Annotated in this window: 47 protein-coding genes and 7 tRNA genes (1 of these 54 only partly in view); 19 read left to right on the forward strand and 35 right to left on the reverse strand. The window is 67.0% G+C overall.

What is annotated here, in order from left to right:
• Positions 1-856, reverse strand: the 5' portion of a protein-coding gene (gene aspS / locus GOHSU_RS07640; protein WP_005939294.1) for an aspartate--tRNA ligase. The gene continues 968 nt to the left of window position 1, outside the view; only the first 856 of its 1824 coding nucleotides appear in the window; the start codon lies at positions 854-856; the stop codon falls past the left edge of the window.
• 186 nt (positions 857-1042) lie between these two features.
• Here aspS and ypfJ point away from each other — a divergent pair, with 186 nt between their 5' ends.
• The gene (gene ypfJ / locus GOHSU_RS07645) at positions 1043-1927 is read left to right on the forward strand and encodes a KPN_02809 family neutral zinc metallopeptidase (protein WP_005939297.1); all 885 of its coding nucleotides are present in this window, start codon (positions 1043-1045) and stop codon (positions 1925-1927) included.
• A 21-nt stretch (positions 1928-1948) separates the two neighbouring features.
• Here the strand turns inward: ypfJ and hisS are convergent, their stop codons facing one another.
• Both hisS and GOHSU_RS07655 read right to left on the reverse strand, forming a co-directional pair.
• The gene (gene hisS / locus GOHSU_RS07650) at positions 1949-3217 is read right to left on the reverse strand and encodes a histidine--tRNA ligase (protein ID WP_005939300.1); all 1269 of its coding nucleotides are present in this window, start codon (positions 3215-3217) and stop codon (positions 1949-1951) included.
• Positions 3214-3915, reverse strand: a complete 702-nt coding sequence (locus GOHSU_RS07655; protein ID WP_005939303.1) for an MBL fold metallo-hydrolase — start codon at positions 3913-3915, stop codon at positions 3214-3216. Before GOHSU_RS07655 ends, hisS begins: the two co-directional genes overlap by 4 nt.
• Positions 3916-4099: 184 nt before the next feature.
• On the opposite strand from GOHSU_RS07655, the gene GOHSU_RS07660 reads away from it, so the two are divergent.
• Complete coding sequence (locus GOHSU_RS07660) at positions 4100-5074, forward strand: peptidylprolyl isomerase (protein ID WP_005939306.1); 975 nt, start codon at positions 4100-4102, stop codon at positions 5072-5074.
• A gap of 98 nt (positions 5075-5172) precedes the next feature.
• Here GOHSU_RS07660 and GOHSU_RS07665 read toward each other — a convergent pair whose 3' ends face one another.
• The 12 genes from GOHSU_RS07665 to GOHSU_RS07720 all read right to left on the reverse strand — a co-directional run bounded on the left by GOHSU_RS07665 (position 5173) and on the right by GOHSU_RS07720 (position 17551).
• Positions 5173-7479, reverse strand: coding sequence for a RelA/SpoT family protein (locus GOHSU_RS07665; RefSeq protein WP_005939309.1), 2307 nt, complete (start codon positions 7477-7479; stop codon positions 5173-5175).
• Between the two features lie 43 nt (positions 7480-7522).
• Entirely contained in the window at positions 7523-8095 is a 573-nt protein-coding gene (locus tag GOHSU_RS07670) for an adenine phosphoribosyltransferase (protein WP_005939312.1), read from the reverse strand.
• Positions 8080-9792, reverse strand: coding sequence for an ABC transporter substrate-binding protein (locus tag GOHSU_RS07675; RefSeq protein ID WP_005939315.1), 1713 nt, complete (start codon positions 9790-9792; stop codon positions 8080-8082). The genes GOHSU_RS07670 and GOHSU_RS07675 overlap by 16 nt, the downstream gene beginning before the upstream one ends.
• Positions 9789-10847, reverse strand: a complete 1059-nt coding sequence (gene secF / locus GOHSU_RS07680) for a protein translocase subunit SecF (protein ID WP_051139550.1) — start codon at positions 10845-10847, stop codon at positions 9789-9791. Before secF ends, GOHSU_RS07675 begins: the two co-directional genes overlap by 4 nt.
• Before the next feature lie 35 nt (positions 10848-10882).
• Positions 10883-12487: a protein translocase subunit SecD gene (gene secD / locus GOHSU_RS07685; RefSeq protein ID WP_005939321.1), complete on the reverse strand. Its 1605-nt coding sequence runs from the start codon at positions 12485-12487 to the stop codon at positions 10883-10885.
• 11 nt (positions 12488-12498) lie between these two features.
• Positions 12499-12888 carry a preprotein translocase subunit YajC gene (yajC, locus tag GOHSU_RS07690; protein WP_005939323.1) on the reverse strand — a complete coding sequence of 130 codons (390 nt, stop codon included), beginning with the start codon at positions 12886-12888 and terminating at the stop codon, positions 12499-12501.
• Between the two features lie 55 nt (positions 12889-12943).
• Positions 12944-14032: a Holliday junction branch migration DNA helicase RuvB gene (gene ruvB / locus GOHSU_RS07695; RefSeq protein WP_005939325.1), complete on the reverse strand. Its 1089-nt coding sequence runs from the start codon at positions 14030-14032 to the stop codon at positions 12944-12946.
• Positions 14029-14625 carry a Holliday junction branch migration protein RuvA gene (ruvA, locus tag GOHSU_RS07700; protein WP_005939327.1) on the reverse strand — a complete coding sequence of 199 codons (597 nt, stop codon included), beginning with the start codon at positions 14623-14625 and terminating at the stop codon, positions 14029-14031. The genes ruvB and ruvA overlap by 4 nt, the downstream gene beginning before the upstream one ends.
• Positions 14622-15209 (reverse strand): crossover junction endodeoxyribonuclease RuvC, encoded by a 588-nt coding sequence (gene ruvC, locus GOHSU_RS07705; protein WP_005939329.1) that lies wholly within the window; start codon positions 15207-15209, stop codon positions 14622-14624. Before ruvC ends, ruvA begins: the two co-directional genes overlap by 4 nt.
• Before the next feature lie 105 nt (positions 15210-15314).
• Positions 15315-16070, reverse strand: coding sequence for a YebC/PmpR family DNA-binding transcriptional regulator (locus GOHSU_RS07710; RefSeq protein ID WP_005939332.1), 756 nt, complete (start codon positions 16068-16070; stop codon positions 15315-15317).
• Positions 16071-16076: 6 nt separating this feature from the next.
• A complete protein-coding gene (pdxT, locus tag GOHSU_RS07715) occupies positions 16077-16706 on the reverse strand; it encodes a pyridoxal 5'-phosphate synthase glutaminase subunit PdxT (RefSeq protein ID WP_005939335.1) in 630 nt (209 codons plus the stop codon).
• Entirely contained in the window at positions 16703-17551 is an 849-nt protein-coding gene (locus GOHSU_RS07720) for an acyl-CoA thioesterase (RefSeq protein ID WP_005939338.1), read from the reverse strand. Before GOHSU_RS07720 ends, pdxT begins: the two co-directional genes overlap by 4 nt.
• Before the next feature lie 53 nt (positions 17552-17604).
• Here GOHSU_RS07720 and GOHSU_RS07725 point away from each other — a divergent pair, with 53 nt between their 5' ends.
• Positions 17605-19572, forward strand: coding sequence for an acyl-CoA dehydrogenase family protein (locus tag GOHSU_RS07725; RefSeq protein ID WP_005939341.1), 1968 nt, complete (start codon positions 17605-17607; stop codon positions 19570-19572).
• Positions 19573-19606: 34 nt separating this feature from the next.
• On the opposite strand, the gene GOHSU_RS07730 is transcribed toward GOHSU_RS07725, so the two are convergent.
• From GOHSU_RS07730 to GOHSU_RS07785, 12 genes are all read right to left on the reverse strand, one after another.
• Positions 19607-20389 (reverse strand): PP2C family protein-serine/threonine phosphatase, encoded by a 783-nt coding sequence (locus GOHSU_RS07730; protein WP_005939343.1) that lies wholly within the window; start codon positions 20387-20389, stop codon positions 19607-19609.
• Positions 20390-20432: 43 nt separating this feature from the next.
• Positions 20433-21338, reverse strand: a complete 906-nt coding sequence (gene pdxS, locus GOHSU_RS07735; RefSeq protein ID WP_005939345.1) for a pyridoxal 5'-phosphate synthase lyase subunit PdxS — start codon at positions 21336-21338, stop codon at positions 20433-20435.
• Between the two features lie 103 nt (positions 21339-21441).
• Positions 21442-21954 (reverse strand): LemA family protein, encoded by a 513-nt coding sequence (locus GOHSU_RS07740; protein ID WP_005939347.1) that lies wholly within the window; start codon positions 21952-21954, stop codon positions 21442-21444.
• Between the two features lie 7 nt (positions 21955-21961).
• On the reverse strand, positions 21962-23086 hold the full coding sequence (locus tag GOHSU_RS07745) for a glycosyltransferase family 4 protein (RefSeq protein ID WP_005939349.1): 1125 nt from the start codon (positions 23084-23086) through the stop codon (positions 21962-21964).
• Positions 23083-24033, reverse strand: a complete 951-nt coding sequence (locus GOHSU_RS07750) for a phosphatidylinositol mannoside acyltransferase (RefSeq protein ID WP_005939351.1) — start codon at positions 24031-24033, stop codon at positions 23083-23085. Before GOHSU_RS07750 ends, GOHSU_RS07745 begins: the two co-directional genes overlap by 4 nt.
• Position 24034: 1 nt before the next feature.
• Entirely contained in the window at positions 24035-24697 is a 663-nt protein-coding gene (gene pgsA, locus GOHSU_RS07755) for a phosphatidylinositol phosphate synthase (protein ID WP_005939354.1), read from the reverse strand.
• Positions 24694-25230: an ATP adenylyltransferase gene (locus tag GOHSU_RS07760; protein ID WP_005939357.1), complete on the reverse strand. Its 537-nt coding sequence runs from the start codon at positions 25228-25230 to the stop codon at positions 24694-24696. Before GOHSU_RS07760 ends, pgsA begins: the two co-directional genes overlap by 4 nt.
• A gap of 18 nt (positions 25231-25248) precedes the next feature.
• The gene (gene thrS / locus GOHSU_RS07765) at positions 25249-27330 is read right to left on the reverse strand and encodes a threonine--tRNA ligase (protein ID WP_005939359.1); all 2082 of its coding nucleotides are present in this window, start codon (positions 27328-27330) and stop codon (positions 25249-25251) included.
• A 43-nt stretch (positions 27331-27373) separates the two neighbouring features.
• A complete protein-coding gene (locus tag GOHSU_RS07770) occupies positions 27374-28729 on the reverse strand; it encodes a glycosyltransferase 87 family protein (RefSeq protein WP_005939361.1) in 1356 nt (451 codons plus the stop codon).
• Between the two features lie 93 nt (positions 28730-28822).
• Positions 28823-29263: a TIGR02611 family protein gene (locus tag GOHSU_RS07775; RefSeq protein ID WP_005939363.1), complete on the reverse strand. Its 441-nt coding sequence runs from the start codon at positions 29261-29263 to the stop codon at positions 28823-28825.
• A gap of 141 nt (positions 29264-29404) precedes the next feature.
• Positions 29405-29815: a hypothetical protein gene (locus tag GOHSU_RS07780; protein ID WP_155821027.1), complete on the reverse strand. Its 411-nt coding sequence runs from the start codon at positions 29813-29815 to the stop codon at positions 29405-29407.
• Positions 29816-29910: 95 nt separating this feature from the next.
• Positions 29911-29982: transfer RNA gene (locus tag GOHSU_RS07785), tRNA-Val, on the reverse strand.
• 174 nt (positions 29983-30156) lie between these two features.
• Here GOHSU_RS07785 and GOHSU_RS07790 point away from each other — a divergent pair.
• The 3 genes from GOHSU_RS07790 to GOHSU_RS07800 all read left to right on the forward strand — a co-directional run bounded on the left by GOHSU_RS07790 (position 30157) and on the right by GOHSU_RS07800 (position 30459).
• A tRNA-Gly gene (locus GOHSU_RS07790) sits at positions 30157-30229 on the forward strand.
• Positions 30230-30285: 56 nt separating this feature from the next.
• A tRNA-Cys gene (locus GOHSU_RS07795) sits at positions 30286-30359 on the forward strand.
• A 25-nt stretch (positions 30360-30384) separates the two neighbouring features.
• Positions 30385-30459: transfer RNA gene (locus tag GOHSU_RS07800), tRNA-Val, on the forward strand.
• Positions 30460-30711: 252 nt separating this feature from the next.
• On the opposite strand, the gene GOHSU_RS16735 is transcribed toward GOHSU_RS07800, so the two are convergent.
• Entirely contained in the window at positions 30712-30870 is a 159-nt protein-coding gene (locus tag GOHSU_RS16735) for a hypothetical protein (RefSeq protein WP_155821029.1), read from the reverse strand.
• A gap of 182 nt (positions 30871-31052) precedes the next feature.
• Between GOHSU_RS16735 and GOHSU_RS07805 the strand changes: the two genes are divergently transcribed.
• The 4 genes from GOHSU_RS07805 to GOHSU_RS07820 all read left to right on the forward strand — a co-directional run bounded on the left by GOHSU_RS07805 (position 31053) and on the right by GOHSU_RS07820 (position 32719).
• Positions 31053-31125: transfer RNA gene (locus GOHSU_RS07805), tRNA-Gly, on the forward strand.
• A 56-nt stretch (positions 31126-31181) separates the two neighbouring features.
• A tRNA-Cys gene (locus GOHSU_RS07810) sits at positions 31182-31255 on the forward strand.
• A 25-nt stretch (positions 31256-31280) separates the two neighbouring features.
• Positions 31281-31352 (forward strand) — tRNA-Val (locus tag GOHSU_RS07815).
• A gap of 137 nt (positions 31353-31489) precedes the next feature.
• The gene (locus GOHSU_RS07820; protein WP_005939368.1) at positions 31490-32719 is read left to right on the forward strand and encodes an esterase/lipase family protein; all 1230 of its coding nucleotides are present in this window, start codon (positions 31490-31492) and stop codon (positions 32717-32719) included.
• A 74-nt stretch (positions 32720-32793) separates the two neighbouring features.
• Here GOHSU_RS07820 and GOHSU_RS07825 read toward each other — a convergent pair whose 3' ends face one another.
• Together GOHSU_RS07825 and GOHSU_RS07830 are read right to left on the reverse strand one after the other, a co-directional pair.
• Positions 32794-33948 (reverse strand): zinc-binding dehydrogenase, encoded by a 1155-nt coding sequence (locus tag GOHSU_RS07825; RefSeq protein WP_005939371.1) that lies wholly within the window; start codon positions 33946-33948, stop codon positions 32794-32796.
• Positions 33949-34336: 388 nt separating this feature from the next.
• On the reverse strand, positions 34337-35779 hold the full coding sequence (locus GOHSU_RS07830; RefSeq protein WP_005939373.1) for an HNH endonuclease: 1443 nt from the start codon (positions 35777-35779) through the stop codon (positions 34337-34339).
• A gap of 183 nt (positions 35780-35962) precedes the next feature.
• Here GOHSU_RS07830 and GOHSU_RS07835 point away from each other — a divergent pair, with 183 nt between their 5' ends.
• The 5 genes from GOHSU_RS07835 (at position 35963) to GOHSU_RS07855 (ending at position 48276) form a co-directional block, all read left to right on the forward strand.
• The gene (locus GOHSU_RS07835; RefSeq protein WP_005939375.1) at positions 35963-39436 is read left to right on the forward strand and encodes a helicase-related protein; all 3474 of its coding nucleotides are present in this window, start codon (positions 35963-35965) and stop codon (positions 39434-39436) included.
• 94 nt (positions 39437-39530) lie between these two features.
• Positions 39531-42308: a DUF1156 domain-containing protein gene (locus tag GOHSU_RS07840; RefSeq protein WP_005939377.1), complete on the forward strand. Its 2778-nt coding sequence runs from the start codon at positions 39531-39533 to the stop codon at positions 42306-42308.
• A gap of 97 nt (positions 42309-42405) precedes the next feature.
• Entirely contained in the window at positions 42406-45795 is a 3390-nt protein-coding gene (locus GOHSU_RS07845) for a DUF499 family protein (RefSeq protein WP_005939379.1), read from the forward strand.
• Positions 45796-45798: 3 nt separating this feature from the next.
• Positions 45799-47691: a coiled-coil domain-containing protein gene (locus GOHSU_RS07850; RefSeq protein ID WP_245551697.1), complete on the forward strand. Its 1893-nt coding sequence runs from the start codon at positions 45799-45801 to the stop codon at positions 47689-47691.
• Positions 47692-47712: 21 nt separating this feature from the next.
• Complete coding sequence (locus tag GOHSU_RS07855) at positions 47713-48276, forward strand: GNAT family N-acetyltransferase (protein ID WP_155821031.1); 564 nt, start codon at positions 47713-47715, stop codon at positions 48274-48276.
• A gap of 13 nt (positions 48277-48289) precedes the next feature.
• On the opposite strand, the gene zapE is transcribed toward GOHSU_RS07855, so the two are convergent.
• Complete coding sequence (zapE, locus tag GOHSU_RS07860; protein WP_005939388.1) at positions 48290-49315, reverse strand: cell division protein ZapE; 1026 nt, start codon at positions 49313-49315, stop codon at positions 48290-48292.
• A gap of 36 nt (positions 49316-49351) precedes the next feature.
• On the opposite strand from zapE, the gene GOHSU_RS07865 reads away from it, so the two are divergent.
• The 3 genes from GOHSU_RS07865 to GOHSU_RS07875 are packed head-to-tail and all read left to right on the forward strand — an operon-like array spanning position 49352 to position 52966.
• Positions 49352-50143 carry a dihydrofolate reductase family protein gene (locus tag GOHSU_RS07865; RefSeq protein WP_005939391.1) on the forward strand — a complete coding sequence of 264 codons (792 nt, stop codon included), beginning with the start codon at positions 49352-49354 and terminating at the stop codon, positions 50141-50143.
• A gap of 10 nt (positions 50144-50153) precedes the next feature.
• Positions 50154-51710: an alpha/beta hydrolase gene (locus tag GOHSU_RS07870; RefSeq protein ID WP_005939394.1), complete on the forward strand. Its 1557-nt coding sequence runs from the start codon at positions 50154-50156 to the stop codon at positions 51708-51710.
• A gap of 32 nt (positions 51711-51742) precedes the next feature.
• A complete protein-coding gene (locus GOHSU_RS07875; protein ID WP_005939397.1) occupies positions 51743-52966 on the forward strand; it encodes a glycosyltransferase family 87 protein in 1224 nt (407 codons plus the stop codon).
• Positions 52967-53015: 49 nt separating this feature from the next.
• On the opposite strand, the gene GOHSU_RS07880 is transcribed toward GOHSU_RS07875, so the two are convergent.
• Complete coding sequence (locus tag GOHSU_RS07880) at positions 53016-53807, reverse strand: thioesterase family protein (RefSeq protein ID WP_005939400.1); 792 nt, start codon at positions 53805-53807, stop codon at positions 53016-53018.
• A 72-nt stretch (positions 53808-53879) separates the two neighbouring features.
• Between GOHSU_RS07880 and msrB the strand changes: the two genes are divergently transcribed.
• Entirely contained in the window at positions 53880-54323 is a 444-nt protein-coding gene (msrB, locus tag GOHSU_RS07885; protein WP_005939403.1) for a peptide-methionine (R)-S-oxide reductase MsrB, read from the forward strand.
• Between the two features lie 28 nt (positions 54324-54351).
• Here msrB and hemQ read toward each other — a convergent pair whose 3' ends face one another.
• From hemQ to hemE, 3 genes are all read right to left on the reverse strand, one after another.
• Positions 54352-55059, reverse strand: a complete 708-nt coding sequence (gene hemQ, locus GOHSU_RS07890; protein ID WP_005939407.1) for a hydrogen peroxide-dependent heme synthase — start codon at positions 55057-55059, stop codon at positions 54352-54354.
• Positions 55060-55131: 72 nt separating this feature from the next.
• The gene (gene hemG, locus GOHSU_RS07895) at positions 55132-56514 is read right to left on the reverse strand and encodes a protoporphyrinogen oxidase (protein ID WP_005939409.1); all 1383 of its coding nucleotides are present in this window, start codon (positions 56512-56514) and stop codon (positions 55132-55134) included.
• Positions 56511-57536 carry a uroporphyrinogen decarboxylase gene (gene hemE / locus GOHSU_RS07900; protein ID WP_005939410.1) on the reverse strand — a complete coding sequence of 342 codons (1026 nt, stop codon included), beginning with the start codon at positions 57534-57536 and terminating at the stop codon, positions 56511-56513. The genes hemG and hemE overlap by 4 nt, the downstream gene beginning before the upstream one ends.
• Between the last annotated feature and the right edge of the window lie 135 nt (positions 57537-57671).

The raw sequence follows: 57671 nt of genomic DNA on the forward strand, positions 1-57671 counted from the left end.
GCAGATCCGGCTTGTCGGTGCCGAAGCGCCGCATCGCATCGGCATACGTCATCCGCGGGATCGGGGTCGGCAGTTCGTAGCCGATGAGCTCCCACAGTGCCGCCAGGATCTGTTCGGCCAGGGCGATCACATCGTCCTCGTCGACGAAGCTCATCTCGACGTCGAGCTGGGTGAACTCGGGCTGGCGGTCGGCCCGGAAGTCCTCGTCCCGGTAGCAGCGGGCGATCTGGTAGTAGCGCTCCATACCCGAGACCATCAGCAACTGCTTGAACAGCTGCGGGCTCTGCGGCAGCGCATAGAAGGTGCCCGGCTGCAGCCGCGCTGGCACCAGGAAGTCGCGGGCGCCCTCGGGGGTCGAGCGGGTCAGCGTCGGGGTCTCGATCTCCAGGAAGTCGTTGGCAGCGAGCACCGAGCGGGCGGCGGCGTTGGCCGCCGAGCGCAACCGCAGCGCGCGGGCGGGGGCTTCACGGCGCAGATCCAGGTAGCGGTAGCGCAGGCGGGCCTCCTCACCGGGATGCTCGTCGAGCTGGAACGGCAGCGGCGCCGACTCGTTGAGCACCGTCAGTTCGCGGGCGTTGATCTCGATGTCACCCGAGGCCAGGGCCGCGTTCTCGCTTCCGGCCGGCCGGACCTCGACCTGCCCGGTCACCTGCACCACGTATTCGGCGCGCAGCCGGTGCGCCGCTTCGGCCACCTGCTCGTCCCGGAAGACCACCTGGACCAGACCGGAGCTGTCGCGCAGATCGATGAAGACCACACCTCCGTGATCACGACGGCGGGCGACCCAGCCGGCAACGGTGACGGTCTGGTTGGCGTTCTCCGCGCGGAGTTCACCGGCGAGATGGGTGCGAAGCACTGAGTTCCTTTCAGCGTTGCCGGACACGGCAGACATGGTCGACGTCCGATTCTAGGCGGCGTCGCCCCGCGAGGGCATCTCGCATCCCCTCCCGCGCCTGCGGACGCGACTCCGGTCGCGCAGTTACCCCCGCCGACCAGCGTCGCATCCCCGGGAGAAACGGCGTGGCTGTGTCATTATTGAGCCGTGACTTTTCAGGGTAGTGGTCGTATCGAATCCGGCCGGGTGAGCGCCGGCGGTTCGGGAGGCTCCGGCGGCGGATTCGGCGGCGGCCGCATCGCACTCGGCGGCGGGATCGGTCTGATCGTGACGATCGTGGCGCTGCTCTTCGGTATCGACATGGGCAGTCTGACCGGCGGTGGACCCACCTCCAGCCTGGGCCAGGACGTCGGCACCACCAGTAACAACGCCGAGCTGCAGCAGCACATCGACGAGTGCACATACGAAAAGGCCAACGACGGCGATTCGGTGTGCATCATCACCGCGACCGCCCAGAGTCTGGACACGATCTGGCCCAAACTGATCAACGGCTACACCGAGCCGAACACCGTGATCTTCTCGGGCAACATCAACACCGGCTGCGGTGCGGCCTCCTCGGCGATGGGCCCGTTCTACTGCCCTGCCGACCAGACGGCCTACTTCGACCCGAGTTTCTTCCAGGACCTCAAGCGGATGGGCGGCTCGGACGGCTCCCTGGCGCAGATGTACGTGGTGGCCCACGAGTACGGCCATCACGTCGAGAACCTGCTCGGTGTTCTGGCCAAGGGCCAGCGGATGGGCAACGACGGCTCGGTCCGCATCGAGCTGCAGGCCGACTGCCTGGCCGGGGTGTGGGCCTACCACGCCCAGGAGGGCACCGGCTCGGGCTATCTGCAGCCGATCACCGAGGAGCAGATCGCCACGGTGATCCAGACCGCGCGCGCCATCGGCGACGACACCATCCAGGGTGCGCGCTCGAATCCGGAGAGTTGGACGCACGGATCGGCCCAGCAGCGGGTCCGTTGGTTCCAGATCGGTTATTCCAGCGGCTCGGTCCGCAAATGCGACACCTTCGCCACCAACGACCTGTAGCCGGTTCCTGGCCGGTTCGGGTCAGCCCCGCAGGCGGGCGCTCAACTCGGTCAGGACCTCGTCGAGCCCGACCTTGACCTGATCGCCGGTAGCCAGATCCTTGAGCTCGATGGTTCGTTCGGCCAGTTCGTTCTCCCCGAGCACCAACGCGATCGCGGCGCCGGAACGATCAGCGGCCTTCATCGCCCCCTTGATGCCGCGATCGCCGTACGACAGATCGACGCTGATTCCGGCCTCCCGCAGACGTCCGGCCAGCGCGACGAGTTCGCCCTTGGCCGCCTCGCCCAGCGGCACCCCGTAGACCTGTACCCGGCCGCGACCGGCCACCGAGACGCCCTCGGCGGCCAGGGCCAGGACGGTGCGGTCCACGCCGATCCCGAAACCGATACCCGACAGGTCCTGCTTCCCGCCGATCTGACGCATCAGGCCGTCGTAGCGGCCTCCGCCGCCGATGCCGGACTGCGCACCGAGACCGTCGTGCACGAACTCGAAGGTGGTCTTGGTGTAGTAGTCCAGGCCGCGGACCAGGCGCGGGTTCAACTCATAGGCCACCCCGAGCCGGTCGAGGTGACGGCGGACCGCGGCGAAGTGGTCGCGGGCCGAGTCGCTGAGATGATCGATCATCAGCGGTGCACCGGCGGTCATCTCCTTGACCTCGGGGCGCTTGTCGTCGAGCACCCGCAGCGGGTTGATCCGGGCCCGGTCGCGGGTCGGTTCATCCAGGTCCAGGTTCAGCAGGAACTCTTGCAGCACCTGCCGGTACTGCGGCCGGCAGGTGTCGTCACCCAATGAGGTCAGTTCCAGGCGGTAGCCGGTCAGACCCAAACGGCGATAGCCCTCATCGGCGACCGCGATCACCTCGGCGTCCAGCGCCGGATCGTCGACGCCGATGGCCTCGACCCCGACCTGCTGCAGCTGACGGTAGCGCCCGGCCTGGGGGCGTTCGTAGCGGAAGAACGGCCCCGCATAGGAGACCTTGACCGGCAGCTGCCCGCGGTCCAGACCGTGCTGGATCACCGCGCGCATCACACCTGCCGTTCCCTCCGGCCGCAGGGTGACGCTGCGGCCACCGCGGTCGGCGAAGGTGTACATCTCTTTGCTGACCACATCGGTGGACTCGCCCACACCGCGGGCGAACAGGGCCGTGTCTTCGAAGACGGGCAGCTCGATGTGCCCGTAACCGGCCCGGTGGGCGGCCTCGCTCAGCGTCTCACGGACTGCCAGGAAGTCGGCCGAAGCCGGCGGGTAGTAGTCCGGGATCCCCTTGGGGGCGACGAATTCTGCGCTCACAGCCCGAATCGTCCCTTCTTCACATCGCCCGGCGCAGCGGCCAGGAACGGGTTGCCGGCGCGTTCGGCGCCGATGGTGGTCTGCGGGCCGTGTCCGGGCAGAATCAGCGTCTGATCGTCGCGCGGCAGCAGCTTGTCGGCGATCGAGTCGAGCAGCTGCTGGTGGCTGCCGCCGGGCAGATCGGTACGGCCGATCGAACCGGCGAAGAGCACGTCGCCGGCGAAGCACACCGGAGCGATGCCCTCCTCGGTCGGTACCTCCAGCGACAGCAGCACACTGCCGGGGGAATGTCCGGGTGCGTGGTCGACCTTCCAGCGGATCCCGGCGACATCGATCTCTTCGTCATCGCCGAATTCGATCACCTTCTCCGGTTCCCGGAATTTGAGCACACCGATCATCGTCGCCAGCGCCTTGCCCAGACCCTCCCCCGGTTTGGTGAGCATGCCGCGGTCCTCGGGATGGATGTAGACCGGAATCGAGTATTCATCGGCCAGTTCCTGAGCGTTCCAGGTGTGATCGAGGTGGCCGTGCGTCAGGAAGATCGCCACCGGCGTCAGCGACTGTTCGGTCAGCAGGGACCGCACCTGCGGGGCCGCATCCTGGCCGGGATCGATGATGATCGCCTCGCGGGTGTCCTCGTCGGCGACCAGGTAACAGTTGGTCTGGAACATGCCCGCGGGAAAACCGGTGATGATCACGGCTGCCTTCCTGATGGTGTCTCGGAGTGAGTCGACCGACTCTGTCCGTCAGTATCTCAGGACCGCGCCGGTCCGCGCGCACCGGCGCACCGGTCCCCGGCTGCGGGGGTGCCCTGCGATAGCATGGGGCGCCGATGGGCCGTCACGTCTTCCATGGCGGCAGACCACCAGGAGGATTCCCCGCGTGACGAGCAACGAGCAGCGCCGCGAAGCCGCGAAACGCAAGCTGGAACAGCGACTGGAGGCAGAACACGCGCAGGCTCGCAAACGCCGGATGATGATCTGGTCGGCCGCCGGTGCGGTCGCGATCGCGGTCCTGGCCACCGGTGCCTACTTCGGCTACCGGGCGTGGGACGATTCCCGCCGCGTGACCTGCGTCTACAACGAGGCTGCCGATCCGTTCAAGGAACTTCCCGACGAGCTGCCCGATACGGTCCCGGCTGAACAACGCGGACAGGTTCAGGAATTGCTGGACCACTACCGCAAGGGATCCGACAAGCTGCGCACCGCCCCCAGACCGGACACCCGGCCGTTCAAAGACGGCACCGTCTCGGTCAGCTTCGACACCAGCATCGGGGCGATCGATGCCACGCTGAACCGGGCCGACGCTCCCTGCAATGTCAACGGGGTGCTGACCCTGGCCGAGTCCGGCTACTACAACGACGTCCCCTGCAGTTCGATCGCCATCTCCAAGGACGGCGGGGCGATCCTGTGCGGTGACCCGACCACCACCGCCGGCACCCAGGCCGGCTGGGCCGGCGGCAACCCCGGGTGGGGCATGCCCGATGAGATGCCGACGGAGCTGAAGCCGCACGGTGAACCGAACCCGCTCGATCCGTCCGAGCAGCTGGTGACCTACCCCAAGGGGACGATCGCGGTCTTCAACGCCAATCAGCCGGAGAATCCGATGATGGGCCAGCCGGGTGCGGACAATACCGGTGCCGGCACCCTGTACTTCTTCCTCAAGGACACCCCGCTGCTGCCGAACTACGCGGTGATCGGCCACGTCGACCAGAGCGGAATGGCGATCCTGGACAAGATCGCCGACAACGGTATCGTTCGCGGCCCGGGTGCCAACACCCCCAAGCCAGGCGAGCAGCCCGAGGCCGGTCTGCCCAAGACACCGGTGATCATCAAGGATGTCGCCGTCAGCGACTGACCACCGCCGGGACCGAGCAGGGCCGGAACCGGGCTCACCGAGGGACCGCTCACGGGCCGAAGCGTTCCCCGCTGCAGTGCCGGCGAGGTGGCCCGGGCTCAGGACGCCGAGGTGACCCGGTAGACGTCGTAGACGCCCTCGACGTTGCGCACCACGTTGAGTACGTGTCCCAGATGTTTCGGATCACCCATCTCGAAGGTGAACTTGCTGACAGCGACGCGATCCCGGCCGGTCTGTACGGTGGCCGAGAGGATGTTGACCCGTTCGTCGGCCAGAACCCGGGTGATGTCGGAGAGCAGCCGGTGCCGGTCCAGTGCCTCGACCTGGATAGCGACCAGGAAGACCGACGACGGACTCGGTGCCCAGTGCACAGCGACGAGCCGCTCGGACTGTGCGCGCAGGGCAGCCGCATTGGTGCAGTCGTCCCGGTGCACGCTGACCCCGCCGCCGCGGGTGACGAAGCCGAGGATCTCATCGCCCGGTACCGGCGTACAGCATTTGGCCAGTTTGACCAGCACGTTGTCGATGTCCTCGACCTGAACCCCACTGTCGGCACTGCCGTGCCGCACGCTCGGTGACAGCGTGGACGGGGTGGAGCGTTCGGCCAGCTCCTCTTCGGCACTGTCGACCCCGCCGAGCATGGTGACCAGCCGGTGCACCACCCGGCCGGCGGTCAGGTTGTGTTCGCCGACGGCCGTGTACAGGCCATCGACGTCGTTGTAGCCCAATTCTTTGGCCAGGGTGTTGATCGAGTCGGCCGACAGCAGCCGCTGCAGCGGAAGACCTGCCCGGCGGACCTCCTTGATAATCGCGTCTTTGCCGGTGTCCAGCGCCTCTTCGCGGCGTTCTTTGGCGAACCATTGCCGGATCTTGGCCTTGGCCCGCGGGGAGACGACGAAGCTCTGCCAGTCCTTGCTGGGACCGGCGTTCTCGTCCTTGGCGGTGAAGACCTCCACCACCTCACCGTTCTCCAACGGCCGCTCCAGGGCCACCAGGCGGCCGTTGACGCGGGCGCCGATGCATCGGTGCCCGACTTCGGTGTGCACGGCGTAGGCGAAATCGACCGGTGTCGAACCGGTCGGCAGGGTCACCACGTCACCCTTCGGGGTGAACACGAAGATCTCCTTGACCGCCAGGTCGTAACGCAGCGATTCGAGGAACTCTCCGGGATCGGCGGCCTCGCGCTGCCAGTCCAGCAGCTGGCGCATCCAGGCCATATCGTCGACCTCGGCGACGTCGGTGGCCTTGCGGCCCTTGCCCTTGCGCCCCTCCTTGTAGCGCCAGTGCGCGGCGATGCCGAACTCGGCGGTACGGTGCATGTCGTGTGTCCGGATCTGCACCTCCAGGGGTTTGCCCTCGGGCCCGATGACGGTGGTGTGCAGCGACTGGTAGACCCCGTAACTGGGCTGGGCGATGTAGTCCTTGAATCGGCCGGCCATCGGATGCCACAGCGAGTGCACCACTCCCACCGCCGCGTAGCAGTCGCGGACCTCGTCACAGAGGATACGCATGCCCACCAGATCGTGGATGTCGTCGAAGTCCCGGCCCTTGACGATCATCTTCTGATAGATCGACCAGTAGTGCTTCGGACGGCCTTCCACGGTCGCGCTGATCCGGGAGCCGGCCAGTGCATTGTTCAGGTCGGTTCGGACCCGGGCCAGATAGGTGTCGCGGCTGGGCGCGCGGTCAGCGACCAGCCGGACGATCTCCTCGTACCGTTTCGGGTGCAGGATCGCAAAGGCCAGATCCTCCAGTTCCCACTTGACGGTGGCCATACCGAGCCGATGCGCCAGCGGAGCGATCACTTCCAGCGTCTCGCGCGCCTTGCGGGCCTGCTTTTCCGGCGGCAGAAAACGCATGGTGCGCATGTTGTGCAGTCGGTCGGCGACCTTGATCACCAGTACCCGTGGATCTCGGGCCATGGCGATGATCATCTTGCGGATGGTCTCGCCTTCGGCGGCACTGCCCAGGGCCACCTTGTCCAGCTTCGTGACCCCGTCGACCAGATGCGCCACCTCGGGACCGAAGTCGCTGGACAGCTGCTCCAGCGCGTAGCCGGTGTCTTCCACGGTGTCGTGCAACAGCGCCGCAACCAGGGTGATGGTGTCCATGCCCAGGTCCGCCAGGATGGTGGCCACGGCCAGCGGGTGGGTGATGTACGGATCGCCGGACTTACGGAACTGCCCCTCGTGATGGGTGGCGGCCACATCGTAAGCGCGCTGGAGAACGGCGACATCGGCCTTCGGGTAGACCTCCCGATGCAGTGCGGCCAGTGGTTCCAGGACCGGGTCGATGGCCCCGCGCGGGGCCGCGGTCATCCGGCGGGCCAGTCGGGCGCGCACCCGCCGCGAGCTCAGCGGCGTACCACCGTCGTCGGGCCGTCGTCCGGTGTCCGCTTCGCTCATGCCCGCAGTTTAGCCGCAGGGCCACCGGAAAATCGGTCGGCTCTCACCCGTCGCAGAGGTTGTGGACCGGAACAGCGATGCCCAGCCCGCCGGCCAGCGCGGCACGTCCGCCGAGCCCGGCCAATTCCATGATCACGGCCAGCCCCTGCACGTGTGCGCCGGCCTCAGTGAACAGACGGGCGGCCGCGGCAAGGGTCCCGCCGGTGGCCAGCACATCGTCGACGATCGCGACCTGCGTCCCGGCCAGTGCCAGTCCGGTCGCCGGCACCTCCAGGCGCGCGCTGCCGTATTCGAGTTCATAGTCCACACCGATCACCGGCGGCGGTAGCTTCCCGCCCTTGCGCACCGCGATCACCCCGATGTTCAGCTCACGGGCGATCGCCCCACCCAGCAGGAAACCGCGCGCATCGATGCCGGCGATGTAGTCGGCGCCGGCGCAATAGTGCGCCATCGCCGACACCACTGCCGCCAGGCCTTCCGGATCTGCCAGGACCGGGGTCAGGTCTTTGAAGGCGATTCCCGGCGAGGGAAAGTCGTCGACCAGTCGCACATGGGTGTCGATGGCCGCCCGGGCCCGTGCCAGCGGGGCATCGACGGCGGTCACTTGCGGGTCCATCGGTCCATGTTCCATCCGGTGCCGGTCTGTGCGAGGCCGGGCACCACCTGACCGGCTCCCCCGGTGTTTTCGCGGGCCCGCACTGTCCCGTACAGCGGGATCGACGCCAGGGCGTCCCACGCAGCAGTCTCGGCGGTCCGTGCCAGCGGCAGTCGGGCACTGTCACTGCGGGTGAGGGACAGATCGTTGATCGCTCCGGAGGCCTGCGGATTGCGGAAGTTCGACAGGTTCAGGGGGTCGCCGCCGAACAACTGGAAGGCATCGGGAAAGCCCGAAGCGGTACCGGCTGCAGCGCTGCCGGTGGGGCCATTGGTCAACAGCATATCCACCTCGCGACCCAAAGCCCCCGGCGTCAGCCCCGGTGCCCCTGCATCGATCACCGTGATGCCGGCGGCAGCGCATGAGGCGGCGATCGCGGCGGTAACGGCCTTACCGGTCGGGTCGGGGGCCACGTAGCCCAGACGCACCGTGACCGGGCGCGGGCGGCCGTCCTCTGCGCCCGGGCGCTGTGCCAGGATATTGCGGGCGAGTTTGACGTCGGCGCGCGGATAGCGACGGGCGTACTGGGAGTTGAGTGCACTGCCGAGGGGATCGCCGGGAGCGATGGTTCGCAGCGACCAGACCAGACCGTTGGCGCCGAACCGGCGGGCCAGCTCATCGCGGGGCACGCACGCGGCGAATGCGCGACGCACTGCCGGCTCGCTCATCACTCCCCGAGCGGCCGGTACCAACTGAGTGACCGATAGCGGACGGGGATCCTTGGCGGAGGTCCGGTTCTCCGATCCCTCGGCCCCGGCGGCCGCACGGCCCATCACCCGATCTGCCAGCGCCAGGTCCGCCGTGTCGAGGACCTCGATCCTGCTGTCGGCGACGGCCCGGTCGGACTCGGTGCCGCGAGGCCACACCACCACCTTCCGAGTCGCGGGAGCATCGCCCCACCACGTCTCGTTGGCGACCAGCGTCAACCCGTCCTCGGCGGTGAACGACTCGAGCCGGTACGGACCGGCCGAGGGGAAGTCCGCGGCGTCGATCTGCCGGCCGGGCTCCAGCTGGAAGCCGGTGTTCCAGGCTTCGGCAATCTTCGCGATCGCCCGCTGGTCCCCTGAGTTGAGGGCACCGACCACGTCGGTGACCCCCGAACGGCGTCCGACCACGTGGGCCGGCAGCAGCGCGCCCACCCCGAACAGGCTCTGCCACTGGACATAGTCCCGCCCCCGGGCGAATACGACGGTGGCGCTCTTGGCCCCGGCAGTGCAGTCGACCTTGCTGATGTCCCGGTAGCCGGCCGTGGTGGCCGGAGCGAAGCCGCGAACCTTCCCACCCATCGCCGCGGCGGCCAGCGCCAGATCGTCACACACCATCGGGGCGCCGTCGGAGTAGACGGCCTTCTCGTCGAAGGTGTATTCCAGGGTGAGCGTCGAGCCTTCCTGCACGGTGACCGTGCCGATGTCCCGGTCGGCGACCACCTGCCCGTCCGGACCGAGGTAGCTGAACCCGGGCAGTACCCGGGCCAGCGCCATGATGGCACCCGAGGAGTAACCCTCGACGGTGTTGACGTTGTAATCGGGCACGCCGGCGTCGACCAGATAGTCGATCTGATCGCGATCGCTGCCGCCGCAGGCGACGGTGAGGGTGCCCACCAGGGTGGCGGCCAGCCCGACGACGACTCCGCGGATCACGCGCCGGCGCCCGGTCATGCCTGCTGTGCCTCGAGCCGGGCGCGCCGGGCCAGCACCTTGCGGGTGTGCTCGGCGATGGCGGGTTTGCGTTCCTTCAGGCTGACCAGCAGCGGTGCGGCCAGGTAGATCGACGAGAAGGTACCCACCATGACGCCGACCAGCTGCACCAGTGCCAGGTCCTTGAGGGTGCCCACCCCGAGCATCCAGACGGCCACCACCATCAGTGCGATGATCGGCAGCACCGAGAACACCGTCGTGTTGATCGAGCGCATGAACGTCTGGTTCACCGCCAGGTTCGTCTGTTCGGCATAGGTACGACGGCGGGTCGCAAACACCCCGCGGGTGTTCTCTTCGACCTTGTCGAACACCACCACGGTGTCGTAGACGGAGAAGCCCAGGATGGTCAGCAGGCCGATCACCATCGCCGGTGTCACCTCGAAGCCGACCAGTGAATAGATGCCGGCGGTCACGATGAGGTCGAAGAACAAAGAGGCCATCGAGGCGATCGACATCTCCCGGTCGAACCGCAGGGCGATGTAGACGAACACCACCACCAGGAAGACCACCAAGGCGATCAGCATCTTCCTGGTGATCTCCGCACCCCAGGTGCTACTGACGTCCGAGCTGCTGACGTCACCGCTGGTGATAGCCGGGGCGAACGCGGTCGCCAGCGCCTCGGAGACCGTCGTCGTCTGTGCCTGATCCAGGTGATCGAGCCGGACCTGGATGGTCGAGGCCGCACCGCTGCCGGCGGTCTGCACCATGTGCGGGGCGAAGCCGAGCGAATCCTGCACCACCTCTTCGACCGAGGCGCTGGTCAGCGGCGGCTTGTTCGGCAGGGACAACTGGGTGCCGCCTTCGAAGTCGATGCCGAAGGTGAAGCCGCGGAAGATCATCGACGCGATGCAGATCGCCAGGATGATGCCGGAGACGATGTACCAACGACGGCGCTGTCCGACGATCTCGAAGGCGCCGGTACCGGTGTACAGGCGCGAGAGGAAGCTGCGGTTGCTGTCGCTGACGTAATCAGCGTCCTGCCACTGCGTGGTGGGTCCGTCGTCGACGACATCGATCCCGGTCGGCGGCTGATCGGACGGCTGCTGATTGGTCACTGGATCGACTCCTTCGCCGAGCTGCTGCGTGCGGCGGCCCGGCGGCGGGCCCTGGCCACCTCACTGACCGCGCCGAGGCCGTTGATACTGGGCTTGGACAGGAACTTCGAGCGCGTCGACAGCTCCACCAGCGGATGGGTCACCAGGAAGACCACCAGAACGTCCAGCAGCGTCGACAGGCCGAGGGTGAAGGCGAAGCCCCGGACCTCGCCGACGGCCAGTGCGTAGATGATCACCGAAGCGATGAAGCTGACCGCGTTACCGGTCCAGATGGTGCGCCGCGCGCTCGCCCAGCCACGGGGCACCGCCGATTTGAAGCTGCGGCCCTCACGCATCTCGTCCTTGATGCGCTCGAAGTAGACGACGAACGAGTCCGCCGTCATACCGATACCGATGATCAGACCGGCCATCCCGGCCAGGTCGAGGGTGAAACCGATCCATCGGCCCAGCAGCACCATCACGCCGTAGACCATGATCCCGGCGACGACCAGCGAACCAGCGGCCAGGAAACCCAGCATGCGGTAGTAGGCCAGCGAATAGATCAGCACGGCGATCAGACCGATCAGACCGGCGATCAGGGCCGCGCGCAGGGCCTGCCAGCCCAGGGTCGCCGAAACCGTTTCGGCCTCGGAGGCGCTGAACGACAGCGGCAGCGAACCGTACTTGAGGGCGTTGGCCAGCGATTGGGCCGCGTCCTGGGTGAAGTCGCCGCTGATCTCGGTACTGCCGGTGATCGCCGAGTTGATCGACGGTGCGCTCAGCACCCGCGAGTCCAGCGTCACCGCAGTCTGGCGGCCGATGTTGGCCGCGGTGTACTCGGCCCAGGTCTTGCGGGCGTCACCCTCGTAGTCGACGATGACGACCCAGGCGCCGGTGTCGTTCTGCTGGGCAGAGGCCTTGGCCACGTCCCGGCCGTCGATCAGCTTCGGTTCGAGCAGGTAGACCGCTTCGCCGTCATCGCTGCAGGCGACCAGGTACTGGTCGGGCGAATCGTGCCCGACCAGCGGATCGGCCCAGTCCGGCGAACAGTTCATCTTCGCCATGTGTTCGCGCAGCTGCTGCAGCCGTGCATCGTCGGCATCGGCGGGAGCCTGGCGCAGTCGGCGCTGCTCCTCGATCGCCGCAGCCTGCTGCTGCGCGGTCATATCGGCCGGCCGGGGCCCTTCCTGCTCCGGCTGCGGGGTCGCCGGCACCGTACCGGTGACCGGGTCGACCGGCCGGATGAACAGGCGGGCGGTCTGGCCGAGGGCACGGGCCTGCTTACCGTCGTCGCCGGGCACGGTGATCACGATGTTGCTGCCGTTGACCACCACTTCGGAGCCGCCGACACCCAGGCCGTTGACCCGCTGCTCGATGATCGAACGCGCCAGATCCAGCTGATCGCGCTGGGGGGCCTTGCCGTCATCGGTGCGGGCGGTCAGCACCACCCGGGTGCCGCCCTGCAGGTCGATCCCGAGTTTCGGTTCGGGTTTACCGTCGCCGGTGAAGAAGATCAGCGCGTACACGATGGCCATCAGTGCCAGGAACGCCGTCAACGGCTGCCACGGCGGGATGACGTTGCGCGCCACCGACCGGCGCGGACGTGGGGAGGGATTGCTCACGGACCGAAAGCCTACTTGTCCTTCGTATCCGGATCGTTCGACGCCTCCGGCGCGTCGTCCGAGGGGATCTCGGTGATCTGCTCGTCGAGCCCGATCTCGTCGGCGCCGGCGTCGGCTGCCCAGTCCGGCGCCTCGGTATCGGTGTGGTCGGTGACCACCTCGCGGATGGCCAGCCGGTTCCAGGTAGTGATCACGCCCGGGGCGATCTCGACCTCGATGTTCTCACCGCCGTCGTCGCTGTGGACGGTGCCGAACAGGCCGCTGCTGAGCTGGATACGCGCGCCCGGCACGGCCTGAGCTTTGATGTCGTTCATGGCCTGCGTGCGCTTTTTCTGATTCCGGAAACTCATGAAGAGCATCGCGACGGCGAAGGCGAGCAGAAGGGGGAGGAATAGATCCATGCGCTCTATAGTGCCAGGCGCCGGTGGTGGGGCGATGACGGGGACACCGCCGCCGTCAGCCCCGCCGGTCGTCGAACAGGGTCGGCGCGGCGTCCTCGCGGGCCCGGACCCCCAGACCCTGGCTGAGCGCTCCGGCCGGCGGGGTCAGCCCGAGGTGATGCCAGGCGGCCGAGGTAGCGACCCGGCCTCGCGGCGTGCGGGCGATCATCCCGGCGCGCACCAGGAACGGTTCGCACACCTCCTCGACGGTGGCCGGTTCCTCGCCGACCGCCACGGCCAGGGTCGACACCCCCACCGGTCCTCCGCCGAAGCCGCGCACCAGGGCACCCAGGACCGCGCGATCGAGGCGATCCAGGCCCAGTTCGTCGACGTCGTAGACCGCCAGGGCCGCCTGGGCACTGGGCACATCGATCCGCCCGTCACCGCGCACCTCGGCATAGTCGCGCACCCGGCGCAGCAGCCGGTTGGCGATGCGCGGGGTGCCACGCGAGCGTCCGGCCACCTCCACCGCGGCCTCCGGTTCCAGTGCAATGCCCAGGATCGCGGCCGACCGGGCCAGCACCTGTACCAGTTCGGCGGTCTCGTAGAACTCCATGTGCGCGGTGAACCCGAAGCGGTCGCGCAGCGGCCCGGTCAGCGCACCCGAGCGCGTCGTCGCGCCGACCAGTGTGAAAGGCGCCACATCCAGCGGGATGGAGGTGGCCCCGGGACCCTTTCCGACGACCACGTCGACGCGGAAGTCCTCCATGGCCAGGTAGAGCATCTCCTCGGCGGGCCGGGCGATGCGGTGGATCTCGTCGATGAAGAGCACATCGCCTTCGACGAGATTGGACAGCATCGCCGCCAGATCCCCGGCGCGCTCGAGCGCCGGACCGGAGGTGATGCGGATGGCCGCCCCCATCTCGGCGGCGATGATCATCGCCAGGGAGGTCTTCCCCAGTCCCGGCGGACCGGACAGCAGGATGTGGTCGGGGGTGCGGCCCCGGTTGCGCGCAGCGTGCAGCACCAATTCGAGTTGTTCGCGCACCTTGGCCTGGCCGATGAAGTCGGCCAGGGTCTTGGGCCGCAGGCTCGCATCCAGGTCCGCGTCCCCGGGAACCTGCGTTCCAGCCAGCAGCTCCTCCGCCTCGAAGTCGTCGTTCATCGCCGCGGCCCGAGGCCGGCCAGGGCGGCGCGCAGCAGCGCCGCCGAATCGGCACCGGGATCATCGGCCAGCACGCGCGCCACCGCCTGTCCGGCGGCGTTCTCGGTGAACCCCAGCCCGATCAGCGCCTCGGTCACCTGGGCAGCGACTCCGGCTGCACTACCCGGAACCTGCGCCGGGCCGGCCTCGGAGGGTGCGGCGACCTTGTCGCGCAGCTCCACCACCAGCCGTTCACCGACGCGTTTACCGATCCCGGGCACCGCGGTCAGCGCCTTCACATCCGAGTCGGCCAGGGCCCGTCGCAGCCGATCCGGTTCCAGCACCGCCAGGGTGGCCATCGCCAGGCGTGGCCCCACCCCGGTGACGGTCTGCAAGATCCCGAACAGCTCCCGCGCATCGGGATCGGTGAAGCCGTACAGCGTCATCGAGTCCTCGCGCACCACCATCGCGGTGCGCAGCCGGACGTGCTCGCCGCGGCGCAGCGTCGCCAGGGTCGGCGGGGTGGCCAGCACCCGGTAACCGACTCCGGCGCATTCGACGACGGCGTGATCGAGGGCGATGTCGATCACTTCACCGGAGACCGAGGAGATCACTGTTGTCCCGCCTTCACTCGTGCGTATTCGGCCTGCGCCTCGGCCAGCCGGCGCCGATGCGCCTCCTGAGCGAGGCGCGCGGCACGCGCCGCCTCTTCCATGCGTTCGTTGACCGGCCCGCGCCAGCAGTGGCAGATCGCCAACGCCAGCGCATCGGCCGCATCAGCCGGCTTGGGCGCCTGCTGCATACCCAGGATCCGGGTCACCATCATGGTGACCTGGGCTTTATCAGCACGCCCGGATCCGGTGACCGCAGCCTTGACCTCACTGGGGGTGTGGAACCGGACGGGAATTTCGCGCTGGGCGGCGGCCAGCGCCACCACTCCGGCTGCCTGAGCCGTCCCCATGGCCGTGCTGACCTGCCGCTGGGCGAAAACTCGTTCGACGGCGACGACGTCCGGACTGTGGGTGTCCATCCAGTGCTGCGCCGCGGCGTGAATGGCCAGCAGCCGTTCGGGCAGTTCCATCGACGACGGTGTGCGCACCACATCGACGTCCAGCGCGGTGACGGTGCGGCCGGCACCGGACTCCACCAGCGCGATACCGCACCGGGTCAGGCCCGGATCCACGCCCATCACGCGCACGCCGCGTCACCTCCCGCTTCCGTCCAGCCGAACACCTCTGCGAACAACTGTTCGAGATGGTAGCGCATGGCGCCGACGGAATCGCGCTGACACGCGGCGTTGCGGTCAGTCGTCGTCGATCTCGGCCAGCACCTCGTCGCTGATGTCGACGTTTGTGTAGACGTTCTGCACATCGTCGGAATCTTCGAGCGCGTCGACCAGTTTCATCACCTTGCGGGCGCCGTCGGCGTCGACCGGAACCTCTACCGAGGCGCGGAAGTCCGGTTCGGCGGAGTCGTAGTCGATGCCGGCCTCCTGCAATGCGGTGCGCACGGCGACCAGGTCGCCCGGGTCGCAGACCACCTCGAAGGCCTCGCCCAGATCGTTGACCTCTTCGGCGCCGGCGTCCAGGACGGCCAGCAGGACGTCGTCCTCGGACTGCTCGCCCTTCTCCAGGGTCACCACACCCTTGCGGGTGAACAGGTAGGCGACCGATCCCGGATCTGCCATATTGCCGCCGTTGCGGGTCATCGCCACCCGCACCTCGCCGGCGGCACGGTTGCGGTTGTCGGTGAGGCACTCGATCAGGATCGCCACACCGCTGGGCCCGTAGCCCTCGTAGACGATGGTCTGCCAGTCGGCGCCGCCGGCTTCTTCCCCGGCGCCGCGCTTGCGGGCGCGCTCGATGTTGTCGTTGGGCACCGACGACTTCTTCGCCTTCTGGATGGCGTCGAACAGGGTCGGGTTGCCGGCCGGATCACCGCCGCCGGTCCGGGCGGCGACCTCGATGTGCTTGACCAGCTTGGCGAAGTTCTTACCGCGCCGGGCGTCGATGATGGCCTTCTTGTGCTTGGTGGTGGCCCACTTGGAGTGTCCAGCCATGAGGCTCTACCCTTCCTTCTTCCGCCGGCCCTGTACCAGGTCGACGAAGTACCGATGAACCCGGAGATCGCCGGTGACCTCCGGATGGAACGACGTGGCCAGCACGTCGGACTGACGAACTGCGACGATACGCCCCGCCGCGGGTCCGTCGCCGACTCTCGCCAGCACCTGGACCTGCGGCCCGGCCTGCTCGACCCACGGTGCGCGGATGAAGACCGCGCGCAGCGGGGCGTCGCCGGTGGTGATCCCCGCACACTGCAGATCGGTTTCGAAGCTCTCCACCTGACGACCGAACGCATTCCGCCGAACGGTGATGTCCAGGGCGTCCAAGTGGGTGGCATCGTCTCGAGTGTCGAGGATGCGGGAAGCCAACAGGATCATACCGGCGCACGAGCCGTAGGCGGGCAGACCATCGTTCAGGGCGCGCCGCAGCGGCTCGGTCAGCTCGAAGACCTCCAGCAGCCGACTCATCGTGGTCGATTCGCCGCCGGGCAACACCAGCCCGTCGAGCCCGCGCAGTTCCCGCTCCCGGCGCACCGGTACCGCCCGGACCCCGCAGGCTTCCAGTGTCTGCAGATGCTCGCGAACATCGCCCTGCAAGGCCAGGACGCCGATCGTGGCGCCCGCTGAGGTCACCGGGGTCCCTTCATGATCGAGATCTGATCGGCGGGAACATTGGTGCGGGTCAGACCCTCCTGGGTCACCGCGGCGACCATCCGCCCGGCCCGGTCGAAGATCCGGCCTTGTGTCAACGCGCGACCGCCGCCAGCCGACGGCGAGGTCTGGTCGTACAGCAGCCAGTCGTCGGTGCGGAAGGGACGCAGGAACCACATCGCGTGATCCAGCGAAGCCGTCTGGGCCTGCACCCCCGGATGCGGAACCTTCGACGAGCCCAGCAGGGTCATATCGCTCATGTACGCCAGGGTGCACACGTGCAGCAGCTGATCGTCGGGCAGCCGATCGCGGTAGCGGAACCAGACCCGCTGCTGCGCGGCGAGACCGTCGCGGGTGACCAGCTGGTCTCGCGGCACGATACGGATGTCGAAAGTCTCCCACTCCTTGAACAGGTCGCGGTTGGGGCCCTCGGCGGCCCGATCGACCAGGGTTTCGGGGTCGACGGCCCGCGGCATCAGGTCTTGGTGGTCGATGCCCTCATCGCCGGAGATGTGGAACGACGCCGACATCGAGAAGATCGCCTCGCCGTTCTGCACGCCGGTCACCCGGCGGGTGACGAACGACCGCCCGTCGCGGATACGGTCGACCAGGTACACCGCCGGCTGATCGGGTTTACCCGGACGCAGAAAGTAGCCGTGCAGCGAGTGCACACCGAAGCCCGGGTCCACGGTCTTGGTCGCCGAGATCAGCGCTTGGCCGGCGACCTGTCCGCCGAAGGTGCGGCGCAGCGCACTGGGAAAGACACCGCCACGGTAGATGTCGTCATCGATCCGCTCGACGGCAAGGATCTCTTCGATACTGGGCACGCGATGATTATCGCACCCGACCGCCGGATCGGGCGGATCGGTACGTTGGACCCATGACCGCTTCGAATACGCCCTCTCTGCACAGCGGCTTGCGTGCCGTCCTCGACGGCCGCTGGGCCTCCACCCGCGACCAGGTGCGCGCGCACATCCAGGAGGCCGGCCTGGTCCCGCGCGCCGGTGTACCGCTGGAGCGCTACCGCGCCGAGGTCCTGGACCAGATGCGGGCCATGGTGCCGATGGGGTTTCCGGCCGCAGGCTTTCCCGATGCGGGGTTCCCCGAACGCGGCGGGCCCGGCGATCCGGGTGCGGCGGTGACCGCCATCGAAACACTCGGCTACGGCGACCTGTCCCTGATGGTCAAGGCCGGCGTGCAGTGGGGTCTGTTCGGTGGTGCGGTGGAGAATCTGGGCACCGCCGAGCACCACGAGCGGTTCCGGCAAGGTCTGATCGACCTGGACATCCTCGGCTGCTTCGCCATGACCGAGACCGGCCACGGCTCGGACGTGCAGCAGCTGGAGACCACGGCGACCTATCTGCCCGAGTCCGGTGAGTTCGAACTGCACTCCCCCACGCCGTCGGCGCGCAAAGACTACATCGGCGGCGCCGCCGAGCACGCCCGGTGGGCCGCAGTCTTTGCGCAGCTGATCACCGCGGGCCCCGAAGGGCAGCGCACCGACTACGGCGTGCACTGCTTCGTCGTGCCGATCCGCGACGACAACGGCGACGATCTGCCCGGCGTCACCACCTCGGACTGCGGATACAAGGGCGGTCTGCCCGGCGTGGACAACGGTCGCATCAGCTTCGACCGGGTCCGGATTCCGCGGACCGCGCTGCTCAATCGCTACGCCGAGGTGGCCCCGGACGGGACCTACTCCAGTCCCATCGAGTCGGACAATCGGCGTTTCTTCACCATGCTGGGCACACTGGTGCGCGGGCGGGTGACCGTCGGTGCGGCCGCCGGCGCCGCCGGTCGCCTCGCCCTGACGCTGGCGGTCCGGTATGCGCTGGTGCGCCGCCAGTTCGACGGCCCCGGCGAGGACGGCGAAGAACTGCTGTTGCTCGACTACCGGACCCACCAGCGCCGCCTGCTGCCGCTGGTGGCCCGCGCCTACGCTTTCGCACTGGCCCAGAACGAGGTGACCGCCGAACTGGCCGAGCTGCAGTCGCAGCCGCCCGGCGAGGTCGATCCGGACCGGATGCGTCGCCTGGAGACGATGGCAGCGGCGATCAAGGCCGGGCACACCGATCTGGCGTCCCGGGCCGCGATCGAGGCACGCACTGCCTGCGGCGGCGCCGGGTACATGGCCGAGAACCGGCTGCCGCAGATCCGCGACGATCTGGACGTCTTCACCACCTTCGAGGGCGACAACCTGGTCCTGACCCAACTGGTCGCCAAACATCTGCTGTCGGCGTACGCCGCCGAGGCCGGTGAGTTGGACACGGCCGGTTGGGTGCGCTTCGTGGCGGGTATGGCCCGCGACGTCACCCTGGAGAAGACCGGGGTGCGCCAGGTGATCCAGACGATGCTCGACTCCTCCGACGAGAGCACCGAGGACAGCGAGTTGAGTGATCCGGCGACCGCCGTGCGCCTGTTCACCGCGCGGGAGGACCACCTGGTCCGGACGTGTGCGGCCCGGCTGCGCCGCGCGAACGAGGAGGACGTCGATGCCTTCGAAGTCTTCACCTCCACTCAGGACCACCTGATCAAGGTCGGACAGGCGCACATCGATCTGCTGGCCCTGGAGGCGATGATCGCCGCGATCAGCGAACTCCCCGAGTCTCCGGTGCGCGAGACACTGGAGACGGTGCGCACGCTGTTCGTCTACGCCACCCTCGAACAGGATCTGGGCTGGTTCCTGATGCATCGCTTCATCTCGGTGGAGCGCGCCAAGGCGATCCGCCGCGGCGTCAACGAATTGTGCGGGCGGCTGCGGCCGGTGGCCGGCGATCTGGTGGAGGCCTTCGGGGTCCCGGAGGCCGCCTTGGACGTGCCGATGCTGACCGATCCGGCCTTCGTCTGAGGCCGTCCGTGCGGCTGGTCCGCCGCCGTCGGCCTCAGTCGGCCAGGCGGACCAGCAGCACGGTGACGTTGTCGTGGGCACCGCTGTCCAGGGCGCACTCGAGCAATGCCGTCGCCGCTACTTCCAGATCGTCGGAGGCGCAGACCGCCGCCTCGATCTCGTCGTCGGTCAGCTCGCCGTTGAGCCCGTCCGAACAGAGCAGGACGGTGTCACCGGCCACGGCGGGGAACGCGAAGTAGTCCGCACGCGGTGTCGCCATTCCGGCGCCGAGGGCACGAGTGATCACATTGCGCCGCGAATCGACCCTGGCCTGTTCGGGGGTGAGCACACCGCCGTCGATCAACTCCTGCACCTGCGAATGGTCGACACTCACCGGGGTCAACTGCCCGCCGGTGAGCACATAGGTGCGGGAGTCACCGATGTTGAAGGCGACCCAGTGGGCGCCGTCGCCTTCGGTGGACAGCACCACGCCCGTGGCCGTGGTGCCGGCGCGCCGGGCACTCTCCGGCCCGAGGGTGCTGATCCGGTCCTGAGCGGCGATCAACAGTTCCTGCAACGCCCCGGTGGCCTGCGCGACCGGAGCAGCGACGGGCGCGTCGGCCAGGGTCTGCAGGGCGGCCTCGCTGGCCAGTTCACCGCTCTCGTGCCCGCCCATACCGTCGGCGAGCAGATATCGGCCGGGCAGCGCGAGAGCGGCGTCCTCATTGGCCGGCCGGACACTGCCCACGTGGCAGGCGACAGCCCAGTCCAGCCGCAGGTCGCCGACCTCGTCGGTTCCGGTAGCCAGCACGTCACGCAGGATCGCCGGATCACTCATCGCCCGTCTCCTCTTCAAAAAGTTTCGCACCCCGGCCGCTGCGTCACCAGCCGCGCTCGGCCAGTCGGTGCGGCACCGGGATGTCGTCGACGTTGATGCCGACCATCGCCTCGCCCAGACCGCGCGACACCTGAGCCAGCGTATCGGGGTCATCGTAGAAGGTGGTGGCCTTCACGATGGCCGCCGCCCGCTGCTCGGGGTTGCCGGACTTGAAGATGCCCGAGCCGACGAAGACGCCCTCGGCACCCAGCTGCATCATCATCGCCGCGTCGGCGGGAGTGGCGATGCCTCCCGCGGTGAACAGGGTGACCGGCAGCTTGCCTTCGCGAGCGACCTCGACCACCAGATCGTACGGGGCCTGCAGTTCCTTGGCCGCCACGTACAGCTCGTCTTCGGGCAGCGAGCCCAGCCAGCGGATCTGGTCGCGCAGCTTGCGCATGTGCGTGGTGGCGTTGGAGACGTCGCCGGTCCCGGCCTCACCCTTCGAGCGGATCATCGCCGCGCCCTCGGTGATGCGGCGCAGCGCTTCGCCCAGATTGGTGGCCCCGCACACGAACGGGACATCGAAGGCCCACTTGTCGATGTGGTTGGTGTAGTCGGCCGGGGTCAGGACCTCGGATTCGTCGATGAAGTCCACGCCGAGTGCCTGCAGTACCTGCGCCTCGACGAAGTGCCCGATGCGGGCCTTGGCCATCACCGGGATCGAGACGGTCTCGATGATTCCGTCGATCATGTCCGGATCACTCATCCGCGACACCCCACCCTGAGCGCGGATGTCGGCGGGCACGCGCTCGAGCGCCATCACCGCGACGGCGCCGGCATCCTCGGCGATCTTCGCCTGCTCGGGGGTCACCACGTCCATGATCACACCGCCCTTGAGCATCTCCGCCATGCCGCGCTTGACGCGGGCGGTACCGGTGGTCGGAATGTTGGCGGGCTCGTTGGTCACTGCGTTACTCCTGAATGTGCTGATGAACTTAACGGGACCTTCGCCCCTGGGGTCAGTCGTGGGAACAGTATTCCCGATCCGGTGCGGCGGGGCGCGGTCGGGGCTAGCCCGACGGGGCCCGCTCGCTGATCTCGAAGTACTCCGGCAGCGTCGAATGTCCGCCCAACCGCAACAGCCGCACCATGCGTCGCGAACCCAGGGTGCGGGCATCACGCACGGAGTCGTTGTAGAAGCGGCGCGCAATGCTCACCCGGGCCTGCGCATCGGCCAGTTCGGCCGTCAGCCCCACCGGATAGCGCTTCGGATCAGCATGGGCCAGGGTGATGGTGAGCCGGTTCTCCGCAGCTTCCCGGTCTGGTGGTTCGGCATGTTCTGCCTGATCGGCGGCGCTGGCCAGCGCCGCGCATACCGGTTCGTCGGCGCACGAGGCGGCGATGGCCCGCGCCACGACGGCGCGCCGGTCCAGCGCTGCCAGCAGCGCGGCCCGGGACAGGTCGACCCGCACGTTGAGCCGATGCAGGCGGGTGGCCCGGGTCGCCGCCAGGATCGACAGCCAGATCACCGCACCGACGGCGCAGATGATCGCCACCGCTGTCGCCCACTGTCCTGCACTCATCGCCACCTCAATCCGACAGCAGCACCGGGCCGGCACCCAGCGTGACGGTCTCGTAGACCTGCTCGATCTGGTCGGCGACCTTCGACCAGTCGTACCGGTCGGCCCGGCGGTGCCCCCGTTCGACCAGGCCCGCCCGCAACTCGTCGTCGCCGAGCAGTTCGATCACCGCACCGGCCAGCGCCGTCGACGAACCGGTCTCCACCAGCCTGCCGGCCGAGCCGCCGTCGAGGACGCGCGAGAAGGCGACCAGGTCACTGGCTACGACGGCCGCACCGGCGGCCATCGCCTCGACCAGCACGATGCCGAAACTCTCCCCGCCCAGATTCGGTGCGACGTAGACGTCGGCACTGCGTAGTGCGCGCGCTTTGGTCTCGTCGTCGACCATCCCCAGAAAATGCAGGTGTCCGGCCAGATCTCCGGCCCGGCGCGCCAGGGCCCGCTCGTTGCCCCCGCCGACCACCAGCACCCGCAGATCCGGATACCGATCCACGATCCGCGGCAGCGCCCGCATCAGTACGTCGATGCCCTTGCGCGGCTCATCGAACCGGCCGAGGAAGACCAGCGTGCCGCCAGGGTGCGGGTAACCCTCCAGCGGCCGGGCCGAGGCGAACTGGGCGACGTTGATGCCGTTGGGGATCTCCACCGCATCGTTGCCCAGCGATTCCATCTGCCACCGGCGCGCCAGTTCCGAGACGGCGATCTTGCCGGCGATCCGTTCCCGGAACTGCCGGAGCATGCCGTCGAACAGCGACAGCCACAGCGATTTCGTCGTGGCGGTGTGGAAGGTCGTGACGATCGGCCCGGTGGCCACCATCAGCGACAGCATGGACAGGCTCGGCGAATTCGGCTCGTGCACATGCAGGACGTCGAACTCGTTGTCGAAGAGCCATTTCCGCAGCCGGTTGAAGCCCTTCGGGGAGAAGTTCACCCGGGACACCGAGCCGTTGTACGGAATCGCCAGGGCCGGTCCGGCCGAGTCGACGTAGTGCGGTAGATCGGTGTCCAGGGCCGCCGGCGCCAGCACGCGCACGTCATGGCCGCGGCGGATGAACACCTCCGCCAATTCGATGACGTGCGCCTGCACGCCACCGGGGACGTCGAACGAGTACGGGCACACCATGCCGATCTTCATGCGTGGGGCTTCTCCTGCTCGGACTGGTTGCGCACCGGGGCCTCGTCGCCGCCCAGTTCCGTCCGCCGTCGCTGCGACCAGTCGGCTTCCCACAGCGGCTGGAACATATGCCAATCCGCAGGCGCCGACGCGATGCCGGTTTCGTAGGCCGTGGCCAGGCGCTGCGTGGTCTGGGCGACGTCGTCCACCGGAATCTGCGTTAAGACGATCTTGGAGCTGTGGTCGTCGGGGTAGCTGTGATGCACGGCCACCAGCGCCGCACCGGTCTCGACGGCCAGTTTGGCCGGACCGGCCGGCATGCGGGTCCGCTCACCGAAGAAGGTGACCGGAACTCCGTGGCGCGAGAGGTCCCGATCGCCCATCAGACACACCAGCCCGCCGGCCCGCAGCCGCTCGGCCAGCGCCGGAAAGGGCGGCTGCTCCCCGCCGGTCAGCGGGTAGACGACGAAACCGAGCGACTCGCGGTAGGCGACGAATTGTTCGAACAGCGACTCCGGTTCCAGTCGTTCGGCGACGGTCGCGAACTCGCCGTGGTGGGTCACCAGCCACACCCCGGCGGTGTCCCAGTTCCCCGAATGCGGCAGCGCGAAGATCAGCCCGCGTCCGCTGCCGGCGTGTTCGGCGACCAGGGCGACATCCTCGGGCGAGATGATCACCTCGTCGACAATGCGGGCCGGATCGGTGCTCGGCAGCCGGAAGGATTCGCGCCAGTAGCGCGCATAGGAGCGCACCGCCTGCGTGACGAGCTCGTCCGGCACCTGCTCGGGCGTCGTCCCGATCACCCGGGCCAGATTCTTGCGCAGCTGGACCGGTCCCCCGTGGCGGCGGCCGGCCACGGTCCCGACCAGATCGAACGCGTTGCGGGCCAGCGTCTCCGGCGCATGCCGGACGACGCTCCAGCCCGCTCGGTACCCCAGGTCGGCGGCCCGTGCCCGCCACGAAGCCACCTCAGGCCTCCTCGGCCGGTTCGGTGGCGGCCGGAGTCATCGGGATCAGCTCGCGGGCACCCGGCGAGGTGAAGATCGACCACATCCGCTGGCCGACGGTGATCACACTGGCCACCGCGAGGAACCACATCGCGATGTGGATCGCCCAGGTCCAGTGCAGTCCGGGGAAAGTGGTCAGGCCCGCGCCGGTCAGCACGATGATCAGCCGTTCGGGTCGTTCGATCAGCCCGCCGTCGCCCTGCAGACCGGCCGCTTCGGCTCGCGCCTTGGCGTACGAGATCACCTGCGAGGTGACCAGGCAGATCAGCGTGGCGATCAGCAATAGCGCGTGCGGGGAGGTGATGGCGGCCCAGTACGCCAGGGCCCCGAAGATGGCGCCGTCGGCGATCCGGTCGCAGGTGGCGTCCAGGACCGAGCCGAACCGCGTGCCGCCCCCGCGGGCGCGGGCCATTGCGCCGTCGACCATGTCGAACATGACGAACGCCCAGCACACCAGGGCACCGGCGAACAGCCAGCCCTGCGAGAACAGCACGATCGCGGCGGCCACTGTGATGACCGTCCCGATGATCGTCATCAGATCCGGGGTCAGCCCGATACGCAGCAGAAAACGGCCCAGCGGATCGGTGACCGCGGAGACCACCTGGCGCCCCTTGAAGCTGATCACCGGGTCGTCCCCTCGTCCAGGGCCGCCCACGCCTGCGCCAGCAGAGCCCGGGTGTCGGCGAGCAGTTGCGGGATCACCTTGGTGCCACCGACCACGGTGATGAAGTTCGCATCGCCGGTCCACCGCGGCACGATGTGCTGATGCAGGTGCTCGGAGAGCGAGCCGCCGCCCGCCGAACCCAGGTTGAGCCCGACGTTGAACGCGTCCGGCCGCGAGACCGATTTGATGGCCCGGATCATGCGCTGGGTGAACTGCATCAGTTCGCTGGCCTCCTCGTCGGTCAATGCCTCGAGTTCGGCCACCTGCCGGTACGGCACCACCATGGTGTGGCCCGGGTTGTACGGGTACAGGTTGAGTACCGCGTACACCGATTCGCCGCGCGCCACGATGAGCCCGTCCTCGTCGGTCATCCGGGGGATGTCCAGGAACGGGTGACCGGTCAGCTTCTCGCCGTCCTTGGCGGTCTTCGGCTGCTCGGCGGTGATGTAGCTCATCCGGTGCGGCGTCCACAGCCGCTGCAGGGGATCGGTCATCTCATCGGCGCTTTCGTCTCAGCGGCGCTTGCGGGCGGCATCGAGGAACTCGCTCATCGACTCCGCCGTCGGCGAGTCGTTGCGGCGAGACTCCTCCCACTCGTCGATGGCCACGATCGCCTCGTCGACCGGCACCCCGTTGAGCTGGGTGCCGTCGCGGAAACGGAAACTGACCGCATTGGCCTCCACATCGCGCTCACCGGCCAGCAGCATGAACGGCACCTTGGCCGTGGTGTGGTTGCGGATCTTCTTCTGCATGCGGTCGTCGGAATGGTCCACTTCGGCGCGTACGCGGCGGCCGCGGAGCCGATTGACCACCTGCTGCAGGTGCGGCGCGAAAGCCTCCGCGACCGGGATACCCACCACCTGCACCGGTGCCAGCCAGACCGGGAACGCGCCGCCGTAGTGTTCGGTGAGCACGCCGAAGAAGCGTTCGATCGACCCGAACAGCGCGCGGTGGATCATCACCGGCCGCTGCTTGGAACCGTCGGGGGCGGTGTACTCCAGGTCGAACAGCTCAGGCAGGAAGAAGTCGAGCTGGATCGTCGACATCTGCCACGTGCGACCCAACGCGTCCTTGACCTGGACCGAGATCTTCGGACCGTAGAACGCGGCCCCACCGGGATCGGGCACCAGGTCCAGACCCGAACTCTCGGCGACGGTCCGCAGCGTTTCCGTCGCCTCGGCCCACAGCTCGTCGGTGCCGACGTACTTCTCCGGGTCCTTGGTGCTCAGTTCCAGATAGAAATCGTCCAGCCCGTAGTCCTTGAGCAGCTGCAGGACGAATTTGAGGGTGGTGGTCAACTCCTCGACCACCTGATCCTGCGCGCAGTAGATGTGCGCATCGTCCTGGGTGAAGCCGCGAGCCCGGGTCAGACCGTGAATGACCCCGGACTTCTCGTAGCGATACACCGAGCCGAACTCGAACAGCCGCAGCGGCAGTTCGCGGTAGCTGCGCCCACGGGAGTTGAAGATCAGGTTGTGCATCGGGCAGTTCATCGGCTTGACGTAGTAGTCCTGGCCGGGTTTACGCACGGTTCCGTCGTCGTTGTACTCCGCATCCAGGTGCATGGGCGGGAACATGCCGTCGGCGTACCACTCGAGATGCTTGGACATCTCGAACAGGTGCCCCTTGGTCACGTGCGGGGTGTTGACGAACTCGTAGCCGGCGGCGGCGTGCTGCTCGCGCGAGTAGTCCTCCATCTCCCGACGGATGATGCCGCCCTTGGGATGGAAGACCGGCAGACCCGAGCCGAGCTCGTCGGGGAAACTGAACAGGTCCAGCTCGGCACCCAGCCGGCGATGGTCGCGCTTCTCGGCCTCGGCCAGCATGTCCAGGTAGGTATCCATCGCCTCGGTGGACTCCCAGGCGGTGCCGTAGATGCGCTGCAGATCGGCCAGATTCTGATCGCCACGCCAATACGCCGCTGAACTGCGCGTCAGCGTGAAAGCGGGGATGTACTTGGTCGTCGGCACGTGCGGACCACGGCACAGATCGCCCCACAACCGTTCCCCGGTCCGCGGATTCACGTTGTCGTAGGCAGTCAGTTCGGCCCCACCGACCTCCATGATCTCGTCGTCGTCGACGGCGCCCTTATCGTCGATCAGCTCCAGCTTGTACGGCTCGCCGACCAGCTCTTCGCGTGCCTCGTCGGTGGATTCGTAGACACGCCGGGAGAAACGCTGACCGGATTTGATGATCTGCCTCATCTTCTTCTCGATGACCTTCAGGTCCTCGGGAGTGAAGGGCTCGTCGACATCGAAGTCGTAGTAGAAGCCGTCCTTGATCGGGGGGCCGATGCCGAGTTTGGCCTCGGGGTTGATCGACTGCACCGCCTGGGCCAGCACATGGGCCGTGGAGTGGCGGATCACGCTGCGCCCCTCTTCGGAGTCGGCCGGAACAGGTGCGACCTCGGTGTCCTGGGCCGGGGCCCACGACAGATCCCGCAGTGTTCCGTCGGATTCACGGACGACGACGACGGCCTGAGGGCCCTTGTTCGGAAGATCCAGTTCCCGCATGGCCTCGCCCGCGGTAGTGCCGGCCGGGACCCGGAACGATTCCGGTAGTTCGACACGGACAGGCGCGGCTTGGTCAGGCACGGCAGAGCTCCTCGGTTCGGGCGGGTCGGGACAGCGCGCCGTCTCACGACTGCGATCGGGCGCTTTCCCTGAATCGTATCGGGTCCACCCTGCCGGTCCACCACAGCGTGACCGCGAGCGTAATCAGGAACACGCACAGGTACGTACCCGAGCCCCATGCCGCCAGCGCAGGGCGCCAGCTCTCGGACATCGGGCCGCCGACCGCGGCAGACACCAGGCGATAACTCCCGAAACGCCAGACCGGCTCGCCGTGTTCACCGATTCCCGGCGTCATCCACGAGAAGGTGGCCGCGATCAACGCCGGCGGCACGATCCACCACAGCCAGGTCACCGGCCGGTCGCGCCGTACGTGCACACCAGCGTGGGTGAGCGCGATCGTCACCAGCGGCACCACCCAGATCCAGTGGTGCCCCCAGGAGAACGGTGCGACCGCGCACGAGGTCATCCCGGTGAGGGTGATGGCCAGCAGCGTCGCTCCGGCCCGCTGGGCACGCCAGGCAGCGTAGAGCCCCACAGCGGCGCCGGCCACGCCGATCGGCAGCCACAGCCAGTCCGGACTGTCCCACACCCCAGCCCACTCGAGGCGGGCGAAGAATCCATTGAACGACTGATTCGCCGGCGCTTCGAGCGGGCCGATCCGAGAGGTGTCCCGCAGCGCGGCGGTCCAGAAGCGCCAGGCCTGTTCACGCAGGACCACCAGTCCGAGCACGACTGTCGCACCGAACGTGGCCAGTGCGACGATGATCGCTCGCCACTGCCGGGTGACGGCCAGATAGCCGACGAAGAACACCGGCGTCAGCTTGATACCGGCCGCCAGCCCCACACCGATCCCCCGCCAGCGGCCCAGCGGCAGTGTCAGGCAGCCGACGATCAGCACCGCCAGGATCAGGTTGATCTGGCCGTTCCAGAGCGTGGTGCGCACCGGTTCGAGCGCGGTGGTGGCCACGGTCAGGGCCAGCGCCGCGGCCCAGAAGCGGCCATCTCGACGGAAGCCGAGAGCCCGCAGCGACAGGATCACCAGCAGCAACAGGCAGGCCGCGCTGACCACGCTCATCGTCGATCTGGCCCAGGTCTGATCGAGCAGACCCATCGGCGCCATGACCAGCGCCGCGAACGGCGGATACGTGAACTGCCAATGTCGGTATACGGGCGCGTCGTACAGCGGCAGTCCGTGGAGCACGGCCAGACCGCCACCGCGATACACGCGGGTGTCGATGCCGTTGCTGCCGAACAACTGGTAGCCGTGCGGCGCCGCCAGCTGCCAGGCGAGCGCTCCGACCGCCAGGCCGATCGCAACCAGCACAACGACGTTCGGCAGTTGCCTACCGACCGGCTTGGGGGTCCGCTGAGCCGCGTTCGCAGAAGATGTCCGCACCTGCTGTGCGGGGTCGTCGTGCACGTCGTGAGCGTACGCCCACGGTCAGGCCGAGCCGCGGCGGCACGCCCTGGACCGGAAAGCGCCCAGGAATCTCGAACGTGCAGGTCGGCTGGTTCAGTGTCGCCGGATCGGGCCGTGCAGCCACTGACGGTCCACGCCCACCCAGGATCCGGCGGTGCCCAGCATTCCCGACAACCAGAGAATCAGCAGGATCAGCACCGACAGCGCGAAGATCAGTCCTGACTTTTCTGTGGGCGAACGGCGCTTCCACCACGCGGCAGCCCAATCCAGCGCCCGGCGCAGCCAGGTGGTGAGCTTCTGTGCCCAGACGAACTCGGTAGAGAGCACACCCAGCCCCAGGAAGATCAGGATCCAGCCGAAGCCAGGGGTCGGCAGCGGCACCATCGCTGCACCGCCGAGGACCATGACCGTTCCGACGAAGGCAACCGCCGCTCGGTACGCGCTGTTCAGATGCGGGTAGGGCCGGATCCGTTCGCGCTGGTCGTGGGCGTGGGCGCGCAGCAACTGCCACCGCTTCTTGAGCTTCTCGCGCACTTCTCCGCCCCTCCGGCGCCGACGGCCTTCGTCGATGCCGGGACCATTGTGCCCGAATCGCCGCGATTGCCGAGGTGTTCACCGTCCTTTGCGGCGGGCCCCTCGACCGCCGTCCGGTGGCCCGGCGCACGCCCCCGGGTCTCACCACTCCGGCAACCTGCGCCGGCGCCACCAGTTCTGCGCCGCGAAGGCATCCGAGTCGACGACGGTCACCTCGAGATAGCGCTCGTCCAGTTCGCCGAGCGCGACACGGAGTCGATGCGCGCGCCGGCCCGCGCGTCGTTGCAGAGTCTCCAACCGATCGCGAGCCTCGAGCCCGGCCTCCGGGATGGGACTACAACACGGACACCGAGAAGACCACCACGCCGGTGGCTGCGGCAAGAGAGAAGCCTGTTCGACCTGCTCGACGGCCTGCTGCCAGTCCTTCAGATAGCCGAGGGCCGCGCCGTCACTGCGCGGCTTGCGCGGGCGGTGCCGGTTCACCGACCCGGTGGTGTCGCCGGTTCCTCCACGAGGGAAATATATGAGTGTTTCATCATGACGCGCCGTCACGTGGCGCTATTCCGGCTAGAAGACGGGTTCCACGAGAGCGGTACCGCGATGAACGAAAAGACTCCCCGTCCGTAGGAAAGGGAGTCCTCTTTCTGTGGTCCCGGCTGGGATCGAACCAGCGACCTTCCCGGTGTGAACGGGACGCTCTTCCACTGAGCCACGGGACCGGATGTGCCGGGCGTATGCCTTGCACGAGCACCGAGATTACACACCCATCCCGCCGAGACCAAATCACATCGATGTAAGCCTGTGACCAGTGGGTTTGTGAAACCCGCCGGGAACCGGTTAATGTTCTGTCCCGTTGGTGAGCAACGAACATCCACAAGATGGCTCACCAGCACGCGGATGTGGCGCAGCTGGTAGCGCATCACCTTGCCAAGGTGAGGGTCGCGGGTTCGAATCCCGTCATCCGCTCGGAGCGAGTCCAAGGAAGCCTCTCATCGGGCTTCCCGGACTCGCACTTCTCCCCTGGTGGCGTGGCCGAGTGGTGAGGCAACGGCCTGCAAAGCCGTGCACACGGGTTCGATTCCCGTCGCCACCTCCACCGCAGACCCAATTTCATAGATCCCGCGCGATTAGCTCAGTGGGAGAGCGCTTCCCTGACACGGAAGAGGTCACAAGTTCAATCCTTGTATCGCGCACCACCTGAAGTCAGTCGAGCCCCGGTCTCAAGACCGGGGCTCAACTGTGTTGACGCAGCCTGTGGCCCTCCGTTGACGCGGTCTCAAGCACCGTCCGGACGCGCATCTGGAAAAGCTCCGTGTCGGCAATGAGGCTCCGGCCGACGAAGATCTCACTGGCCGAAAGCCGCTGATAGATCACTGTGCTGTGCACCCCGCCGGCAATCGTCGGCTAATGGTTCGACAACTGGGCAGCCTGTTTCTGCAGCCCCCCGGTTAATGCGATGCGACCAACTCGGAGAACGAAACCGTGACCATGGCCGACATGTCCCACCCCGCTGGGCTGAACAGCCTGCAGTCCGAGACGGTTTCGACGTCAACAGTGCCGACCACCGGATCGATCGACTCATCACCGGCCAGCTGGCGATCTGGCATCGTCTCCCGTCCCGCGCGACGATCGCCGGCGCGGACGAAGGCACCATGGTGACGTGAACCCCGAGCGCGCCGGAGCACCGCCGACCGTCCGCCGGACCCCGGTTTGCAATCACGAGTGCGGTGCCGCTAGTGTTTGGTGTCGCCGGTGAGCAACGAACATCCACAAGATGGCTCACCAGCACGCGGATGTGGCGCAGCTGGTAGCGCATCACCTTGCCAAGGTGAGGGTCGCGGGTTCGAATCCCGTCATCCGCTCGGAGCGAGTCCAAGGAAGCCTCTCATCGGGCTTCCCGGACTCGCACTTCTCCCCTGGTGGCGTGGCCGAGTGGTGAGGCAACGGCCTGCAAAGCCGTGCACACGGGTTCGATTCCCGTCGCCACCTCCACCGCAGACCCAATTTCATAGATCCCGCGCGATTAGCTCAGTGGGAGAGCGCTTCCCTGACACGGAAGAGGTCACAAGTTCAATCCTTGTATCGCGCACGCAGACGAAGGCCCGGTTGCCCCCGGGCCTTCGTTGTTCCCTCCAGCCTCGCATGCGGCTCGGCGTTTCAGTCGAGACCCGGCTCACCGGCGCAAACCTTTGGCAGATTCAGTGAACGGCTGTACTCTCATATTCTATGGCCGAGGACATCGAGGCGCGCAGGCAAGAGGTGCGGGCCCTCTCTGAACTCGGGATGACCGAACTCGCGAAGGCCTCGGCGGGTGTACACCAAACACACCGCGCGGTGTCGGACGCCGTTTTCTCACTGATTCGACGAGGACTTGGCCCGGCGACGCTGCCGGTCAAGACACTGCACGACGGAATCACCGACGGCGTCTACCGGATCGTCGAGGAATCAACCGTGGCGGCGGGCCGAGTCAGCGGGAGGGTCGCCGATCTGCCTCTGCGCCGCCCGGTCTCCTCGACCACTCGCGGCGCCGTTTTGATCGCGGCGATCAACGGTGTCATCGGCGATGAACTCGACGGTCGACAATCGCCGTTGACGCAGCACAATCTATCGATCCGGGTGGCCGGCAACCACGTTCCCGTAACCAGTGCCGACCTGGCACGTGCCTTTCCCCGAGCGAACCGGCGCATTGCGGTGTTCGTCCACGGACTGACCGAGACCGAGCACGCCTGGCGGCTGCGGCAACGTACGACTGCGCCCTACGAGCACCGGCTGTGGGCCAACGGCGTGACCAGTGTCTTCCTCCGGTACAACACCGGTCGTCGGATCTCCACCAACGGGCAGGACCTGGCTGAACTACTCGATGATCTGGTGCGTTTCTGGCCGACCGAGGTCGACGACCTGGCGCTGATCGGGCATTCGATGGGCGGTCTGGTGTTGCGCAGCGCCACCCATCACGGTCGTGCCGCCGATCACCTGTGGACTCAGCGTGTACGCACGTCGGTCAGCCTGGGGACGCCGCATCTGGGCGCGCCGATGGAGAACCTGGCCCACCACGCCAGCGCACTGCTGACCATGCGTGCCGAAACCGAGCCGTTCGGGCGCTTGTTGCGCCGTCGTTCTGGTGGCATCCGCGATCTGCGTGCGGGGTCATTGGTCGATCACGACTGGCAGGGTCGCGATCCGGACGATCTGGCGGCAGCCTTCGCCGCCGAGGTCCCGTTGCTCCCTGGCGCCGAGCACTACTTCGTTTCGGCGACCATCAGCCGCGACCCGCAGGACCGGCTCAGCCGGACCCTTGGTGACGGCCTGGTACTTCACCACAGCGCCGGCGGCCGGAGTTCCACTCGGAACATCGGCTTCCCGCCCAACAACGGTCTGCACATCGGCCGGGCACACCATTTCAGTCTGCTCAACCACCGCGTCATCGGCGACCATCTGGCCGCCTGGATCGGCTGACGACCGCCCGGTCACACCGGCGGGTGCCGGTCAGGCAGAGAATCCGGTCGCACCGGCCGAGCCTGCGCCATCGCTCATGCCTGTGGATTCACCAGGATCTTGGCGTGTCCGTCGGGGCTACCCAGATCGTCGAAGGCTTCGGCGACTTGTTCCAGTCCGACCGTTCCGGTGTGCAGCGGCCTCGGATCGATCTTCCCGGCCGCGAGCATGCGCAAGGTCTCGGCGAACTCACCGGGGTCGTAGCCGAACACGAAGCGCATGTCGATCTCTTTGTTGACCGCGATGGCCGGCCGGAACGTGTCGGGCTCCATGCAGACTCCGGCGACCACGATCCGGGTTCGCAGCGGCGCCGCCGTCACGAGCCGATCGAGGATGCCGGGCACACCGACGCATTCGAAGATAACCGGCCCGGCCGGTCCGACACCGAGTCTGTTGCCGGCCCGGAGCAGCTGTGTCCACGGCAGACCCGGAATCCGCCGGACCTTGCCGATCGCATCGAAGGCGAAGGAAAGCAGTTCTGGCATCGACGCGAGCGGGCCGTGGTACGGCGCGGCGGTCAGCGGATCCTCCAGCGCGGGGTCGACGACGACATCGGCGCCGCAGTCGATTGCCAGATCGCGTCGTCGAGCCGAATAGTCGGAGGCGATCACCGTCCGCACCCCGGCGGCTTTGAGTATGAGGATGACGGCCAGTCCGATCGGACCACAGCCGATCACATAGGCAGGCTGCTTCTTCTGCACCGATCCACGTCGCACAGCATGCAATGCCACCGACAGAGGTTCGGTGAAGGCCGCGATATCCGCGTCGAGTCGCTCGGGTACCTCGAAGGTGAACGACTCCTGTAGCACCACCTGCTCGGCGTAACCGCCGATGGCATCCTTGTCGAATCCGACCATGCGAACCCCAGCCTCGGAGGCGCCGTCCTGCACGATCGGCAGTCCGACCACTCGGGTCCCGAGCTTCCACTTCCTCCGTGCACCAGGTCCGTAGCCGGCGACCGTGCCGACGATCTCGTGACCGAGCACCACCTGGTCGGCCGGGCGCATCGCCGAGTGATAGCCCACCGCGGCAGCCGAGTCGGCGAGTTGGTCGGCGTGAGCACGCGCATGCAGATCCGAGCCGCAGATACCGCACCGCTCGACGGTGATCAGAACCTGGCCGCGGCCCGGTACCGGAGCAGGCATCTCCTGCACGCTCAGTTCACCTCGGTGACACACCACTGCCTTCATCGACTCTCCTTCGCTGCGAGGGCGGTGACGCTGCGTGCACCCGCACCCGGCGCACCGCCTGGCTCATCGTCTTGAAGGATTGTCCCGCAGTCCGCGCCGGACGCCGAACGGGCGTCAGTTATCACCGCGTTGCCAGCCCCGTGCTGGACGCGTCCGGCGCGGCCCTACGGCCGCGGCAACACTATGGAATTCTCAAACAACACACCGCGCCGGACAGGTTCTCCGACACTGTTTCGCACCGGCTGAGCGTGCTCGGCGAACCGATGCCGCGGACTCAGCCACGTCTTCCCGGGTGCACGCTCGCAATGCTCCCAAACTCACGTCCGCACCACCGGACGACAACTCACACACCGGACCGGATCAAGGCAGCCCTGATACAAGCAACCGGTCACGCCGCGCCGGGCAGATTCGCCAGGTTCATCGTCCGGCGGGCATACGACTGGATCGGTTCCCGTGATCGGTGCGGATGCTCGGGATCCACCGGCGGCAGAAACCACGGATGGCCGTCGTCGCCGAGGAACACCTCCCATCCCAGCTGGTGGATCCAGCCGTGATGGAGCCGACACAGCAGCACCCCGTTCGCCAGACTGGTCGGTCCTCCGTGTTGCCACTCATGCATGTGGTGCGCATCGCAGCGCGTGACCGGAGCACCGCACATAGCGCAACCGCGGTCGCGCACGTGCAACGCTTTGCGGATTTCCGGCGTCATCAACCGGGCTTCCCGGCCCATGTTCAGCGGCACACCCTCCCCGTCGACCAGTGCAACGCAGACGGAGGCCTCACACATGACCAATCCGGCGGTCGCGGGAGTGACGGGCCCGGTGAACGACAGCGAAGGTGCCCGCGGGACCTGCTGTTCCCACGCGGTCGCCGGCAGAGGCAGCACCGTCGCCTGGCCGGAAGCCATCGCGGCGCCCGGTTCACCGGCAGAGTCCACCGGTCGACCGGCCACCGTCAGACCGGCAGGCACGATCAAGGTCACGTGTGGCAGCACTCCCCCGGATTCGGGGCGCTGCGACCCGGACAGATACGTCGAGATCACTTGCCGAAAGGCATCGGCACGCCGCCGTCCGGCCGATCGACGGTCGCTGCTTCCATCAGGCTCGGGGGTTGGTCGCGTCAGCGGCTCCAGCGCCACAGACAGTTCTTCGCCGGCCACCACGTCCAGGTCCATCGAGACGCGGACCCGCCCATCGTCGTCCTGGACCAGCGAGACCTCGTTCAACGCGGAGTCCTCGGCCACCGGAACGCCACCCGCTTCAGGTTCGGCAGGGGCTAGCCGGATCGCCCACTCGCGTGCCTTGGCCTCCACCTTGGCGGGATTGACCTGCACCATCAGCGAGGTGGTCACCTGTGTCCGGGCATCGTGGTCCAGGGCAACACGATTGCCGACGAAGCCGAGACCCCGCACCACAGCATCCCCGAACTCGGCGGAGACCGACCCGTCTCGCATACCGCGAGTCACCGCCGGGACCTGCTCCAGTGCAGCGCCCAGCCGCGCGGTGCGATAAGCCACGGCCGGAGCCATACCCAGCTCGACCAGCAGGGCACCGCCGGACCGGACCCTCTTGCGGGCAGGAATCGCGATGCGCTCAGCGGTGGCAGTCACCCGGGCGAGCGCATGATCGACCGTGTTCCGCAGCCGGTTGAGACCGGCCAACAGGCCCAGCACCTCGCGCTCGTCAGTCACCGCCGCAGCACCCTGGAGGAACTCCAGCAGAGTTCCCGGATCACCGCCACCGCCGCCCGCAACATCGTCGTCGCATCCGGTGTGTGCGGTCAGCTCGTCGGCCAGCCGGTCGGCGAATTCCACTACCTGTTCTGTCAACATGAATCCCCCTCATGTCGTTGTCCGCAGCACTCCTCGCGCCGGTCGACCCGACCTATTCCTGCAGGTCCGGGCACTCAAGCTGTCGTCTCTGTGCTCGCAACACCAAGATACAACGCACCTACGACAAAACCCCTTGGCCGACAATGCACACTATGGTGTTCTCTAAATCAAACAGGGGGTTCTATGGGCATCGAGCAGCTACAGCAACTTCAGCCCGGATTGACGCTCACCGGAAGGTGGCCGGGCGAGGTCGCGTTGATTGCCATCAGCACGCACGGACCGGAGTCGGCGACCATCGTGGTTCGGGACGGGGCTGGCACCCTGCACGAAGAGATGCTGTTCGCCTCGGACCTAGCGAGGATCAGCGTCGTGGCGCCGAACAGGCATCAGTGGACCTTCGACGCCGACCCACTCAAGTTCCGCCTTGCCACCGAAGCCCTCCGCATCTCCATGGCCGGGGTCGGCGATCCGATGGTCGCCGTCGCAACCAGCGACATCTCGCCGCTACCTCACCAGCTCCGTGCGGTCTACGGCGAACTCCTCCCCCGCACCCCGCTCCGTTTTCTCCTGGCCGACGACCCCGGCGCCGGTAAGACGATCATGGCTGGGCTGTACGCCAAAGAGCTCCTCCTTCGCGGCGACCTGGTCCGGATGCTGATCGTTGCACCGGGCGGTCTCGTCGAGCAGTGGCAGGACGAACTGAGCTCGAAATTCGGCCTCCAAACAACGGTGATGAGCCGCGAGTTGATCGCGGCAAGCCCCCACGGTGACCCCTTCTCCGGCAATCCCCTCCTCATCGCCCGAATGGACCAATTGGCACGCAATGCCGAGCTGCTCTCCCACCTCGAAAAGAGCGAGTGGGATCTGGTGGTGGTCGACGAGGCGCACCGCATGTCCGCCAGCTGGCACGGCCCATTGGGAGATCTTCACGAGACCCAGCGCTTCAAGCTCGGTCGTCTGCTCGGTACCGTCACCCGCAATCTCCTGCTGATGACAGCCACCCCACACGCCGGCAATGAGGACAACTTCCAGCTCTTCCTGTCACTGCTAGACGAGGATCGCTTCGCCGGGCGGCCACGAGCCGGAGCCACCGCCGACACGACCGGCCTCATGCGCCGGATGGTCAAAGAAGAACTCTTGACCTTCGAGGGCCGACCGCTGTTCCCCGAGAGAATCGCCGAGACGGTCCCCTACAAGCTCTCGCCGGAAGAGCAAGAGCTGTACGACGCAGTGACCCACTACGTCCGCAACGAGATGAACCGGGTGGCCGCCGACGACGATTCACCGCGTCGCCGGACGGTCGGATTCGCCCTGACCGTGTTGCAGCGCCGGCTGGCATCGAGCACACATGCGGTCTTGCGAAGTCTTCAGCGCAGGCGCGATCGCCTCACCACGCGTCGCGCCGATATCGTGCTCGGCCGCATCACCGTCGACGACATCTCACCGTCGGTCCCGGGAAACACCGACTTCGACGACCCCGACGAATATTCGGCACTCGAGTTCGAGGAACTCGAAGACGAGGTGGTCGACGCTGCGACCGCGGCCCGAACGGTCGCCGAACTGGACATCGAGATCGCTCAGCTCGATCGGCTCGTCGAATTGGCAACGCGAGTTCGCGATCGTGGCATCGACCGAAAATGGGGGCAGCTTCGTAGCCTGCTCACCGACGAAAGCCTGTTGCGCGATGCCGACGGGCGTCCACGCAAACTGATCATCTTCACCGAGCACCGGGACACCCTGGATTATCTGACCGCCCAGTTGCGCAATGTGCTCGGGAACGACGATGCCGTCGTCACGATTCACGGCGGGACGTCCCGGAACGACCGCATTTCCGTGCGCGAGCACTTCACCAACGACCCGCAGCGGCAGATCCTCGTCGCGACGGATGCGGCCGGCGAGGGCCTCAACCTGCAGGCCGCCCATCTGATGATCAACTATGACCTGCCGTGGAACCCCAACCGGATCGAGCAGCGCTTCGGCAGGATCCACCGGATCGGCCAGCGCAACGTGTGCCGACTGTGGAACATCGTGGCCGACGAAACTCGGGAGGGCCACGTCTACGCCCGGCTCCTCGACAAGATGGAGCAGCAGCGAAAGGCCTACGGCGGCAAGCTTTTCGACGTCCTGGGTGACGCCTTCGCCGGAGAACCGCTGCGGGATCTGCTGTGGAAGGCTGTCCTCTACGGCGACGATCCGCGACGCCTGGAAGAGATCGAGCGCGTGGTGAATGCCGAGGTGGCTCAGGGATGCGAGACCCTGATCGCCGAGCGGGCACTGGCCCACGAGATGATCAGCCGCGCCGAGCTCGATCGCCTGCGCCGAGAGATGGACGAGGCGAATGCCCGCCGGCTGCAGCCGCACTACATCGAGAAGTTCTTCCGCGACGCCTTCGGCGAACTCGGCGGGCGCCTGATCAAACGCGAGCAGAACCGTTTCCAGATCTCCCATGTACCTCCGGTCCTGCGGCAGCGGGACAGTCGGAAGACGCACGCCGGACGACCGGTGACGCGCGCCTATGAGCGGGTGACCTTTGAGCCGGAAGCGGTGCCGGGTCAGATTCGGGCCGAGTTGCTGGCACCCGGACATCCCCTGATGGACGAGCTGCTCGAGGTGACCATCGACGAACAGGCGACCACGCTGCGATCCGGCGCGACTCTCTACGCAGCCGACGACCCCGGTGAACTGCCGTACGTAATCGTCGCCGTGCGCGGGGAGGTGGTCGACGGTAACAGCCGGATAGTGAGCAAACACTTCTCGTTCGTCCGGGTCGACGCCGATAGAACTGTCTCCGACGCCGGCCCGGCTCCTCATCTGGATCTTCAGCCCCTCCCTGAGTCGCTGATGCATTCGGCTGCTGCGCCGGCTGCCACCGACTTCGAAGCGGCCGCGCTGGACTGGGCCGCAACCGTTGCACAGCCGGATCACCTCCAGCGGGTCCGCAACCATCTGATCCCCACCATCGACAAGACACGCGCCGCCGTACAGGAGCGTCTGGTCGAGCAGATCAATCTCCTTTCCTCGCAGGCGGCTCAGCTCCGCGAAGAACAGGATTCCGGGAAACGACGACGACGCCGGCAGAGCCCGGACCGCCTCGCCCAGCGTGCCGACGACCTCGCACTGCGTCTCAATCGGCGCGACGCTGAACTCGACCGTGACACCGCCTTGCGCGCCAAACCGCCGGTGCTCACCGCAGCAATGCTGGTGATCCCAGGCGGTGCACTCGGCGGCGAGATCGCTGCCCGCGCCCGCGACACCGCCGCCACCGATCGACGAGCAGTCGCCGCGGTCCTGCGGGCCGAACACGCTCTTGGCCGCCTCCCCGAGGAGCAGGCACACAACAACGTCGGCTACGACATCATCTCCGAAACACCGCCCGGTCCGGACGGTACGCGCCGACCGGCGATCATCATCGAGGTCAAGGGGCGGATCACGGGCGCCCGCACCTGCCACGTGAGCTTCAACCAGGTGCACTACGGCAAGAACGCCGGCCGGGATCACCGCCTGGCGCTGGTCCGCGTCAGCGATCAAGGTCCCGAGTACGACGAGGTCAGGTATCTGACTGACTACTTCCGCAACGTCGATCTGGGTTCGACCGCGGTCTCCGCAGTCGAGCTGGATTGGGAACGCGCCTGGTCACAGGCGCAGGCTCCCCACTGATCCACCCTCCGGGCAGAACGCACACCGCAGTGTGTAATGCTGGAACGTTCCGCCCGGCCGGGTGGCATCCGCATGAACCGACCGGAGGGGCAGCATGTCCATCAGCGCACACCAAATTGGGCAGCGACGCAAGCTGATTGAAACCAGCATTCCGCTGCAGAAGATCAATCAGGAGTCGGCGCGCGAGAAGTCGATCCGGCACGGCCACCCATCGACGCTGCACCTGTGGTGGGCACGACGCCCGCTGGCGGCAGCCCGCGCGGTACTGTTCGCCCAGCTGGTCGATGACCCGGCCAGTCGTCCGGACCTGTTTCCGACGGAAGCCGAGCAAACCGCTGAACGCAAGCGGCTTTTCGAGCTGATGGAGCGGCTGGTGGTTTGGGAGAACTCGAACGATGAGGCACTCCTGGCGGAGGCGCATCGCAAGATCCTCGAATCCACCGACGGCAACCCTCCACCGATCCTCGACCCCTTCGCCGGCGGCGGCACCATTCCCCTGGAAGCGCAGCGCCTCGGCCTGGAGGCCCATGCCTCCGATTTGAATCCGGTCGCGGTGCTCATCAACAAAGCGCTCATCGAAATCCCACCCAAATTCGCCGGACAGCCCCCCGTGTTCCCCGGCGCCGCGGCCGAAACGATCCAGGATTGGCCACGCGCTACCGGCCTGGCCGAAGATGTCCGCCGCTACGGGCAGTGGATGCGTGATGAAGCACACCAGCGTATCGGCCACCTCTACCCCAAAGCGCACCTACCCGACGGCTCCGAAGCAACCGTGATCGCCTGGATCTGGGCCCGCACCGTCACCTGCCCGAACCCCGAGTGCCGGATCGATATGCCGCTGGTGCGCTCCTGGTGGCTTGGCAAGAAAAAGGGCAAGGAGGCGTACATAGTCCCGATCGTCGAAGGCAAGACGGTGCGCTACGAGATCGGCCACGATCTCGCTCACGCGCCGACCAAGGACGACGACGGCACAGTCAGCCGCACCGGAGCCATCTGTATTCGCTGCGGCACCGCCGTCCCGTTGCAGTACATCCGGGCTGAAGGACGCGAAGCTCGGATATCGGCGGACCTAATCGCCACAGTTGCCGAAGGCGAACGACGCCGCATTTACCTTGCCCCAACGCAAGAGCATGAAACCGCTGCCGAAGTCCCCACCCCAGACTCCGCGCCAAAAGGGACGATCCCCGACAAAGCTCCGAGTTTCCGTGTGCAAGCATATGGTTTCGCGAACTACGCCGATCTTTTCACCCCGCGTCAACTCACCGCCCTGACAACCTTCGGCGACCTGGTCTCCGAGGCACGTGAGCGCGTCGAACGTGATGCCCTTGCTTCAGGAATAGACCTCGGCCACCGTCTGGACAACGGCGGCACCGGCGCCGCCGCCTACGCTGACGCCGTCACCACCTACCTGGGCATGTCAATCAGCCGTGTCAGCAATAAACTTTCAGCGATCTGCTCATGGGACTCCTCCACTAAGATGGAAGCAGTACGCAGCGTGTTTGCGCGACAGGCGTTGCCTATGACCTGGGATTATGCGGAAGCAAACCCTTGGGGAGGGTCGGGCGGCGACTTACTTGAAGACTTCAACTGGGTTGCTCGGGCACTGGAACGAACTCCATCTGGGTCACACGGGATTGCCACTCAATCAGACGCTGCCGTTTCAGTGGAAGGTAGACAACTCATCTCCACCGACCCTCCCTACTACGACAACATCGGCTATTCCGATCTATCCGACTTCTTCTATGTTTGGCTGCGCCGATCGCTGCGCGACGTGCATCCGTCGATCCTTTCGACCATGCTCGTGCCCAAGGCAGAAGAACTCGTCGCCAATCCTTACCGACACGGTGGAAAGGCCGGCGCGCACAAGTTCTTCGAAGCCGGGTTCCACGAGGTGTTCCGTAAAGCTCGAGACCATGCGTACAACGATTTCCCGATCACTGTCTACTACGCCTTCAAACAACAGGACACATCCAAGGACGGCCAAGCCTCGACCGGTTGGGAAACCCTGCTCGAAGGAATGATCCGGTCCGGCTGGCAGATCACCGCCACCTGGCCGATGCGCTCTGAACTCAGCAATCGCATGCTCAGCCACGGCACCAACGCGCTGGCGTCGTCGATCGTTCTCGCGCTGCGTCCCCGACCCGACAATGCGCCGCGCACCGATCGCCGCGGGTTCTTGACCGCCCTCAAGGCCGAACTCCCTAGCGAACTCCGCACCCTGCAGCAGGGATCCATCGCACCCGTCGACCTCCCCCAGGCGGCAATCGGTCCGGGCATGGCGGTCTTCTCTCGCTACAGCGCCGTCTTAGAAGACGACGGCTCCAAGATGACGGTCCGCACCGCCCTGCAGCGGATCAATGCGATCCTCGACGAGGTCCTCACCGAGTTGGAGAACGACTTCGACGCGCCGACGCGCTTCGCCCTCACCTGGTTCCGCCAGAACGGATTCTCCAGCGGCACATTCGGGGAGGCCGAGTCGATCGCGAATGCCCGCGGTATCTCACTGGACTCACTCGAGCGCGCCGGCATCCTGACCAAGGGCGGCGGGCAGGTCACTCTCATCGCCCCCGAGGAGATGCCCACCGAGTACGATCCGGCAACCGACCAGTCGATCAGCGAGTGGGAAGTGATGATGCATTTGACGCGGGTCCTGGCCGCCGACGGTGTGCCCGCCGCAAGCGCCCTGCTCGGTCAGGTTCCACCCGGCGTGGACACGGAGCTGTGCCGCGAGCTGGCGAGTCTGCTGTTCAAGCTCGCCGAAGACCGGAAACAGACGGCACTGGCGGTTTCGTTCAACAACCTCGGTGCCGCATGGAACGAGATCGTTCGGGGCGCAGCCTCGTCGAGCACCCAGGAGACGCTCGACTTCTGACCGGCTTCCCGGTCGCTGCACCGGGCGAGTCCGGTGTCGGATAGGTTTTTGTCTCAGTGCACACCACAGTGTGCACTGAGACAATTCGGGAGGAACTGTGGCACTCAGCAATCGGGATCGGATCAATCAGGCGATGGACCAGCTGGGGCCGGCGCTGAATCAGTTCCTCACCGACACCATCGGTCCCGATCTGCCGCCAGAGTTCGATGGCGGCTGGATCGAGCTCCTGCGCCGAGTGAAGTCCAAGGACGCACACTCGGAGAAGCAGTACAACCCTGACGATCCGTACGACAGCCTCCGGATGATCACCGACGGCATCACCTGGAAGATCCAGCAGGGCTGGGACCCGGTGCGCCAGAAGCTCTCGCGGGCACAGCAGAGCATGGCGACCGAACTCATGCAGGTCCGCAACGACCTCGCTCACGCCAAGGCCTTCAACAACGAAGACGCTCAACGGGCCCTCGACACCTGCTCCCGATTCCTGCTGGCCATCGGTGCCCCGCGCGAAGCCGAGCAGGTGGCCAAGCTCCGAGATGATGTCCGGCGGATCGCCTACGATCGCGCCGACACCGCTACCCGCCAGAGCCCGAAGCTCAATAGCGGTTCCGAGAAGCTACCCGCGTGGCGCGAGGTGCTCAGCCCGCACCCTGACGTGCAGAAAGGGCAGTTCAACGCCGCCGAATTCGCCGCGGATCTGTACACCGTCGCCATGAAGAGCGGCGACCACAAGACCGAATACACAGACCCGCGAGAATTCTTCGCCCGCACCTACCTCACCGAAGGGCTGCGGGATCTGATCACCCGCAACGTCGCTCGGCTCACCGGGGATGCCAACGCATCCCCCGTGGTCAACCTGCAAACCAACTTCGGCGGCGGAAAAACCCACTCGATGCTCGCGCTGTGGCACATCGCCTCGGCGGCCCGCAGCACCGAGCTCGGCGGTGAAGCCGGCGAGCTCGCCTACGCCCTTGATGAGCTGAAGAAGACGCGGGGTATCCGCCGCGCCGCACTGGTCGGCAATCAGATGGAACCGGCCAGCCCGAACATCGCCGACGGCCGGCCCGGAATCAGAACGATGTGGGGTGAACTCGCCTGGCAGCTCGGCGGGCAGGACGCGTACAACATCGTCGCTGAGGCCGATCGCACATCCACCAATCCCGGTGCAGCACTGCGAGAAGTGTTCGAGTTGTACTCCCCTGCCGTGATTCTGATCGACGAATGGGTCGCCTACGCGCGTCAACTGGTCAACACCAGCGGTCTGCCCGCGGGCGACTTCGACACCCAGTTCACCTTCGCCCAGACGCTGACCGAAGCGGCCCGCGCCACCCCGGGTATCCAAGTGGTCGTATCGATTCCGGCTTCTTCCAGCACCGCCGGCGGCGACGAACAGATCAGCGACGAGGAGGTCGGCGGTGAGCACGGACGCGCCGCCCTGGACCGCCTGAAGAGCGTCGTCGGCCGGACCGCCGACCAGTGGCAGCCCGCCAACGCCCAGGAGAGTTTCGAAATCGTTCGGCGACGAATCTTTTCGGTCCCCGACGCCGCCGCCATGAGTCAGATCAGCGTCATCGCTAACACGCTGGTCGAGTACTACCGGCGATACCACTCCGAATTCCCCAGCGAGACAAGAGATCCCGGCTATATCGACCGGATCAAACAGTGCTACCCGATTCATCCGGAGCTGTTCGATCGGCTGTATCAGGACTGGTCGACACTCGACCGATTCCAGCGGACCCGCGGTGTCCTGCAGATGATGAACCGGATCGTCGGCACCCTCTGGCGGGAACAGGACGGCTCGGCCCTCGTCATGCCCGGTACCGTTCCACTCGCAGATGCCGATGTGGTCTCGGAGGTCACCAAGTACCTGGAAGACACATTCAAACCGATCATCAACAGCGACGTGGCCGGCAGCGAATCGGTGCCCTTCCGGGTGGACCGGGAGCACGAACTGTTCGGCCGGCGCGGGACCGCTCAGCGCCTCGCCCGCGCGACCTTCATGGCCGCCACCCCCGGCCTGCACACCGCGCACAAGGGCGCAGAGAAGAAGCGGATCTTCCTGGGCACCGCGCTGCCCGGCGATGTTCCCGGCAACTTCCACTCGGCACTGGACATCCTGGCCAACGAGTCGACGTACCTGTACACCGACGGGGGACGTTACTGGTACGACACCCAGGCCAACACCACCCGTGCGGCCCGCGATCATGCGGCTGCGCTCCCCGAAGCCGATGTCTGGGCAGACGTGAGACGCCGTCTGGAATCGCTGCGCAAGAGCACCGGTGACCGGACATTCACCGGCTACATCCTGTGTCCCGACTCTTCTGCGGAAGTCCTCGACGAGGAGGGCACGCGCCTAGTGGTTCTGCCACTGCGCTACACCCACGCCACTCGGAGCGGAGAGACGGCGGCACTGACCTGGGCCAAGGATGTTCTCGAGCACCGCGGCACCGCCAATCGCAGCTTCAAGAACTCACTGGTGTTCTTGGCCGCGGACGGCAAACGCGCCGGAGAACTCGACAGTGCCGTCCGCAATTACCTGGCCTGGCAATGGGTCGCCGACAACGCTGACGCCCTCGGGCTCGGTGGTCAGCAGACCAAGCAGGCACTCGACCGGCGCAACGACGCCGACGAGATCGCTCAGACACGGCTGCTGGAGACCTTCACCTGGGGTCTCTATCCGACGCAGGGCGATAGCGAGGCGACGTATTCGCTGTCCACCACCGCGACCGGGGGCGCTGGCGCCGATCTGTTCGCGCGGACCGCCGACAAACTCAAAGAAGAACTCACCCAAGCGCGCTCGTCGTCGCTCATCCGGATGGATCTAGACGGTCGACTGGCACCGGCGTGGGAATCGAACCATGTCAGTGTCGGCCAGTTATACCGCTATTACGCGACGTACCCGTACCTGCCCCGCTTGCGCGATCGCAACGTATTGCTCGACGGCCTCTACTCGGTCAAGGACGACCACATCGGCTGGCGACAGGACGGATTCGCGTTCGCCGATGAATGGGATGCCGAAGCAGGCCGGTATCGCGGCATCCACTTGCCGAATCATGAAGGCACTCTGCACATCTCCGACGAAACGCTGATCGTCAAACCCGAGATCGCCGAAGAGCAGTACAACCGTGAGGCAAATGAAGCCACCGCGGCGCCCGGCGGCGGAAGCAGCGATCCCGCTCCCGGCAACGGTGCAGCTCCGGGAGGAGGGGCGGGAACCGATCGGGATGTCGTGACACCCCCGCCACCCACGCCCAGCCGGAACCATCGCTACTTCGGCTCGGTGGACCTGGACGCGCAGCTGCCGGCTCGGGACTTCAACGAGATTCAGCAGGAGGTGCTGACTCATCTGATCAAACCCGGCGTCCAGTTGGAGATCAGGTTGGAGATCAGCGCGATCAGCGCGGACGGCTTCGACGAGTCCACCGAACGCACCGTGCGAGAGAACTCGAAGGTTCTGGGCTTTCATCCCTCCGGATTCGAAGAGAAGTGACCGATGAGTATCCCGATGATGCCGCTCTCCGTGCCGACTACCGATCCGACCGCGCTTGGGTGCCGTTCCTTGTTCCGCGTGCAGAACCAGCCGGACTTCACCGACCTGGTCCATCAGCAGCTGTATGCCTGGTGCAAGGACGACCGCAAACGCTGGGACGCCGACCAGATCACCGGACCAGGAGTCTACGAGGTCGCCGACGGCGTCACCGCTTCCCTGGTCCGCGACGAACGCCAAGACGGATCGATCATCGAACGGTACCGCTTTCATCAAGATGAGGGCCAAGGCATCTGGATCACCCATCTGACGACCTTTGCCGATCGGAATCACAACGGGTGGGTCTGGACCGACGTCTTTCAGCCCACCGGCCGCGGGAGCGCACGAGTACCTCGGCTCGCGAAGAACATCCTCGAGGTGGTCGACGGCCTGGACGGACGCCACCCTCTGACCGCACGACCGGTGCGCGCCGGAACTGATGACCTCGAAGAGATCGTCGCGGCACTCACCGACGACCAGCGGCGCGGATTCTTGTTCCTCGCCGGCGCCAACGACGCGGCAGACATCCCCCAATCGGAATGGGCCCGGTACGTCGACAAGCTCCTCGTCGGAACCGCCGGCCTGGCGAGCGCATATGTTCTCGATTCCGCAGCGACCCGGGAGTTGAACGCACAGCTGCCCGAATCCCATCGGGTCACCCCCTGGACGATCCGGACTTTCCACCCCAATCCGGAGTTCACCGATCCTCAGGATTCGATTCGACACCGCGTCCTGAGCACTGCCCGGATCATCGATGACAATGCGAACCGGCTCCGGAATCGGCTTGCCGAATCGTCCTGCCGGCACTCCACCACCATCGCGCTGCCCCGAGAACTGGTTCGGATCGACCGCGTGTTGCGCGGTCTGCTCGACGAACTGATCGTGGATGAGACTCTCGACGTTGCTGCTGCGGCTTCAGAGGCCATCCTGGAATCGGCACCGTTGCACTCCGGGGACCGGGAACAGCTCCTGGAACCTGTCGACGCTCTGCCGCCGACCGACCCGACTGTTCCGGCGACGATCTGGCAAACGCTCACCAGAGTCGTCTCGACCGTCACAGGCGCCAAGGACGTCACGATCGATGCCGTGAACCACCTCGGCAAGCTCGCGACCGAAGCCCTGAGTCTGCGGCCGCAGGTTGCCGATCTGAGTCGTCTGCGAGATCGCCTCAGGTCCGTTCAGACAGAACGGAACGACCTGGAGGATCTGAATACAGAACTCAACCAGCGCCTCACCGACAGTCGCGATGAGTTCGCCGTCTTCCGCATCGACTTGGCGGACGCCCAAGCCGAGGTCCGCCGGTTGGCCCGGGAATTGGCCAAACTCGACCGTGGTGACGTCGATTGGAATCTCCCGGACAAACCGATCGACACACCGCCCATCAGCTTCGAGGACCTGATCGATCGGTTCGGCGAGTTCGATCATGTCGTCTTCACCGGCGACGAGAAGCCTGCCTTAGACCTCGACGATCACGATTCGGCCGACTGGGCTATCGCCACCTGGGGATACCTGCGTGTGCTGGATGAATACTGTGCCGAACGGTCGGACGGGACATATGACAGAGCGATCGCCGACTACATCCGATCCCGGCAGAAAGGACACGCAACGATCCCGCCGGGAATCCACGCACCCGACGAAACCGCGCAGACCTACAACAACACTAAGTTCCGCCGACAGCGGCAGTTCAAGGTTCCCCCCGAGGTCGACGCCGACGGATACGCATACATGGGTGAGCACATCAAGATCGCGAAGTACGGAACTGTCAGCCCCCGTATGCACATCCTGAACCGCGCGTCCGACCACGGGAAGATCTACGTCGGCTACATCGGCCGCCACCTCGTGAATTTCCGCACCAACTAACGAGCGGGCACAATGCTCTCCATGCCCGACGAGACGTCCCTGGTGATCGAGATCGCCACAGATCCGGTCCTGGCGGCGCGGGTAGCCTTCCTGGCCGCGGTCACCTTCCCGCTCGCCTGTCCCGCACACTCGACGCGCGAAGACATGGCCGGGCACATCGCGGCCGCCTTGACGCCCCAGCGATTCGCCGACTGGATCGACGACGACTCCTGCGAGGTGATCGTGGCCCGCGAGGGCGAGGACGGACCACTGGTCGGCTATGCACTGGTGATCCACACTCCGCCGACGGATCACGACGTCTGCGCCGCCGTCGGAGATGCACTGTCCAGTGAAGTCTCCAAGATGTACGTCCTGCCGGGCCATCACGGCACCCACCGCGCCGACCGACCGGCACACCGGTTGATGGATGCGGCGGTGCGGTCCGCGCAGGCACGCGGGTCCCAGGTGCTCTGGCTGGGCGTCAATCAGCTCAACGAGCGCGCGCAGCGCTACTACCGGAAGATGGGTTTCACCCAGGCCGGGACGCGCACTTTCCAGATGAGCGGCGCCGTGGAGAACGACTACGTGATGACCCGCCGGATCTAGCGCCCTGTGCTCTTCAGTCGACGGGCGAGACGGCGAACCGGGACAGCGCCAGCAGCCGCGACGTCGCTCGCAGGTACTTCTTCCGGTAGCCGCCGGCCACCATCTCGGGAGTGAAGATCTCGTCGAGTTTGGCCCCCGAGGTCATCACCGGGATGTCCGCGTCGTACAGCCGGTCGGCCAGAGCCACCAGGCGCAGCGCGACCGCCTGATCCGGTGCCGGGTGCACATCGCTGATGCACACCATCGAGACCCCGTCGACCAGTGACTTGTACTTCGATGGATGCAGCCTGGCCAGATGTGCGCTCAGCTCGTCGAACGAGTCGAGGGTGGCACCGGGGGTCGACTCCGCGCGGGCCTGCAGATCGTCGGCGGCGGCAGGTTCGGGCGCCGGCGGCAGGTCACGGTGCCGGTAGTCGGGGCCGTCGACCCGGATGCTCTCGAAGATGCCCGACAGTTTCTGGATCTCCCGCAGGAAGTCCGAGGCGGCGAAGCGTCCCTCCCCCAACTGGCCGGGCAGAGTGTTCGACGTGGCCACGATGGACACACCGCGGGCGCTCAACTCGGTCAGCAACCGCGAGACCACCATCGTGTCGCCGGGGTCGTCGAGTTCGAACTCGTCGATGCACAGCACGCTGTGGCCGGACAACCGCTCCAAGGCGTCGGTGTAGCCGAGTGCGCCGACCAGGTTGGTCACCTCACCGAACGTCGCGAACGCCTTCGGCCCGGGCATCGAGTGGTAGATCGAGGCCAGCAGGTGCGTCTTACCCACACCGAAGCCGCCGTCCAGATACAGCCCGATGCCCTGCGCGGGTGCCGCCTTCTTGCGGAACAGTCCGCGCTTGCCGCCGCCGCCGCGGATCGCTGTAGCCCGGGTGACGAAGTCGCGCGCCGCCTGCACGGCCGCGGCCTGCGTGGGCTCGTTCGGATCGGGGATGTACGAGTCGAAGCTCACCTCGTCGAACATCGAGGGCGGCACCATCTCCCCGATCAGCGCATCGGCTGCGATCACGGGATTCTTATCGGACAGACGTGCCACCATGGGCAAAAGGGTAACCAGTGGAGTACCACTGGAAGGATGTTCCTTCTGCATAAAGCGACTCAGGTCACAACCAGCCCGACCTCCGGAGCCGATCCGGCGCCGTGGCTGCGCGAGCAGTATGCCTTCGCCGGTTCCCGTCCGGACGGCCGTCCGCGACTGCGGGCGAACATGGTGTCCGCCATCGACGGAGGCGCCACCGCCGACGGTAAATCCGGTGCACTGGGTTCGCCCGGTGATCGCCTCCTGTTCGGACTGTTGCGCGAGCTGTCCGATGCGGTCCTGGTCGGGGCGTCCACCGCGGTCACCGAGAACTACCGGGTCCCCGAGCCCCGGCCCGACGGCACGCGGCCGGCACTGATCCTCAGTTCCCGGTCGCTGAGCATCCCCGACGATTATGCGACCGCCTTCGATCCGGGCACCCTGATCGCCACCTGCACGCAGGCCCCGCCCGAGCAGCGGCGCCGGCTGACCCAGGCAGGTGCCACCCTGGTCGACTGCGGCACCGACACCGTCGAGCCGACGCTGCTCCTGGAGGCGCTCGCCGAGCGCGGATTCGAGCGCATCACCTGCGAGGGCGGCCCCCGTTTTCTGGCCGAACTGATCGCCGCCGGCGCACTCGATCAACTCGCGGTGACCCTGAGCCCCCACCTGGTCGGCGGTAACGCACCACGGATCGCTCACGGAGCGTCCCCGGCGGGCGGGATGGCCGGGGCCTCGCTGCAGCATCTGATCGGCGACGACGACGGTTTCCTCTACTTCCTGTGGAACACCGCACCCACCTCGGTCGCCGACGGCACCGACGAGGCCGGATCGTCCGCATCCGACTAGGCTCGCGGACATGCCTGTGCCCTCTTCGCGCTCCCGCCTGCTTGCGGTGTTGACCGCTGTGGCGCTGGTAGCGACCGGCTGCACCGTCGGCCCCGATCCCGGCCCGGGGATGGTGCACGGGCGCGGCGGCGCCGACACCGATGACCGAGCCGCCCGTCTACCGGCTCTGACGGCACCGAAGAACGACCTCAACTACCGGGCCTGCGGGCCGGAGCTGGCCGAGTTCTACCAGGTGGATGCGCCCAAGGACCTGCAGGTCGACTGCGCCGGCTTCATCGTCCCGATCGATCCCGACGACGACCGCAGCACCGATCTGCGGATGACCGCGGTGCGCATCACCAACGACGCGACCCCCGCCGACGCCGCCCCGCTTGTGCTGACCACCGGGACCGACCTGCCCAGTTCACGCCTGGCGATCGGCCTGAACAACTCCTCGCTGGCACCGCTGCTGGACAAGCATCCGATCGTCGCAGTCGATCGTCGCGGCATCGGACGATCCGCGCCGCTGGACTGCCTCACCCGGGCGCAGCGGGAAACGCTGAGCAACGACGGTGCCTCGGGCGCACGCAACGTCGCCGAACGCAGCACCGCGCTGTCGACCAGTGCCCGCTCCGGCGCCGATATCTGCAACGAGACCCTCGATCCGGATCAGTTGCGGTTCGCCAACGCCGATGCGGCCGCCGATCTGGAGTTTCTGCGCGACTACTGGGAGGTCGACCACCTCGGGCTGATCGGCGTCGGCGCCGGATCCTCGGTGGCGCTGGCCTATCTGGGCGCCCACCCCGACCGAGTCGGCCGGCTGATCCTGGACTCGCCCGTCGGTTTCAACGAGCAGGCGACCGCGGCGGCCGCCGCCCGCGCGGACGGTGTCCAGAACTCGCTGGCCACTTTTGCCGAACGCTGCGCAGCGCTGGGCTGCTCGCTGGGCCCGGGCGGTGTGCCGATGCTCAATCGGGTGATCCACGCCGGAGCGACCGGCTCGTTGCCCGGGCTGTCCGATACGACGATCCTGGCCGCGGTGACCACCCAGCTGGCGCTGGGACCGACCGACCCGGACGGACTCAAGCGACTGGCCGATGCGATCTCGGCAGCCGACCGCGGTGACGGGGCGGCCCTGCGACGGCTAGCCGGCGCCGCCGTCGATCTGCGCGACAGTGACGGCCAGCTGGTGGCGCGCTGTAACGACCTGGTGGGTCGGCCCAGCCTCGCCGAGGTACCGAAACTCGCCGAGAAATGGGCCGCCGACGCACCCATGACGGCGAACACGGCCGCCCTGTCCCTGGCGCGCTGCGACGGCTGGGGTGTGGCCGACATCGCCGCGGCGACGTCGTCGTTCCCGATCGACCCCCTGGTGCTGATCGGCCAGAACGATCCGATCAACGGCAGCAAAGCCGCCGAAGCCCTGTCACCACTGCTGATCACCACCGGCGCGGAGTCCACCCACGTCAACTGGGACGGACTGGGCTATTCGGTGCTCTCCCGCAGCGACTGCGCCGCCGCCCTGACAGCCGAATACCTCGGCACCGACGGTCTCTCCGGCTCCGCCGAGCGCGCGTGCCCTGCCTAATCGCCCGGCCCCGATGTAGTAGGTTCGCTCAGGTGAACGTGATTGACCGATACCTGTATCCGCGTGTGGACCCTGCACGCATCGTGTCGGTCATTCTGTGGCCGATCAGCATCCTGATGATCTTTCATCGCAGTGTCTTCCTTGCGGTGAACGGTGCGCGGACCGACGACTTCACCACCGTCTACAACGCCTCGCTGAACTTCCTCAACCGCAATCCGGTGTACGCGGAGAACTACACGACGGTCGACCCCCACTATCTGTATCCGCCGTCGGGCACCCTGCTGATGGGGCCGCTGGCCATCCTCAATCCGCAGGACTCACGCTGGCTGTTCATCGCGGTGTCGGTCGTCGTGCTGATCCTGTGCGCCTACCTGCTGGTGCGGATGTTCGGGTATCGCGCGGACTCGTGGGTCTTCCCGGCGGTGCTGTTCTTCTTCTTCGCCACCGAGACCGTGGCAAACACCCTGATCTTCACCAACTTCAATGCCTTCGTGCTGCTGGGGATGCTCGCGTTCCTGATGCTCATGCGCGGCCGCTACGACCTGTGGGCCGGGGTGGCCATCGGTCTGACCCTGGCGGTCAAACCGGTGCTGGCCCCGCTGCTGCTGCTGCCGTTGCTGCAACTGCGCTGGAAGGTCCTGTTCACCGCGATCGGGATCCCGGTGGTGCTGAACATCGCCGCGTGGCCGCTGATCGTGGACTCGAAGGACTTCATCAGCCGCACGGTCCCCTACCTGATGGACACGCGTGACTACTACAACAGCTCGATCTCCGGTAACGGGCTGTACTTCGGCATCGACACCTGGCTGATCTGGGTCCTGCGGATCGCCTTCGCCGTGATGGCCGTGTTCTCGCTGTGGTTCCTGTACCGGTACTACAGCCAGACCGACGAACTGCTGTGGTTGGCGACCTCGTCGGGCATCCTGCTGGGCACCCTGTTCCTGGTGGGCTCGCTGGGGCAGGGCTACTACTCGATGCTGTTGTTCCCGATGCTGATGACCGTCTTCCTGCCGGGGTCGGTGATGCGCAATTGGCCGGCCTGGCTGGCGGTGTACGGGTGTATGACGTTCGACGTCTTCGTCTCCGTGCAATGGCGACCGTTCGCCCGCTACCTCGAGTACAACAAGGTCCCGCTGGGCTGGTCGCTGCTGATGATCACGGCGTTCTGCGTCCTGCTGTTCCGCTGGCTCGACATCCGTGCGGCCCACAAGGACGACGGCCTGCCGCGCGGGGAGAATACTCCCGTTCCCGCCTGAGGCCCCCGTTCCTGCCTGCCGCGGGCCGGTTCGCCCCGCAGGGCGGACGTCAGTCCAGGTGACGGCGCAGCGTCAGCGACTGGGCCAGCGTCCCGACCGGACCGTCGAGGTCGTGTAGGACCGAACTGGTCAGACCGATACCACCGGGACCGAACGCCACGCGCGTGTCCAGACCGAGCATGCGGCCGGTGGGATGGCGGAACAGGTGAGCGGTCAGGTCCACGTTCGGGTACATCCATTCCCGCGGGTCCTGCCGCATGGAGATCCCGTTGGCGGTGTCGAAGAGTTTGGCGAACTCACCCAGTTCGGTGGCGGTCTCCCCGGCGATCAGATCGACGTCGGTGGTCACCCACGCTTTGCCCCGGCCCGGACGGGTGTCGTCGGACTGGACCGCCTGGACCGTGTCGATCATCCCGCCGTCCCACTGCTTGAGCCACGACTGACTGGTGCACTCCGCCGGCGTGGGCATCGGAGCGAAATCGTTCTCTTCCACGGACGCGGTGTCGGAGGTGGCCAGCAGCCAGCCGCGGGCCCGGATCGTGGTGCGCCCGCCGATCACCGCGATCGCCTCCACCAGTTCGATGGTGCGGCCCGGCCGGACCACCTCGATACTCAGGTCGATCCGTTCGCGGGCGATCTGCCCGAGGACTTCCAGGCTCAGCCGGCTGTACGCCATGTGCGGCGCATGCTCGCGCCGCCAGCGTTCGAGGTAGTCGATCACCAGACCCGCGACCGGCGCCAGATGCAGTTCGTCTTCGCGCCAGGCCCCGGCCGCACACTGGGTCGGCTGAAAGGAGTGCTCGTCGATCCGGGTGAAATAACTGCGCGGCGCGATGGTCATGCTGCCAAGCTAACCCAGGCGCCGAACGGTCACGGCAGCGGGCGGTGCCGCGACCGCGCTACCGTGGATCATATGACCGATCGCGCACACGACTTCCCCGCCGACCCGAAGAGCCTCACCGACGCAGACTGGCGCCAGCGTCTGTCGGAGGCGGAGTTCCGGGTGCTGCGGCAGGCCGGGACCGAGGCCCCGTTCACCGGTGAGTACACCGATAGCACCGACGTCGGCGTCTACCGTTGCCGGGCGTGCGGCACCGAATTGTTCCGCTCGGAAGCCAAGTTCTCCTCGCATTGCGGCTGGCCGTCGTTCTTCACCCCGCTGGCCGGTGACGCGGTGATCGAGCGCCGGGACGCCTCACTGGGCATGGTCCGCACCGAGATCCTGTGCGCCGCCTGCGAAAGCCACCTGGGGCACGTGTTCGCCGGAGAGGGCTACGACACTCCGACCGATCTGCGGTACTGCATCAACTCGATCAGCCTGACGTTCGACGACGAGACCGCCTCCCCGGCCGAGTAGCACCCGGCCGGGTTCACCCGGGCTCGACTCAGGGAAGGTTGGCGACCAGATCGCCGGCCGCCAGCCGCGGACCGGTGAAGAACGGAATCTCCACGCGCACGTGGTAGCGGGCCTCGGTGGCGCGCAGGTCCCGCATGAGGTCGACGATGCGGTACAGTTCGGGGCCCTCGAAGGCCAGCAGCCACTCGTAGTCGCCCAGCGCGAACGCGGGCACGGTGTTGGCGCGCACATCCTTGTAGCCGCGAGCGGCCTTCCCGTGATCGGCGAGCATCTTGCGGCGGTCCTCATCGGGCAGCAGGTACCACTCGAAGGACCGGACGAACGGGTACACGCAGACGTAGGCGCCGGGTTCCTCGCCTGCCACGAACGCCGGGATGTGGCTCTTGTTGAATTCGGCCGGCCGGTGCAGCGCCGACGCGCTCCACACCGAATCACTCACCCGGCCCAGTTCGGTATCACGCTGGAAGCTCTTGTAGGCGTCCTGCAACTGCTCGATGGTTCCGGCGTGCCACCAGATCATGAAGTCGGCGTCACCGCGCATGCCGGCTACGTCGTACAGGCCGCGGACCGTGACTCCCTTGGCCTCCAATCCGGCCAGGAACTCCTCCAGGTCGGCCTGCGCCGATACGCGCTCGGCCGAATCGGCGGGACCGAGCGCGCCCGACCGGACCTTGAACACCGAAAACATCAGGTACTGGATGGTGGAGTTGAGTTCGTCATAATCCAAGCGAGCCATGTGACCCATCCTGCCACCAACGCGGGCCCGCACAACGGTGAGGTCGCCCACTACCTCGTCGAAGACTGCTGTTCACAGATCTCCGGGAACGATCCGGGCGACGGCTGCGCGCGCCGAGCCGATACACGCCGGCACCCCCACACCGGCGAATGCCGCCCCGGCCAGTCCGATCCGTGGTGGCAGCGCCTCCAGCGCCCGGGCCATCGCCGGCAGATGTCCGGGTCCGTAGTGGGGCAGCCCCTGCGGCCATCGCTGCACCGTCGCGGCCTGCACTGCCGGAGCCGCCAGCCCCACCGCGCCGAAGTAGGCGGCCAGATCGTCGACCGCCCGACGCATCAGGGTCTGATCGTCGACGTCGACCGGCTCCCCGAGCCTGCCGAAGGACACCCGCAGGACCGGCGGACCGTCGGGTGCCAGATGAGGCCACTTCTGGGAGGACAGCGTCACCGCTTTACTGTGCATACCGGCATCGGATGCCACCAGAATGCCGGAGTGTTCCGGGACTGCGGTGCCCGGTGCCAGGACGGCGCCCACGACTGCCGATCCGGCCGGACGTACCGCGCCCAGCAGTGCGGCGGACTCGGGGGCGACCGTGGCCAGCACGGTGGTCGCCTGCCACGGCGGCACCGCCACGATCAGCGCGTCGTACTCGCCGTCCTGGCCTGCTTCGACGCCGAAGCCGTCTCCGATCTCTGTCAGGGCGCGCACCGGTGAGTCGACCTTGATCACCGCCCGGCTCGCCGCCACCAGCGCGTCCACCAACTGTCGATAGCCCCCGCGCAGGGCGCCGAAGACCGGGCCGGAACCGGCCGGCGCCGACAGCAGGCGCCCGACCGCGGCCGTCAACGACGATGCCCCCGCGTCCAGGGCCGCTGCCAGGGCCGGAACCGTTTCGGCCAGTCCCAGATCGTCGGCGCGCGCCGAATACACTCCGCCGAGCATCGGGTCGACGCTGCGCGCCACCACCGCGTCTCCGAAACGTTCGCGGACCAATCGGCCGACCGAGACCGGCCTGCCCGGGGTCCAGTCCAGCGGCCGGTCGGCCTCGCCGTCGATCGTGACCCTGTCCTTCGGGTCAAGCAGTCCGCCCAGTGCCGCCGCGTCGCGGGGAATCCCCATCACTGCCGGCGACGGCAGCGGGTGCAGCCGATCATCGGACCAGATCGCCGGCCGCAGCGGACCCGGCGAGACCACCTGGTCGGCCAGACCGAGCTCCCTGACCAGGGCCAATGCCTCGGGCCGCCGGACGATGAACGCTTCGGCACCCAGGTCCAGCCCGGTATCCCCGACGCGGCGGGTACACAGCAGCCCGCCGGGGCGATCACCGGCCTCGTAGACCACGATCACAGCGTCGTCGCCCAATGCCTTGCGCAACGTATAGGCGGCCGTCAGCCCGCTGACCCCGCCACCGATCACCGCGACTCGACGCGGCGGCGATCCGGCGGGTGCGGTCACAGGGTGTGGATCAGCTCGACGGCCCGGGTGATGGCGCTCGCCTCGGTGGTGGGCAGGACACCGTGACCCAGGTTCAAGATGTGTCCGCGAGCGCCGGCGGCGACGGCACGATCACCCTCGGCGATGATGCGGCGCAGTTCCTGCTCGAGCACCTCGTCGCCGGCCATCAGCACCGTCGGATCGAGGTTGCCCTGGATGCCCACGCCGTACCCGACGCGTTCGGCCGCCACGTCCAGCGGTACCCGCCAGTCGACACCGATCACATCGGTGCCCACCCGAGTCATGGCGGCCAGGAGCTCCCCGGTGCCCACTCCGAAGTGGATGCGCGGGACGCCGTAGCCGCTGACCTCGGCCATCACGCGGGCCGAATGCGGGGCGACATACTTCTCGTAGTCGGCCTCCGACAGCGCCCCGGCCCAGGAGTCGAATAGCTGGACCGCGTCGACACCGGCTTCCAGCTGCGCTTGCAAGAAGGTGATGGTGGTGTCGGCCAGCGACCCCATCAGCTGGTGCCACAGCTCGGGCTGCGCCCGCATGATGGTCTTGGTGCGCTCATAGGTCCGGCTCGGACCGCCCTCGATCAGATAGGACGCCAGAGTGAACGGTGCGCCGGCGAAGCCGATCAACGCCACCGACGGCGGCAGTTGTTCGAGCAGCATCCCGATCGCCGAGGTCACTGCACCGACCTGCTCCCGCTCGAGCCGGGGCAGCGCGGCCACATCGCTCGCGGTGCGGACGGGGTCGGCGATCACCGGACCGGTTCCGGCCACGATGTCCAGGTCGACGCCGGCTGCCCGCAGCGGTACGACGATGTCGGAGAACAGGATCGCCGCGTCGGTGTCGTGGCGGCGTACCGGCTGCATCGTGATCTCGCAGACGAGTTCGGCGTCGAAGCAGGCCTCCAGCATTCCGCGGTCAGCCCGGATCTCCCGGTACTCGGGCAACGACCGTCCGGCCTGCCTCATGAACCACACCGGCCGACGGCTCGGAACCTTGCCGGTCGCCGCCGCCACCAGGGGCATCTCGTCGGGATTTCGCCGCATCCTCTGTACCGCGTTCATGGGTGCCACTCTAGTCAGAGGTCCACGTGCTCCCCTATTCCTGCGCTCCTGCGGCCGGTCGGTCCGCCCTTCGCCCTCCGCCCTCCGCCCTCCGCC

Origin of the sequence: Gordonia hirsuta DSM 44140 = NBRC 16056 (assembly GCF_000333015.1) — a bacterium.
GTDB lineage: Bacteria > Actinomycetota > Actinomycetes > Mycobacteriales > Mycobacteriaceae > Gordonia > Gordonia hirsuta.

What these genes read in the sequence shown, in the direction of transcription:
- GOHSU_RS07865 (WP_005939391.1), top strand. Translation starts at nt 49,352, where the DNA reads ATGTTCCTTCTGCATAAAGCGACTCAGGTCACAACCAGCCCGACCTCC.
- hemQ (WP_005939407.1), bottom strand. Translation starts at nt 55,059, where the DNA reads ATGGCTCGCTTGGATTATGACGAACTCAACTCCACCATCCAGTACCTG.
- GOHSU_RS07740 (WP_005939347.1), bottom strand. Translation starts at nt 21,954, where the DNA reads ATGAGTGCAGGACAGTGGGCGACAGCGGTGGCGATCATCTGCGCCGTC.
- GOHSU_RS07670 (WP_005939312.1), bottom strand. Translation starts at nt 8,095, where the DNA reads ATGGACCCGCAAGTGACCGCCGTCGATGCCCCGCTGGCACGGGCCCGG.
- GOHSU_RS07855 (WP_155821031.1), top strand. Translation starts at nt 47,713, where the DNA reads ATGCCCGACGAGACGTCCCTGGTGATCGAGATCGCCACAGATCCGGTC.
- hemE (WP_005939410.1), bottom strand. Translation starts at nt 57,536, where the DNA reads ATGCCCCTGGTGGCGGCGGCGACCGGCAAGGTTCCGAGCCGTCGGCCG.
- GOHSU_RS07820 (WP_005939368.1), top strand. Translation starts at nt 31,490, where the DNA reads ATGGCCGAGGACATCGAGGCGCGCAGGCAAGAGGTGCGGGCCCTCTCT.
- GOHSU_RS07745 (WP_005939349.1), bottom strand. Translation starts at nt 23,086, where the DNA reads ATGAAGATCGGCATGGTGTGCCCGTACTCGTTCGACGTCCCCGGTGGC.
- GOHSU_RS07710 (WP_005939332.1), bottom strand. Translation starts at nt 16,070, where the DNA reads ATGGCTGGACACTCCAAGTGGGCCACCACCAAGCACAAGAAGGCCATC.
- GOHSU_RS07880 (WP_005939400.1), bottom strand. Translation starts at nt 53,807, where the DNA reads ATGACCATCGCGCCGCGCAGTTATTTCACCCGGATCGACGAGCACTCC.
- msrB (WP_005939403.1), top strand. Translation starts at nt 53,880, where the DNA reads ATGACCGATCGCGCACACGACTTCCCCGCCGACCCGAAGAGCCTCACC.
- GOHSU_RS07840 (WP_005939377.1), top strand. Translation starts at nt 39,531, where the DNA reads ATGTCCATCAGCGCACACCAAATTGGGCAGCGACGCAAGCTGATTGAA.
- GOHSU_RS07675 (WP_005939315.1), bottom strand. Translation starts at nt 9,792, where the DNA reads ATGACCGGGCGCCGGCGCGTGATCCGCGGAGTCGTCGTCGGGCTGGCC.
- yajC (WP_005939323.1), bottom strand. Translation starts at nt 12,888, where the DNA reads ATGGATCTATTCCTCCCCCTTCTGCTCGCCTTCGCCGTCGCGATGCTC.
- GOHSU_RS07760 (WP_005939357.1), bottom strand. Translation starts at nt 25,230, where the DNA reads ATGACCGATCCCCTGCAGCGGCTGTGGACGCCGCACCGGATGAGCTAC.
- GOHSU_RS07725 (WP_005939341.1), top strand. Translation starts at nt 17,605, where the DNA reads ATGACCGCTTCGAATACGCCCTCTCTGCACAGCGGCTTGCGTGCCGTC.
- ruvB (WP_005939325.1), bottom strand. Translation starts at nt 14,032, where the DNA reads ATGAACGACGACTTCGAGGCGGAGGAGCTGCTGGCTGGAACGCAGGTT.
- GOHSU_RS07825 (WP_005939371.1), bottom strand. Translation starts at nt 33,948, where the DNA reads ATGAAGGCAGTGGTGTGTCACCGAGGTGAACTGAGCGTGCAGGAGATG.
- GOHSU_RS07730 (WP_005939343.1), bottom strand. Translation starts at nt 20,389, where the DNA reads ATGAGTGATCCGGCGATCCTGCGTGACGTGCTGGCTACCGGAACCGAC.
- GOHSU_RS07830 (WP_005939373.1), bottom strand. Translation starts at nt 35,779, where the DNA reads ATGTTGACAGAACAGGTAGTGGAATTCGCCGACCGGCTGGCCGACGAG.
- GOHSU_RS07665 (WP_005939309.1), bottom strand. Translation starts at nt 7,479, where the DNA reads ATGAGCGAAGCGGACACCGGACGACGGCCCGACGACGGTGGTACGCCG.
- GOHSU_RS16735 (WP_155821029.1), bottom strand. Translation starts at nt 30,870, where the DNA reads ATGCCAGATCGCCAGCTGGCCGGTGATGAGTCGATCGATCCGGTGGTC.
- GOHSU_RS07870 (WP_005939394.1), top strand. Translation starts at nt 50,154, where the DNA reads ATGCCTGTGCCCTCTTCGCGCTCCCGCCTGCTTGCGGTGTTGACCGCT.
- zapE (WP_005939388.1), bottom strand. Translation starts at nt 49,315, where the DNA reads ATGGTGGCACGTCTGTCCGATAAGAATCCCGTGATCGCAGCCGATGCG.
- GOHSU_RS07850 (WP_245551697.1), top strand. Translation starts at nt 45,799, where the DNA reads ATGAGTATCCCGATGATGCCGCTCTCCGTGCCGACTACCGATCCGACC.
- GOHSU_RS07835 (WP_005939375.1), top strand. Translation starts at nt 35,963, where the DNA reads ATGGGCATCGAGCAGCTACAGCAACTTCAGCCCGGATTGACGCTCACC.